At 72.9% G+C, this 53825-nt stretch carries 57 protein-coding genes (2 of these 57 running past the window's edge); 24 read left to right on the top strand and 33 right to left on the bottom strand.

The genetic code is table 11. The features are described from left to right. The 3 genes in view from leuS to holA are tightly spaced (each overlapping or abutting the next) and all read left to right on the top strand, a layout consistent with a single transcriptional unit that may run on beyond the window. A protein-coding gene (leuS, locus tag AC5JJ1_RS08385) for a leucine--tRNA ligase (protein WP_495784656.1) crosses the window boundary here: on the top strand, positions 1 to 1962 show its 3' portion. Its footprint begins 645 nt before the window's first position; only the last 1962 of its 2607 coding nucleotides appear in the window; its start codon lies beyond the left edge, outside the window; it ends in the stop codon at positions 1960 to 1962. Continuing rightward, the gene (gene lptE / locus AC5JJ1_RS08380) at positions 1940 to 2491 is read left to right on the top strand and encodes an LPS assembly lipoprotein LptE (RefSeq protein WP_495784655.1); all 552 of its coding nucleotides are present in this window, start codon (positions 1940 to 1942) and stop codon (positions 2489 to 2491) included. Before leuS ends, lptE begins: the two co-directional genes overlap by 23 nt. Continuing rightward, the gene (holA, locus tag AC5JJ1_RS08375; protein ID WP_495784654.1) at positions 2491 to 3510 is read left to right on the top strand and encodes a DNA polymerase III subunit delta; all 1020 of its coding nucleotides are present in this window, start codon (positions 2491 to 2493) and stop codon (positions 3508 to 3510) included. The genes lptE and holA overlap by 1 nt, the downstream gene beginning before the upstream one ends. On the opposite strand, the gene AC5JJ1_RS08370 is transcribed toward holA, so the two are convergent. The 7 genes from AC5JJ1_RS08370 to AC5JJ1_RS08340 are packed head-to-tail and all read right to left on the bottom strand — an operon-like array spanning position 3511 to position 9923. Further along, a complete protein-coding gene (locus AC5JJ1_RS08370; protein ID WP_495784653.1) occupies positions 3511 to 4356 on the bottom strand; it encodes a ParB/RepB/Spo0J family partition protein in 846 nt (281 codons plus the stop codon). After that, positions 4353 to 5171 (bottom strand): ParA family protein, encoded by an 819-nt coding sequence (locus AC5JJ1_RS08365; protein ID WP_495784652.1) that lies wholly within the window; start codon positions 5169 to 5171, stop codon positions 4353 to 4355. Before AC5JJ1_RS08365 ends, AC5JJ1_RS08370 begins: the two co-directional genes overlap by 4 nt. Beyond that, on the bottom strand, positions 5140 to 5757 hold the full coding sequence (gene rsmG / locus AC5JJ1_RS08360; RefSeq protein ID WP_495784651.1) for a 16S rRNA (guanine(527)-N(7))-methyltransferase RsmG: 618 nt from the start codon (positions 5755 to 5757) through the stop codon (positions 5140 to 5142). The genes AC5JJ1_RS08365 and rsmG overlap by 32 nt, the downstream gene beginning before the upstream one ends. Then, positions 5754 to 7625, bottom strand: a complete 1872-nt coding sequence (gene mnmG, locus AC5JJ1_RS08355) for a tRNA uridine-5-carboxymethylaminomethyl(34) synthesis enzyme MnmG (RefSeq protein WP_495784650.1) — start codon at positions 7623 to 7625, stop codon at positions 5754 to 5756. Before mnmG ends, rsmG begins: the two co-directional genes overlap by 4 nt. Before the next feature lie 20 nt (positions 7626 to 7645). Continuing rightward, positions 7646 to 8260 (bottom strand): DUF7986 domain-containing protein, encoded by a 615-nt coding sequence (locus tag AC5JJ1_RS08350; protein WP_495784649.1) that lies wholly within the window; start codon positions 8258 to 8260, stop codon positions 7646 to 7648. A gap of 1 nt (position 8261) precedes the next feature. After that, positions 8262 to 9563, bottom strand: coding sequence for a tRNA uridine-5-carboxymethylaminomethyl(34) synthesis GTPase MnmE (mnmE, locus tag AC5JJ1_RS08345; protein ID WP_495784648.1), 1302 nt, complete (start codon positions 9561 to 9563; stop codon positions 8262 to 8264). Between the two features lie 3 nt (positions 9564 to 9566). Next, positions 9567 to 9923, bottom strand: coding sequence for a (2Fe-2S) ferredoxin domain-containing protein (locus AC5JJ1_RS08340; protein WP_495784647.1), 357 nt, complete (start codon positions 9921 to 9923; stop codon positions 9567 to 9569). Positions 9924 to 10027: 104 nt separating this feature from the next. Between AC5JJ1_RS08340 and AC5JJ1_RS08335 the strand changes: the two genes are divergently transcribed. The 3 genes from AC5JJ1_RS08335 to AC5JJ1_RS08325 are packed head-to-tail and all read left to right on the top strand — an operon-like array spanning position 10028 to position 12499. Next, the gene (locus AC5JJ1_RS08335; RefSeq protein WP_495784646.1) at positions 10028 to 10567 is read left to right on the top strand and encodes a methylated-DNA--[protein]-cysteine S-methyltransferase; all 540 of its coding nucleotides are present in this window, start codon (positions 10028 to 10030) and stop codon (positions 10565 to 10567) included. Next, entirely contained in the window at positions 10564 to 11532 is a 969-nt protein-coding gene (locus AC5JJ1_RS08330) for a quinone oxidoreductase family protein (RefSeq protein ID WP_495784645.1), read from the top strand. Before AC5JJ1_RS08335 ends, AC5JJ1_RS08330 begins: the two co-directional genes overlap by 4 nt. 58 nt (positions 11533 to 11590) lie before the next feature. Next, positions 11591 to 12499, top strand: a complete 909-nt coding sequence (locus tag AC5JJ1_RS08325; RefSeq protein ID WP_495784644.1) for a LysR family transcriptional regulator — start codon at positions 11591 to 11593, stop codon at positions 12497 to 12499. On the opposite strand, the gene AC5JJ1_RS08320 is transcribed toward AC5JJ1_RS08325, so the two are convergent. The 4 genes from AC5JJ1_RS08320 to rho all read right to left on the bottom strand — a co-directional run bounded on the left by AC5JJ1_RS08320 (position 12486) and on the right by rho (position 16336). Then, positions 12486 to 13232, bottom strand: coding sequence for a GNAT family N-acetyltransferase (locus tag AC5JJ1_RS08320; protein WP_495784643.1), 747 nt, complete (start codon positions 13230 to 13232; stop codon positions 12486 to 12488). The genes AC5JJ1_RS08325 and AC5JJ1_RS08320 overlap by 14 nt on opposite strands. Next, positions 13232 to 14206: a tripartite tricarboxylate transporter substrate binding protein gene (locus tag AC5JJ1_RS08315; protein ID WP_495784642.1), complete on the bottom strand. Its 975-nt coding sequence runs from the start codon at positions 14204 to 14206 to the stop codon at positions 13232 to 13234. Before AC5JJ1_RS08315 ends, AC5JJ1_RS08320 begins: the two co-directional genes overlap by 1 nt. A gap of 225 nt (positions 14207 to 14431) precedes the next feature. Next, a complete protein-coding gene (locus tag AC5JJ1_RS08310) occupies positions 14432 to 15010 on the bottom strand; it encodes an HD domain-containing protein (RefSeq protein WP_495784641.1) in 579 nt (192 codons plus the stop codon). A gap of 51 nt (positions 15011 to 15061) precedes the next feature. Beyond that, a complete protein-coding gene (gene rho, locus AC5JJ1_RS08305; protein ID WP_495784640.1) occupies positions 15062 to 16336 on the bottom strand; it encodes a transcription termination factor Rho in 1275 nt (424 codons plus the stop codon). Positions 16337 to 16652: 316 nt separating this feature from the next. On the opposite strand from rho, the gene def reads away from it, so the two are divergent. After that, complete coding sequence (gene def / locus AC5JJ1_RS08300; RefSeq protein ID WP_495784639.1) at positions 16653 to 17231, top strand: peptide deformylase; 579 nt, start codon at positions 16653 to 16655, stop codon at positions 17229 to 17231. Here def and AC5JJ1_RS08295 read toward each other — a convergent pair. From AC5JJ1_RS08295 to hemE, 6 genes are all read right to left on the bottom strand, one after another. Continuing rightward, positions 17228 to 18694: a DUF2231 domain-containing protein gene (locus AC5JJ1_RS08295; RefSeq protein WP_495784638.1), complete on the bottom strand. Its 1467-nt coding sequence runs from the start codon at positions 18692 to 18694 to the stop codon at positions 17228 to 17230. The genes def and AC5JJ1_RS08295 overlap by 4 nt on opposite strands. A 125-nt stretch (positions 18695 to 18819) precedes the next feature. After that, positions 18820 to 19272: a protoporphyrinogen oxidase HemJ gene (gene hemJ, locus AC5JJ1_RS08290; RefSeq protein ID WP_495784637.1), complete on the bottom strand. Its 453-nt coding sequence runs from the start codon at positions 19270 to 19272 to the stop codon at positions 18820 to 18822. 4 nt (positions 19273 to 19276) lie between these two features. Continuing rightward, positions 19277 to 19858, bottom strand: a complete 582-nt coding sequence (locus AC5JJ1_RS08285; RefSeq protein WP_495784636.1) for a hypothetical protein — start codon at positions 19856 to 19858, stop codon at positions 19277 to 19279. 3 nt (positions 19859 to 19861) lie between these two features. Further along, positions 19862 to 20530: an HAD family hydrolase gene (locus AC5JJ1_RS08280; protein WP_495784635.1), complete on the bottom strand. Its 669-nt coding sequence runs from the start codon at positions 20528 to 20530 to the stop codon at positions 19862 to 19864. Then, complete coding sequence (gene hemH / locus AC5JJ1_RS08275; protein ID WP_495784634.1) at positions 20527 to 21603, bottom strand: ferrochelatase; 1077 nt, start codon at positions 21601 to 21603, stop codon at positions 20527 to 20529. Before hemH ends, AC5JJ1_RS08280 begins: the two co-directional genes overlap by 4 nt. A gap of 185 nt (positions 21604 to 21788) precedes the next feature. Continuing rightward, positions 21789 to 22847 (bottom strand): uroporphyrinogen decarboxylase, encoded by a 1059-nt coding sequence (gene hemE, locus AC5JJ1_RS08270; RefSeq protein ID WP_495784633.1) that lies wholly within the window; start codon positions 22845 to 22847, stop codon positions 21789 to 21791. Positions 22848 to 23159: 312 nt separating this feature from the next. On the opposite strand from hemE, the gene AC5JJ1_RS08265 reads away from it, so the two are divergent. The 3 genes from AC5JJ1_RS08265 to AC5JJ1_RS08255 all read left to right on the top strand — a co-directional run bounded on the left by AC5JJ1_RS08265 (position 23160) and on the right by AC5JJ1_RS08255 (position 25295). Then, positions 23160 to 24053, top strand: a complete 894-nt coding sequence (locus AC5JJ1_RS08265) for a pyruvate, water dikinase regulatory protein (RefSeq protein ID WP_495784632.1) — start codon at positions 23160 to 23162, stop codon at positions 24051 to 24053. Beyond that, positions 24050 to 24661, top strand: coding sequence for a Maf family protein (locus AC5JJ1_RS08260; RefSeq protein WP_495784631.1), 612 nt, complete (start codon positions 24050 to 24052; stop codon positions 24659 to 24661). Before AC5JJ1_RS08265 ends, AC5JJ1_RS08260 begins: the two co-directional genes overlap by 4 nt. Before the next feature lie 100 nt (positions 24662 to 24761). Continuing rightward, a complete protein-coding gene (locus AC5JJ1_RS08255) occupies positions 24762 to 25295 on the top strand; it encodes a hypothetical protein (protein ID WP_495784630.1) in 534 nt (177 codons plus the stop codon). A 3-nt stretch (positions 25296 to 25298) separates the two neighbouring features. On the opposite strand, the gene AC5JJ1_RS08250 is transcribed toward AC5JJ1_RS08255, so the two are convergent. The 5 genes from AC5JJ1_RS08250 to AC5JJ1_RS08230 all read right to left on the bottom strand — a co-directional run bounded on the left by AC5JJ1_RS08250 (position 25299) and on the right by AC5JJ1_RS08230 (position 30301). Beyond that, entirely contained in the window at positions 25299 to 25706 is a 408-nt protein-coding gene (locus tag AC5JJ1_RS08250) for a helix-turn-helix domain-containing protein (RefSeq protein WP_495784629.1), read from the bottom strand. Further along, positions 25703 to 26251 carry a Smr/MutS family protein gene (locus AC5JJ1_RS08245; protein WP_495784628.1) on the bottom strand — a complete coding sequence of 183 codons (549 nt, stop codon included), beginning with the start codon at positions 26249 to 26251 and terminating at the stop codon, positions 25703 to 25705. The genes AC5JJ1_RS08250 and AC5JJ1_RS08245 overlap by 4 nt, the downstream gene beginning before the upstream one ends. Continuing rightward, a complete protein-coding gene (locus tag AC5JJ1_RS08240; RefSeq protein ID WP_495784627.1) occupies positions 26248 to 27012 on the bottom strand; it encodes a LutC/YkgG family protein in 765 nt (254 codons plus the stop codon). Before AC5JJ1_RS08240 ends, AC5JJ1_RS08245 begins: the two co-directional genes overlap by 4 nt. Beyond that, a complete protein-coding gene (locus AC5JJ1_RS08235) occupies positions 27009 to 28433 on the bottom strand; it encodes a LutB/LldF family L-lactate oxidation iron-sulfur protein (protein WP_495784626.1) in 1425 nt (474 codons plus the stop codon). Before AC5JJ1_RS08235 ends, AC5JJ1_RS08240 begins: the two co-directional genes overlap by 4 nt. Positions 28434 to 28585: 152 nt before the next feature. Further along, entirely contained in the window at positions 28586 to 30301 is a 1716-nt protein-coding gene (locus tag AC5JJ1_RS08230) for a putative bifunctional diguanylate cyclase/phosphodiesterase (protein ID WP_495784625.1), read from the bottom strand. 386 nt (positions 30302 to 30687) lie between these two features. Here AC5JJ1_RS08230 and hisF point away from each other — a divergent pair, with 386 nt between their 5' ends. The 7 genes from hisF to AC5JJ1_RS08195 all read left to right on the top strand — a co-directional run bounded on the left by hisF (position 30688) and on the right by AC5JJ1_RS08195 (position 35850). After that, positions 30688 to 31464 (top strand): imidazole glycerol phosphate synthase subunit HisF, encoded by a 777-nt coding sequence (hisF, locus tag AC5JJ1_RS08225; protein WP_495784624.1) that lies wholly within the window; start codon positions 30688 to 30690, stop codon positions 31462 to 31464. A gap of 3 nt (positions 31465 to 31467) precedes the next feature. After that, on the top strand, positions 31468 to 31983 hold the full coding sequence (locus tag AC5JJ1_RS08220; protein WP_495784623.1) for a phosphoribosyl-ATP diphosphatase: 516 nt from the start codon (positions 31468 to 31470) through the stop codon (positions 31981 to 31983). Between the two features lie 18 nt (positions 31984 to 32001). Further along, positions 32002 to 32388 (top strand): histidine triad nucleotide-binding protein, encoded by a 387-nt coding sequence (locus AC5JJ1_RS08215; RefSeq protein ID WP_495784622.1) that lies wholly within the window; start codon positions 32002 to 32004, stop codon positions 32386 to 32388. 3 nt (positions 32389 to 32391) lie between these two features. Next, positions 32392 to 33243 (top strand): SirB1 family protein, encoded by an 852-nt coding sequence (locus AC5JJ1_RS08210; RefSeq protein ID WP_495784621.1) that lies wholly within the window; start codon positions 32392 to 32394, stop codon positions 33241 to 33243. A gap of 60 nt (positions 33244 to 33303) precedes the next feature. Next, positions 33304 to 34248 carry a glutathione synthase gene (gene gshB / locus AC5JJ1_RS08205; RefSeq protein WP_495784620.1) on the top strand — a complete coding sequence of 315 codons (945 nt, stop codon included), beginning with the start codon at positions 33304 to 33306 and terminating at the stop codon, positions 34246 to 34248. 60 nt (positions 34249 to 34308) lie between these two features. Then, complete coding sequence (locus AC5JJ1_RS08200; RefSeq protein ID WP_495784619.1) at positions 34309 to 35352, top strand: sensor histidine kinase; 1044 nt, start codon at positions 34309 to 34311, stop codon at positions 35350 to 35352. Positions 35353 to 35460: 108 nt separating this feature from the next. Continuing rightward, complete coding sequence (locus tag AC5JJ1_RS08195) at positions 35461 to 35850, top strand: response regulator (protein ID WP_495784618.1); 390 nt, start codon at positions 35461 to 35463, stop codon at positions 35848 to 35850. Here the strand turns inward: AC5JJ1_RS08195 and AC5JJ1_RS08190 are convergent. From AC5JJ1_RS08190 to AC5JJ1_RS08145, 10 genes are all read right to left on the bottom strand, one after another. After that, on the bottom strand, positions 35777 to 36460 hold the full coding sequence (locus AC5JJ1_RS08190) for an ABC-type transport auxiliary lipoprotein family protein (protein WP_495784617.1): 684 nt from the start codon (positions 36458 to 36460) through the stop codon (positions 35777 to 35779). The genes AC5JJ1_RS08195 and AC5JJ1_RS08190 overlap by 74 nt on opposite strands. Beyond that, positions 36457 to 37476, bottom strand: coding sequence for an MlaD family protein (locus tag AC5JJ1_RS08185; protein WP_495784616.1), 1020 nt, complete (start codon positions 37474 to 37476; stop codon positions 36457 to 36459). The genes AC5JJ1_RS08190 and AC5JJ1_RS08185 overlap by 4 nt, the downstream gene beginning before the upstream one ends. Then, positions 37476 to 38231 (bottom strand): ABC transporter ATP-binding protein, encoded by a 756-nt coding sequence (locus tag AC5JJ1_RS08180; RefSeq protein WP_495784615.1) that lies wholly within the window; start codon positions 38229 to 38231, stop codon positions 37476 to 37478. The genes AC5JJ1_RS08185 and AC5JJ1_RS08180 overlap by 1 nt, the downstream gene beginning before the upstream one ends. Further along, positions 38231 to 39331 (bottom strand): ABC transporter permease, encoded by a 1101-nt coding sequence (locus AC5JJ1_RS08175; protein ID WP_495784614.1) that lies wholly within the window; start codon positions 39329 to 39331, stop codon positions 38231 to 38233. The genes AC5JJ1_RS08180 and AC5JJ1_RS08175 overlap by 1 nt, the downstream gene beginning before the upstream one ends. A 2-nt stretch (positions 39332 to 39333) precedes the next feature. Then, positions 39334 to 40131: a TrmH family RNA methyltransferase gene (locus AC5JJ1_RS08170; protein ID WP_495784613.1), complete on the bottom strand. Its 798-nt coding sequence runs from the start codon at positions 40129 to 40131 to the stop codon at positions 39334 to 39336. A gap of 5 nt (positions 40132 to 40136) precedes the next feature. Continuing rightward, entirely contained in the window at positions 40137 to 41069 is a 933-nt protein-coding gene (locus AC5JJ1_RS08165; protein WP_495784612.1) for a hydroxyacid dehydrogenase, read from the bottom strand. Between the two features lie 46 nt (positions 41070 to 41115). Beyond that, the gene (locus AC5JJ1_RS08160; protein ID WP_495784611.1) at positions 41116 to 41397 is read right to left on the bottom strand and encodes a hypothetical protein; all 282 of its coding nucleotides are present in this window, start codon (positions 41395 to 41397) and stop codon (positions 41116 to 41118) included. Continuing rightward, positions 41394 to 41564, bottom strand: coding sequence for a hypothetical protein (locus tag AC5JJ1_RS08155; RefSeq protein WP_495784610.1), 171 nt, complete (start codon positions 41562 to 41564; stop codon positions 41394 to 41396). The genes AC5JJ1_RS08160 and AC5JJ1_RS08155 overlap by 4 nt, the downstream gene beginning before the upstream one ends. Positions 41565 to 41567: 3 nt before the next feature. Then, positions 41568 to 41759: a hypothetical protein gene (locus AC5JJ1_RS08150; protein WP_495784609.1), complete on the bottom strand. Its 192-nt coding sequence runs from the start codon at positions 41757 to 41759 to the stop codon at positions 41568 to 41570. Between the two features lie 103 nt (positions 41760 to 41862). Further along, positions 41863 to 43533 (bottom strand): stimulus-sensing domain-containing protein, encoded by a 1671-nt coding sequence (locus tag AC5JJ1_RS08145; protein WP_495784608.1) that lies wholly within the window; start codon positions 43531 to 43533, stop codon positions 41863 to 41865. Positions 43534 to 43570: 37 nt separating this feature from the next. On the opposite strand from AC5JJ1_RS08145, the gene AC5JJ1_RS08140 reads away from it, so the two are divergent. Both AC5JJ1_RS08140 and AC5JJ1_RS08135 read left to right on the top strand, forming a co-directional pair. After that, positions 43571 to 43996, top strand: a complete 426-nt coding sequence (locus AC5JJ1_RS08140; protein WP_495784607.1) for a secondary thiamine-phosphate synthase enzyme YjbQ — start codon at positions 43571 to 43573, stop codon at positions 43994 to 43996. A 104-nt stretch (positions 43997 to 44100) separates the two neighbouring features. Beyond that, entirely contained in the window at positions 44101 to 44625 is a 525-nt protein-coding gene (locus AC5JJ1_RS08135) for a hypothetical protein (RefSeq protein ID WP_495784606.1), read from the top strand. 3 nt (positions 44626 to 44628) lie between these two features. Here the strand turns inward: AC5JJ1_RS08135 and selD are convergent, their stop codons facing one another. Beyond that, entirely contained in the window at positions 44629 to 46743 is a 2115-nt protein-coding gene (gene selD, locus AC5JJ1_RS08130; RefSeq protein WP_495784605.1) for a selenide, water dikinase SelD, read from the bottom strand. 193 nt (positions 46744 to 46936) lie between these two features. Here selD and AC5JJ1_RS08125 point away from each other — a divergent pair, with 193 nt between their 5' ends. The 5 genes in view from AC5JJ1_RS08125 to AC5JJ1_RS08105 are tightly spaced (at most 19 nt apart) and all read left to right on the top strand, a layout consistent with a single transcriptional unit that may run on beyond the window. Next, a complete protein-coding gene (locus tag AC5JJ1_RS08125) occupies positions 46937 to 48289 on the top strand; it encodes an OmpP1/FadL family transporter (protein ID WP_495784604.1) in 1353 nt (450 codons plus the stop codon). A gap of 19 nt (positions 48290 to 48308) precedes the next feature. Further along, positions 48309 to 49994, top strand: coding sequence for a long-chain-fatty-acid--CoA ligase (locus tag AC5JJ1_RS08120; protein ID WP_495784664.1), 1686 nt, complete (start codon positions 48309 to 48311; stop codon positions 49992 to 49994). Continuing rightward, on the top strand, positions 49995 to 50417 hold the full coding sequence (locus AC5JJ1_RS08115) for a MerR family transcriptional regulator (protein WP_495784603.1): 423 nt from the start codon (positions 49995 to 49997) through the stop codon (positions 50415 to 50417). Next, a complete protein-coding gene (locus AC5JJ1_RS08110; protein ID WP_495784602.1) occupies positions 50414 to 51550 on the top strand; it encodes a thiolase family protein in 1137 nt (378 codons plus the stop codon). Before AC5JJ1_RS08115 ends, AC5JJ1_RS08110 begins: the two co-directional genes overlap by 4 nt. Continuing rightward, positions 51550 to 53825, top strand: partial view of a 3-hydroxyacyl-CoA dehydrogenase/enoyl-CoA hydratase family protein gene (locus AC5JJ1_RS08105; protein WP_495784601.1) — the 5' portion only. It continues 112 nt past the right edge of the window; only the first 2276 of its 2388 coding nucleotides appear in the window; it begins with the start codon at positions 51550 to 51552; its stop codon lies off the right edge, out of view. The genes AC5JJ1_RS08110 and AC5JJ1_RS08105 overlap by 1 nt, the downstream gene beginning before the upstream one ends.

Here is a 53825-nt window from a genome sequence, read left to right as displayed (position 1 = left end):
GGGCTGGAGCGCTGGCCGGACCGGGTGAAGACCATGCAGGCCAACTGGATCGGCCGCAGCGAGGGGGCGCGGGTGCGCTTCCGCCTGGCGGAGCCGCAGGCGGGCCTTGAGGAGGTGGAGGTCTTCACCACGCGGCCGGACACGCTGTTCGGCATGAGCTTCCTGGCCGTGGCCGCTGAGCATCCGCTGGCCGCGGCCGCCGCCGCGAAGGACCCGGCGGCGGCGGAGTTCGTCGCCGAATGCCGGCGCATGGGGACGAGCGAGGTGGCGATCGAGCAGGCGGAGAAGCGCGGCTTCGACACCGGCTTCCGGGTGGCGCATCCCTTCCTCGACGGCGTCAGCTTTCCCGTCTGGATCGCCAATTTCGTGCTGATGGAATACGGCACGGGCGCGATCTTCGGCTGCCCGGGGCATGACGAGCGGGACTTCGAATTCGCCAGGAAGTACGGGCTGGAGATCAAGCCGGTGGTGCTGCCGCCGGGGGCGGATGCCGCGAGCTTCGCGCTCGGGGATGCGGCCTATACGGGCGACGGGGCGATCTTCAACTCGGGCTTCCTCGACGGGCTCGACGTGCCGGCGGCGAAGCGGCGGGCGATCGAGGCGCTGGAGGAGCGCGGGCAGGGCACGGGCGTCGTCAACTGGCGCCTCAGGGACTGGGGCGTGTCGCGGCAGCGCTACTGGGGCTGCCCGATCCCGGTGATCCATTGCGAGGCCTGCGGCGTGGTGCCGGTGCGGAAATCCGACCTGCCGGTGCGGCTGCCGGACGACGTGGACTTCTCGCGGCCGGGCAATCCGCTGGACCATCACCCAAGCTGGACGCATGTCGACTGCCCGCGCTGCGGCAAGGCTGCACGGCGGGAGACGGATACCTTCGACACCTTCGTCGACAGCAGCTGGTACTTCGCGCGCTTCTGCTCGCCGCAGGCCGCCGAGCCGGTGGTGCGCGAGGCGGTCGATGCCTGGCTGCCGGTCGACCAGTATATCGGCGGGATCGAGCATGCGATCCTGCACCTGCTCTACAGCCGGTTCTTCACGCGGGGCATGCGGGAGACCGGGCATCTCGAGGTGCGGGAGCCCTTCGCCGGGCTCTTCACCCAGGGGATGGTGACGCATGAGAGCTACAAGTCGGCCGACGGGCGCTGGCTCTACCCGGAGGAGGTGGAGTTCAGCCTGGCCGCCGACGGCACGCGCTCCGCACGGCTGAAGGACGGCAACACGCCGGTCGTCATCGGGCGCGTCGAGGCGATGTCGAAGTCGAAGCGCAACACCGTCGACCCGGGGGCCATCATCGGCCGCTACGGGGCGGATACGGCGCGCTGGTTCATCCTCAGCGACAACCCGCCGGAGCGGGACATGGAGTGGACGGAGAGCGGCGTGGCGGGGGCGTACCGCTTCACGCAGCGGCTCTACCGGCTGGTGGCGGGCGCGCTCGGCGAGCTGCCGCCGCCTGGGACCTCGCCGGAGGCGGCAGAGGGCGCGGGGCGGAAGCTGCGGCAGGCGACGCACCGGACCATCGCCTCGGTGACCGAGGCGCTGGAGGGCTTTGCCTTCAACGTCGCCGTGGCGCGGATCCATGAATTCGCCAATGCGGTGAGCGATGCCGGGGCAGTGCCGGGTGTGGTGCGGCGCGAGGCGCTGGAGGCGCTGGTGCGGCTCTCCGGGCCGATGATGCCGCATCTGGCGGAGGAGCTCTGGGCGATGCTGCGGCCGGGCGAGCAGGCGCTGGTCGCCGACCTTCCCTGGCTGGAGGCCGACCCCGCGCTGCTGAAGGCGGAGACGCTGACGCTGGCCGTGCAGGTCCTCGGCAAGCTGCGCGCAACGATCGAGGTGCCCGCCGAGGCCGATGAGGCTATGATCTTCGCCCTGGCCGAGGCCGAGGAGAACGTGCAGCGTTCCATCGCCGGCCGCCCCATCCGGAAGCGCATCCATGTCGCGGGACGTGTCGTCAATTTCGTGGTCTAGGCGCGGGCTGCTCGGGGGGCTGCTGGGCCTCTCGGCCTGTGGCTTTCGTCCGCTCTACGGGCCGATCACGGCCGAGGACGGCAGCGAGGCGGGGCTCGAGGCGGAGCTTGCCGCGGTGCGCATCGGGCCGCTCTACGAGCGGACGGGCCAGCTGCTGCGGCGGAGCCTGCAGCGGCGGATGGAGGAGAGCGTGCCGGGAACGCCGGCGCGCTACCTGCTGAATGTCAGTGTCGACCTTGGGGCGGAGGTGCTGGGCTACCGGCAGGACGGCACGCCGACGCGCATCCGCTTCACCCTCAGCGGCAGCTGGAACCTGAACACCCTGGCCGCCTCGCCGCAGCGGATCGCCGCCTCGGGCATCCCGTACCGGAACATCGACTCTTTCAACATCCCGGACCTGCAATTCTTCTCGGCCGACACCTCGCGCGATGCGGCGCTGGTGCGGCTGATGGACGACCTATCCGAGGAGGTGACGCGGCAGGTGGCGATGGCGCTGCGCCGGCAGAGGGAGCAGCGGGCAACGGGCTGATGGCGAAGCTCGATGCAAGGCGGGTCCCGGCTTTCCTGGCCGATCCCGGTGCCTGCCGGGTGGTGCTGCTGCATGGCGACGACCCGGGGCTGATCCGCGAGAGGGCGGAGGCGCTGGTGCGGCAGGTCACCGAGGGCGATGCGCTGCGGCTGGTAGAGCTCGGGCGGGAGGCGCTGCGGAGCCCGGGGCAGCTGGCCATGGAGGCTGCAAGCTCGCCCCTGACAGGCGGGCGATGCCTCGTCCGCGTCCGGGAGATCGGCGATGGGGCGGCGCCGGTGGCGGCGGCCAAGGCGGCGCTGGCGGGGCCCGGCCCGGGGCTCGTCGTGCTGGAGGCGCCGGAGCTCAGGACCGGCAGCGCGCTCTACAAGGCGGTGGAGGGGGCCGCGCAGGGCGCGGTGATCGCCTGCTACCGGGAGCGGGGGGCGGAGCTTACCGCCTCGATCGGGCAGATCCTGCGGGACCTCGGCGTCTCGGCCGAGCCGGCGGCCGTTGAATGGATGGCGCAGCGGCTGGGCGAGGACCGGATGCTGCTGCGGCGCGAGCTGGAGAAGCTGGCGCTCTTCGTCGGCGCGGGCGGGCGGGTGACGCCGGAGGACGTGCTGGCCTGCATCGCCGAGGGGTCCGCGCTCGACCTCGAGGAGGCGCTGATGGCGGCCATGGCGGGGGAGGTGGCGGTGGCCGACCGGGCGCTCGGCACGGCCTTCGCCGAGGGGGCGAATGCGGTGCAGGTGGTCCGCGCCGCGCTCCGGCACGTACAGCGGCTGCATCTGGCCGCGCTGGCCGTGGCCGGCGGGGCGGCGGCCTCGGCGGCGGTGGAGGGGCTGAGGCCGCCGGTCTTCTTCCGCCACAAGCCGGCCTTCGAGCGGGCGCTGCGGCTGTGGCGGCCGGAAGCGCTGGACGCGGCAGGGACGGCGCTGCTCGAGGCCGAGCGGCGAACGAAGACCACCGGCATCCCGGGCGAGGTGGTCGCGCGGAATGCCATCACCGGCCTGGCGCGGCAGGCGGCAGCAAGGCGCTGATCAGCCGCCCTGCAGAAGGCGGATGACGCCGTCGAGCTGGTCGAGGTCGCGGTAGGCGATCGTCACCTGGCCGCCGCGACCGCTGCTGCGGATGCTGATGCGGAGGCCAAGGCGCTCCGACAGCTCGCGCTCCAGGGCGGCGACTTCGGGTTCCGCACGGGCGGGGCGTTCCGCCGGGTCCCGCGGCTTGGCGGCGGCCAGGGCTTCGGCCTGGCGGACATTGAGGCCACGATCGACAATTTGCAGGGCGAGGCCGATGGGGTCGGGGGCGGTCAGCAGGGCGCGGGCATGGCCGGCGGTGAGGGCGCCGTCGCGCAGCAGCTCCCGCACCCGGTCGGGCAGGGCGAGCAGGCGCAGCGTGTTGGCGACATGGCTGCGGCTCTTGCCGACGGCCTGGCCGAGCTTGTCCTGGGTGAGGCCGAACTCCTCCAGCAGGCGGCGATAACCGTCGGCCTCCTCCAGGGCGTTGAGATCCTGGCGTTGCAGGTTCTCGACCAGGCCGGCGGCCATGGCCTCGCGGTCGCTGAGGTCACGGATGACGACGGGAACCTCATGCAGGGGCACGAGCTGGGCTGCGCGCCAGCGGCGCTCGCCGCCGATGATCTGGTACTGGCCGGCCTGGCCCGGCTTCTCGCGGACGAGGATGGGCTGGAGGACGCCGTGCTCGCGCATGCTCTCCGCCAGCTCCTGCAGGGCGGCGGGCTCGATGGGGCCGCGAGGCTGGAAGGGGCCCGGCTCCAGAAGCTCGATGGGCAGGGTGCGGAGGGCGTCGCTGATGGCGGGTGCGGCGGCGGGCGCATCGCCGAGCAACGCGGAGAGGCCGCGGCCGAGGCGGGGGGACTTCATGGCAGCGTCCCGTCGCGGCGGCGGAATTCGACGGCGAGGGCGGCATAGGCCTGGGCGCCGGGCGAGCGCGGATCGTAGAGGCTGACCGGCAGGCCGTGCGAGGGCGCCTCGGTGATGCGGATGTTCCGTGGGATCACGGTCTCGAACACCTTGTCCTTGAAGAAGCCGCGGACGTCCTGCGCGACCAGCTCCGAGAGGTTGTTGCGGCGGTCATACATGGTCAGCACGATGCCCTCGAGGGCGAGGGAAGGGTTCAGCGCGCGACGGACCCGGTCGATGGTCTTGGTGATCTGGCTGACGCCTTCCAGGGCGAAGAACTCGGTCTGCAGGGGCACGAGGACGCCATGGGCGGCGACCAGGGCATTCAGCGTCAGCAGGCCGAGCGAGGGCGGGCAATCGAAGAAGATGTAGTCGAAGGCGCCGGTGAGCTCGGGGGCGGTGGTGAGGATGTGACGGAGGCGGCGCTCCCGGTCATCGAAGCCCACAAGCTCCACCTCCGCGCCGGCGAGGTCGCCATCGGCGGGAATGAGGGTCAGGTTGGGGACGGCGGTGGGGCGCAGCACCTCCGCGAGGGGCTTGTCCTCGATCATCAGCGCATAGGTGCCGGCGCCGCGGGCGCTGCGGTCGATGCCGAGGCCGGTGGAGGCGTTGCCCTGCGGGTCGAGATCGACCAGCAGCACGCGGCTTCCGGCGGCCAGGGCGGTGGCGAGGTTGATAGCGGTGGTGGTCTTGCCGACGCCACCCTTCTGGTTGGCAAAGGCGATGACGCGCGGGGCGGCGCGGTCAGGCTTGGGCGCTGACAGGGCGGATCTCACTGAGCCGGAGGATGGCGGAATCGGGGTCGGTGCGGCTTGGGAACCGCTCGACGCGCATAGTCCAGGCGGAGGCGGCGGCCGTCAATTCCTCCGTGGCCGTGCGGCCCTTCGGGAACAGGGCGATGCCCCGGGAGGCGAGAAGGCGGTGGGCGTAGCTCAGCAGAGCGGGGAGTGGGGCGAGGGCGCGAGCGGTGATGACGGCGGCCGGGGGCAGGCGGGCAGCTTCGATGCGGGTCGGGTGGATGGTGACGCTCGAAAGGCCAAGGGTACGGGTGGCTTCCTGCAGGAAGGCAGACTTGCGGCGGTCGGACTCGACGAGGTGGGTTTCGCGGCCGCCCAGCAGGGCGAGGACAAGGCCCGGAAAGCCGGCGCCGGAGCCGAGATCGACGAGGGGGCCAGGCGCGTCGGGAAGCAGGGGGGCAAGCTGGGCGGAGTCGAGAATGTGCCGTGTCCAAAGCGTGTCATCATCGGCCCTGGCGACGAGGTTGATGCGGGCATTCCAGCGGAGCAGAAGCGCAAGATAGTCCCGCAGGCGGGCCTCTGTTTCACGTGGAACATCCGCCAGCGGGTTGTCGGACTGTTTCACGTGAAACGCGCCTCCGCTCGACGGAGATGGACGGCCAGGGCTGCCAGGGCGGCGGGGGTGACACCAGGGACACGGCCGGCGCCGCCGAGGGTCGCCGGCCGGGAGGCCGCGAGGCGCTGGCGCATCTCGCTGGAAAGACCAGGGACCTGGGTGAAATCGAGAGCGGCAGGAATGGAGAGCGTCTCCTCCCGTTCCAGGATCCGGAGCTGGGCCGATTGACGCTCCAGATAGGGGGCGTAGAGCGCCTGGGCTTCCAGCTCGGCCCTGACCTTCGGCCGCAGCTCCAGCAGCCAAGGAAACACCCGCTCAGTCTCGCTCGACGAGAGCGCGGGCAGGGCCAGTGTCTCCAGCGCCGAGCGCCAGCGGCCATCCTGATTCACCGCGACGCCGGCAGCGGCATATTGCGCCGGCGTCCGCCCATCCAACCGGGCGCGGGCCAGGGCATTGGCAACCTCCGCCTTGAAGAGGGCGTGCTGCGCGGCGCGCTCGGGGCCGACACAGCCCCAGGCGAGGCCGCGATCGGTCAGGCGCAAGCCGGCATTGTCGGCCCGGAGTGCAAGGCGGTACTCGGAACGGGCCGTGAGCATGCGGTAGGGCTCCGTCACACCCTGCAGCACGAGGTCGTCGATCAGCACGCCCGTATAGGCTTCGCCGCGGGTGAGGACGCGGTTCGGCTGGGTGCCCGCGGCACGGCAGGCCGCATTGAGCCCTGCCATCAGGCCCTGGGCTGCCGCTTCCTCATAGCCGGTGGTGCCGTTGATCTGGCCGGCGAGAAACAAGCCGGGCGTCACCCGCAATTCCAGTGTCGGCAGGAGGGAGCGAGGGTCGACAAAATCATACTCGATGGCATAGCCAGGGCGGAGGATGCGCGCGCGCCCGAGGCCGGGGATCGAGGCGATCAGCGCGGCCTGGATATCCTCCGGCAGGCTCGTCGAGATCCCGTTGGGATAGACCGTGTCGTCCTCCAGCCCCTCGGGCTCCAGGAAGATCTGGTGGCGCTGGCGTTCGGCGAAGCGAACCACCTTGTCCTCGATCGAGGGGCAGTAGCGTGGGCCGGTCCCGGCGATGCGGCCGCCATAGACGGCGCTGCGATGCAGGTTGGCGCGGATCAGCGCATGGGTCTCGGGCGTGGTCGCGGTGATCGCACAATCGACCTGGCGGTTGGCGATGCGCTCGGTGAGCCAGGAGAGCGGCTCGGGCGGGTCGTCGCCAGGTTGGGCTTCGAGGCCGGCCCAGTCGATGCTGCGTCCGTCGAGGCGCGGGGGCGTGCCGGTCTTCAGCCGGGCCAGGGGCAGGCCGAGGCGGCGAAGGGTCTCCGCAAGGCCGAGCGACGGCGCCTCGCCGGCGCGGCCGGCGGGGATGCGGCGCTCGCCGATATGGATCTCGCCGCGCAGGAAGGTGCCGGTGGTGATGACGACGGCGGCGGCACCGATGCAGCGGCCGTTGGCCGTCACCACGCCGGTGATGCGGCCGGCAGCGTCGAGGAGAAGGTCATCGGCAGCCTCGGCCAGCAGGTCGAGGCCGGGTGTCGCGCGCAGGAGCGCCTGCATCGCCTCACGGTACAGGCGGCGGTCGGCCTGGGCGCGGGGGCCGCGGACGGCGGGGCCCTTGCTGCGGTTGAGCAGCTTGAAATGGATGCCGGCGGCGTCGGCGGCGCGGGCCATCAGCCCGTCGAGGGCATCGATCTCGCGGACGAGGTGACCTTTCCCGATGCCGCCGATGGCCGGGTTGCATGACATCTCACCGATGGTCTCGAGCCTGTGGGTCAGCAGCAGGGTCTGGGCGCCGCAGCGGGCGGCGGCGGCCGCGGCCTCGCAGCCGGCATGGCCGCCGCCGATCACCACCACATCGCATGTCATGTCGAACATGCGGGGGCGTATAGCACCTCTCAGCCGGGGCCGAAGCCCAAGGCGCGGCGCCACAGGCCCTCGGTGAACCGGGCATCCTCCAGAAGCTCGGCAGGGGCAAGGCCGCTACGGTGCAGCGCCTCCCGGATGCTGGCGAGGGCCGGCTCGTCGAGCACCAGATGGACGCCGGTGGTGATGGCATAGCCGCGGACGCGGCCAAGGCGGGTGGCGACGAGGCTGCCGGGCTCCGCCGCTTCGGCCAGGCCCTCGTCGAGCGTCCAGACCTGGCCGCCGAGCAGCGTGTCCTCCAGCAGCAGGCCGGCTTCGGGGTGGTTGTCCTCGACGCGAAAGACCGACAGCCAGGCATGGCTCAGGGCATTGAGGACAAGCGCGGCCTCGCTCGTCAGCCGGGCATGCTGCCGGGCGATGCGGTCGATGGCGCGGCTGCGCCCAGGCGGGGCCGCGTAGATGGCAAGGTCGATGGCATAGGCCAACTCCTCGTCGCCGACCTGGGCCAGCTCCCGATCCAGCTGCAGGCCGAGGCGGCGGGCCTGCTCGGCCAGCTTGGCGGGCGGGAGGGCGCGGGCTGCCATCTCCAGGAAGCGCTGGCGGGCGGCGGCGTGGCGGGTCCAGGCGGCGCGAAGGTCGTCGTCCATCTTATTTCCCGATGCAGAATTCGCCGAAGACAACGTCCAGCACCGCCTCCACGCCCACCCGGCCGGTGATGCGGCCGATGGCGCGCAGGGCGGCGCGCAGGGCCTCGGCACGGAGTTCGGGGAGAGGAGCGGACGCCAGGGCATCGAGCCAGGCCAGGGCGTCCTGCAGGGCGGCACGATGGCGGGGGCGGGTCAACAAGGTCTCGCCCACGGCGCCTGCGCGGGCCAAGGCCTCCGCTTCCAAGCGGGTGCGGAGGGAAGCGAGGCCCTCGCCGGTGCGGGCGGAGACGGGCAGGCCATCGAGGTCGTGCCAGGAGGGCCCCAGATCGGATTTGCTGAGGACGACCAGCGCATCCGGGCGGCGCCAGGCCAGCGTCTCCGCATCCGGCTCCTCGTCGGCGGCGAAAAGGAGGAGGAGGAAGTCGGCCTCCTCGGCGCGGCGGCGGGCGCGGCGGATGCCCTCCGCCTCGATCTCGTCCGTGGCGTCGCGGAGGCCTGCCGTGTCCGCCAGGGTGACGGGCACGCCGCCAAGGTCGAGCCGCGCCTCCACCACGTCGCGCGTCGTGCCGGCGCGGGCGGAGACGATGGCAGCCTCGCGCCCGGCCAGGGCATTCAGCAGGGAGGACTTGCCGGCATTGGGGGCACCGAGGATGGCGACGTGCAACCCCTCGCGCAGCCGCTCGCCGCGGCCGCCATCGGCAAGATGGGCGGCGATCTCGGCCCGCAGCGCGGCAGCGGCCATGGCGACGGTGTCGCTGAGATCGGCGGGAAGGTCCTCCTCCTCGAATTCGATGAAGGCTTCCTGCCGGGCGAGCAGGGCCGTCAGGCGCTCCGTCCAGCCGCCATAGAGGCTGGCCAGCGCTCCGCCGGCCTGGCGCAGGGCTTGGCGGCGCTGGCCGGCGGTCTCGGCGACGATGAGGTCGGCGATGCCCTCCGCCGCCGTCAGGTCCAGCTTGCCGTGGAGGAAGGCGCGGCGGGTGAACTCGCCGGGCTCCGCGGGGCGGGCGCCTAGGGCGACCAGCGCCTCCGCCACGCCGGCGAGGATGGCGGGGCCACCATGCAGATGGAGCTCGGCGCTGTCCTCGCCCGTATAGCTCGCGGGGCCGGGGAACCAGAGAACCAGCGCCTCGTCCAGCAGCTCGCCCTGGTGGCGGAGGCGGCGGAGGGAGGCGTGGCGCGGCGGCGGCAGGCGGCCGGCCAGGGCTTCCACCACCGCGCCAGTGCCGCGGCCGGAGAGGCGCAGCACCGCCACCGCGGCCCGGCCGGCGCCGGAGGCCAGGGCGAAGATCACATCCTCATGCATCGGTCACGCCTTGGGCGGCGGGATGTCCCTTTCCGTCAGCATCAGGCGGGGGACGCGGCCGCCCTCCTGCAGATGGGCGGCGAGGATCTCGTCGATATCCTCCCGCGTCTCGGGGCGGTACCAGATGCCTTCGGGGTAGATCACCAGCGTCGGGCCGAACTCGCAGCGGTCGAGGCAGCCGGCCTGGTTGATACGGATGCCCGCGAGGCCAAGCTCCTTGGCGCGGGCCTTCATGTAGTCGCGCAGCGCCTCGCTGCCGCGGGCGGCGCAGGAGCCGCGGCGGTGGCCATCGGGGCGGCGGTTGCAGCAGACGAAGACATGCGCCCGGAAGAAGGGCGGCGGGTCGGCGAGTTCGGCCATGGCGGGGGGCTTCCTGGAGGTCGCCCTTCATGTAGCGGTGCCACCCCCTGCCGGCCAGGGCCGTGCTTGACGACGTCCTGTGCCGGGTGTGCCATGATCCCGCCATGCCGCACCTGACCCTGCATACGCCCCTCGGCGAGATCACCGTCTTCGAGGAGGACGGCGCCATCCTGGCCCTCGACTGGGGCCGGGCCCATGGCATCGACAACCCGGCCCCGACGCCGGTGCTGCGCGAGGCCGTGGCGCAGCTGCACGACTATTTCGACGGCAAGCGGGTGCGGTTCGACTTGCCGCTGGCGCCGCAGGGCAGCGCCTTCCGCCGAAGCGTCTGGGCCGCGCTCTGCCGCATCCCGCCGGGGCAGACGCGCAGCTACATCGACATCGCGCGGGAGATCGGCTGCGGCTCGCCGCGGGCGATCGGCCAGGCGAACGGCGCCAACCCCATCCCGATCATCATCCCCTGCCATCGCGTCATCGCCGCCGGCGGAGGGATCGGCGGGTATTCGGGGGATGGGGGGATCGCGGCCAAGCGTTTCCTCCTGGCCCTTGAAGCCCGTGGGGTTTCGCGCGAGGAAGCGGCAGCGCTCCCCCTGTTCCGCCCCTCTCCCGCTGCACCGACGGCGCCGCAAGGAATCCTGCTATGAACCATGCCATCCGCGTCCATGAACATGGCGGCCCCGAGAAGCTGGTCTGGGAGGAGGTGCCGCTGCCCGGCCCGAAGCCGGGCGAGGTACTGGTGCGCCACCATGCGGTGGGGCTGAACTACATCGACGTCTATTTCCGCACCGGCCTCTACAAGGCGCCGAGCATGCCGGTGACGGTCGGCATGGAGGGCGCTGGCGTCGTCGAGGCGGTGGGCGACGGCGTGACCGAGCTCAAGGTCGGCGACCGCGTGGCCTATGCCGGCGCGCTCGGCGCCTATGCGGAGGCGCGCTGCGCCCCGGCGGACCGTCTGGTGAAGATCCCCGAGGGCATCGACTTCACCCAGGCGGCGGCGATGATGCTGCAGGGGATGACGGCGCAGTTCCTCGTCAAGCGCACCTATGCGGTGAAGCCGGGCGACACCATCCTGGTGCATGCGGCGGCCGGCGGCGTCGGCAGCATCCTGGTGCAATGGGCGAAGCATCTGGGCGCCACCGTCATCGGCGTGGTCTCGACGCCGGAGAAGGCGGAGCTCGTCACCTCGCTCGGCGCCGACCATGCTTTGCTGACGAGCGAGAACATCCCCGCGCGCGTCAGGGAGATCACCGGCGGGGCGATGCTGCCGGTCGTCTATGACAGCGTCGGCAAGGACACCTTCACCACCTCGCTCGACTGCCTCCGCCCCTTCGGGCTGATGGTCACCTACGGCAATGCCTCCGGCCCGGTCACGACCGATCTCGGTGTGCTGGCGGCCAAGGGATCGCTCTACGTCACCCGGCCGACGCTCAACACCTACACCGCCAAGCGCGAGGACCTGGTGGCGACGGCACGCGACCTGTTCGAGGTGGTGAAGTCGGGCGGCGTCAGGATCGCCGTCAACCAGACCTACGCGCTGAAGGATGCCGCCGAGGCGCATCGGGCCCTGGAGGGGCGGAAAACGACCGGCAGCACGGTCTTTACGGTCTAGTCTTTCTCAACAGAACTGGCATTGTCCGGAACAATTCCGGCAGGAAATTTTCCGGTCGATGGACAGGCTGCAGCAGCTCTCGGTCTTCCGGCGCGTGGTGGAGACCGGGAACATCACCCGCGCCGCCCGCGACTTGGCGATGAGCCAGCCGAGCGTCTCCCGCATCATCGGCGAGCTGGAGGGGCGGCTCGGCGTGCCGCTGCTGCTGCGCTCGCCGCGCGGCCTCACCACCACCGAGGCGGGGCAGGCCTTCCATGCCGAGGCGGTCAGCATCCTCGACCGGCTGGACGAGGCGGAGGCCAGCCTGCGCAGCGCGCAGGCCTCGCTGGCCGGGCCGGTGCGCGTCGCCTGCGTCGCCGCCTTCTTCAACGCGGTGGTGCTGCCCTGGCTCACGGATTTCCTGCAGGCGAACCCGAAGGTCACGCTCGACGTGCGGCTCGACCCGAAGCAGGTGGACATGGTTGGCGAGGGCATCGACCTCGCCATCCGCTTCGGGCCGATCCGCGAGCAGTCGCTGATCGTGAGGAAGCTCGGACGGATCGACTTCGCGCTCTTCGCTTCGCCGGGATACCTGCGGCGGGCCGGGGTGCCGCAGGCGCCGGAGGAGCTGGCGCAGCATGATTTCTGTCGGCTGACGATCGGGCGGAGCAGCAGCCTGCTGACGCTGGAGGGGCCCGAGGGCCGCAGCGTGACCGTCGAGACGCATGGGCATTTCTGCGCCGACAGCGTCGACACCACGCATCTGGCGGCGCAGGCCGGGCTCGGCATCGCCCTGCTGGCGCCCTGGGGCGTGGCGGAGGAAATCGAGGCGGGGCTGCTGGTGCCGGTGCTGCCGGGCTGGCGGGCGGAGCCGCGCGACGTGCACGCCGCCTGGCCGGGCAGCCACAGCCTGCCGCGCCGGGTGCGCGCGGTGCTCGACATCCTGGTGGAGAAGGCGGCGGCGGAGCCGCGGCTCAGGGCGCGCTGAGCGGCCGGATGCGGTAGCGGTAGCGATAGACCTCCACGAGGCCGACGCGGCGCTGCAGGGCGAGGGATGCCGTGTTGGTTGACGCCACCTGGGCCCAGAGGCGGGCGGCGCCGAGGCTCGCGGCCCAGTGGGCGGCGGCGCGGATCAGCCGCCCGCCGAGGCCGCGGCGGCGGAATTCCGGGCGGGTCGCCAGGTCGAAGATGCCGCAATACGGGCCGTCCACCACGGCGAAGAGGCAGGCGGCATCCACGCCGTCCTCCCGCAGCAGGAACCAGCCGCCGGGCGTGGCCAGGATCTCCGGCATGCGGAGCTTTTCGGCGCGGCGGGCCTCGGTCTGGTACTCGGCGGTCGCCACCATCGCCATCCAGTCGGGCCCGGGGCCGTCGAGACGGCGGGCGGCGGGATCGGGCCTCGCCGGCAGGGGGCCGGCATTGACCAGGGTCTCCTCGCCCTTGGCATAGCCGCGTTCGACGAGCAGCGGCTCGAGCCCGGGCGGGTCGAGCGGTGTCAGGCGGAAGCGGCAGGGCAGGCCGTGGCGGGCGTAGAGCGCCTCGATCCGCGCGACACGCTCGGCTAGCGCCGGGTCGGGCGCGGGGTCGAGGGAGCTCACGGCATTGCCGCGGCCGGTGCCGCCGAGGAAGAGCTTCGCCACGAAGGGCCCGTCGAAGGCTTGGCGCGGCGCCGGCAGCGCGGTGAGGCAGGCGCGCTCCAGCGCCGCGACCTCGGCCTGCATCAGCCGGCGGTGAGGTTGAGGCGGCGGATCAGCGCCTCCTCCCGCGCCACGGTCTCGCGCAGGTCGGCGGCATAGGCCGCGCTGTCGCGGTACTCGTCCGGCATGTCGTAGCGGGCGAGGAGGGCGCGGAACTCCTCCGATTTCTGCGCCGTGGCGAAGGCGTCGTGCAGGGTGCGCGTCACCGCCGGGTCGAGGCCGGCGGGAGCGACGATGCCGAAGGGCGTCGTCACCACCATGCCGTAGCCGAGCTCCTTCAGCGTCGGCGCATCGGGCCAGCGCACCAGGCGCTCCGCCGTCCAGACATTGAGGATGGCCGCCTGGTTGCCGTCGGCCAGCGCGCCGAGGCCGGAGCCGCCGGCCATGACGTCGATATGCCCGCCGAGCAGCGCCTGAGAGCCGTCGGCATCGCCGCGGAAGGGGGCATGGATCAGCTCGATCCCTTCCTTCGACGCCAGCTCCGCCATGGTGACGTGCGGGGTGCCGTTGGCGCCGGTGGAGCCGAAGGCGAGCTGGCCCGGGCGGCGCCGCGCCTCGGCGACGAAGTCGGCCCAGCCATTGGGGAAGCGGCCCGCCTTGGCGATGACCATGAAGGTATAGCCGGTGACGCTGAGGACGGGGGTGAAGTCGCGCAGCGTGTCATAGGTCAGCTTCTGCAGGAGCTGCACGCGGATGGCGGAGGCGGGAAGCTGGGTCAGCAGGTAGCCATCCGGCCGGGCGCGGGCGACGGCGGCGGCGCCCAGGGTATTCGCCGCCCCCGGCTTGTTGTCGACGATCACCTGCTGCGGCAGCTGGCGGGAGGCGCCCTCGGCCAGGGCGCGCAGGACGACATCGGTGGTGCCGCCGGGCGGGAAGGGGACGATCAGCGAGACCGGGCGGGCAGGGAAGGCCGGCTGGGCCTTGGCCAGCATGGGGGCGGCGAGAAAGCCGCCGAGCAGGGCGCGGCGGGGCAGCGCCGAGGGCGCCTGGTCGGACATGTCGCATCTCCCGGGACGAGGGGCGTCGCACCATGCCGCCTCACGCTTTGATGCGCCAGGGGCAGATCAGCTATCGGTACTGTCATTGGCTTGGGACTCACAATCGGGGACCGAACATGCCATGTTTGGTCGACGGGACGCCGGTTGCGCAGTTCCGGGCCGCTCCCCCCCCCCTCCATGCGGCCCGGGATCAGACCCCCCAAGCCGGCCGGCGTCCCGGATACCTCACCCCCCTCGTGCTTCCTCCGCCAGGCGGGCGACCGCGTGGCGATAGGTCTCGTCGAAGAGCGCGTCGAGCCCCGCATTCACGCCCTTGGCGCCGGCGGCGACGCGGCCGGCCCAGCCGACATATTCGAGGCGGCGGGCGTGGTCCCAGCCGGCGGGCGGGCTGCTTCCCAGCGTGCGGAGGTTGGCGATCTTGTCGGCGAGCTTCACCTGCTTCGCCGCATCCGAGGCGCGGGCGGCGTGGCGGACCTGCAGGCCCTTGCGCACCTCCTTCGGCAGCGACTTGTCGTCCGAGACCTCGGCGACGATGCCGGCGACCTCCGGGCCGAAGGCGGCTTCCAGATCGGCGAGGGTGGTCGGGACCGGGTCGGCATCGCTGTCCTCGACGGTGTCGTGCAGCAGGCCGGCGATGATGGCGGCAGGCGGGGCGCCCTGGGCGGCGAGGATCTCGGCCACCTCCAGCACATGGTTCACATAGGGCTCGGCGGCGGCGCCCTTGCGGCGATGCGTGGCGTGGACGCGGGCGGCGAAGCTGGCGGCGCGGAGGATGGCGGCGAGCGGTTCGGCCTCGCGTGTCATTCGGTCTCCGGGGACCTGGACATGGAGAAGGGGGCTTTCGCCCCCTTCGTGTCAGGTGTTCATCGCGTCGAAGAAGTCCTGGTTGGTCTTGCTGTACTTCAGCTTGTCCAGCAGGAACTCCATCGAGTCCTGGGTGCCCATCGGGTTCAGGATGCGGCGCAGGACCCACATCTTGGCGAGCGTCGCGCGATCCACCAGCAGCTCCTCCTTGCGGGTGCCGGACTTGGTGATGTCGATCGCCGGGAAGGTGCGCTTGTCGGAGAGCTTGCGGTCGAGGACGAGCTCGGAGTTGCCCGTGCCCTTGAACTCCTCGAAGATCACCTCGTCCATGCGCGAGCCGGTGTCGATCAGCGCCGTGGCGATGATGGTCAGCGAGCCGCCTTCCTCGATGTTGCGCGCGGCGCCGAAGAAGCGCTTCGGCCGCTGCAGGGCGTTGGCGTCGACGCCGCCTGTCAGCACCTTGCCCGAGGAGGGGACGACGCTGTTGTAGGCGCGGCCGAGGCGGGTGATGGAATCCAGCAGGATCACCACGTCGCGCTTGTGCTCGACCAGGCGCTTCGCCTTCTCGAGCACCATCTCCGTCACCTGGACGTGGCGCGTCGCCGGCTCGTCGAAGGTCGACGCCACGACCTCGCCCCGCACGGTGCGGGCCATGTCGGTCACCTCCTCCGGCCGCTCGTCGATGAGCAGCACCATGAGGAAGACCTCGGGGTGGTTGGCGGTGATCGACTTGGCGATGTTCTGCAGCATCACCGTCTTGCCGGTGCGCGGCGGCGCGACGACCAGGGCACGCTGGCCCATGCCGATCGGCGCGATCAGGTCGATGACGCGGTGGGTGTAGTCCTTGCTCGGCCCCTTGGCGACCGCTTCCGCCTCCGGATTCTCCATCTTGAGGCGGCGGTTGGGGTAGAGCGGTGTCAGGTTGTCGAAGTTGATCCGCTGGCGCAGCGCCTCCGGCGGCTCGAAATTGATGGCGTTGACCTTGAGGAGGGCGAAGTAGCGCTCGCCATCCTTCGGCGCGCGGATCTGGCCCTCGACCGTGTCGCCCGTCCGCAAGCCGAAGCGGCGCACCTGGGCGGGGGAGATGTAGATGTCGTCGGGCCCGGGGAGGAAGTTCGCCTGCGGGCTGCGGAGGAAGCCGAAGCCGTCCGGCAGGATCTCGAGCGTGCCCTCCCCGAAGATCGCCTGGTCGTTCTCGGCAAGCTGCTTGAGGATGGCGAACATCATGTCCTGCTTGCGCAGGCTGGATGCGTTCTCGACCTGCAGCTCCTCGGCGAAGGAGAGAAGCTCGGCGGGACTCTTGGCCTTGAGTTCGGAAAGATGCATGGCGCGGTGCGTCCGGATGCGAGGGGACGGGACGGTCCCAATGGAGGCCGGGGTCGCGGCGCGTGGCGCGCCATGGGTCCGGCCCTTCCGCCTGTGCCATGAACACGGACCCTGAAGCGGGGCCGGGGCCGATGGCCGGCGATGTCCCAAGGAAGGAAGGAGGGAGTAAGGCACCGGGCGCGTCGCGCACCCTATGCCCCAGGGAAGCAGGCCGGACCCTAGAGGAGTGGATCGCTGGCCGTCAACGGTTGAGATGGGGTATTTTCCGCCCGAGGTCAAGTCTCGCCGCCGACGGGCAGGCTGCTAGGCTCCGCCCATGGCCGTTCTGAAGATCGCCCGCATGGGCCACCCCGTCCTGCTCGAGCGCTGCCGCCCCGTCGCCGACCCCGGCGCGCCCGAGATCCGCCGCCTGGTGCGGGACATGTTCGACACCATGGAGGATGCGCCGGGGGCGGGGCTCGCCGCGCCGCAGGTGCATGTGCCGCTGCGCCTCTTCGTCTTCCGGGTGCAGCCGCACCGCTCGACCGGGGCGGCGGGCGATGCGGTCATCGGCAATACCGTCGTGATCAACCCGGTGATCGAGCCGGTCGGCGAGGAGCGGCAGCTGCGCTGGGAGGGGTGCCTTTCGATCCCCGGCCTGCGCGCCGCGGTGCCGCGCTTCGCGCGCCTCCGCTACAGGGGCGTCGATTGCGACGGCAGGGCGGTCGCGGCGGAGGTGACGGGCTTCCATGCCGGCGTCGTCCAGCACGAGTACGACCATCTCGACGGCATCCTCTACCCGATGCGCATGGCCGATTTCCGGCCCATGGGCTTCACCGAGGAGATCGGCCGGGCGGAGGAGCTGGCGGCGCGGATGGCGGAGATCCGGGCGGAGTGGGCGGGCTTCGCCGGCTAGACGCCTTCCAGCAGCCGGATCTTGAGGTCGCGGAAGGCCCGCTGGAAGCGGCTGGTCCGCTGCTGCTCGATCATCGCCTCCAGCGCCTGGCCCAGCGCGCGCAGGCGGGCCTCGCCGAGGCGCTGGGCCTCGCGGAACATGGACCGCTCCTCCGAGCCCGCATGATGGTCCACCGCGGCATGGAGCGCCCGCAGGTGCTCCTCGAATTCCGGGCTGGCGGTGTCGAGCTTCAGGGTCATGGCGAGCAGGTCGGCCAGCTGGCGGTGCTCGGAATGGGCGACGGCCACGTCCTCGCTGACCGGCCGAACGGCCGGGTAGAAGATGTGGTCCTCGACATGCTCGTGGATCTCGAGCTCGGAGGCGAGGGTCCGCATCAGGTCGCGGCGGTCCGGCTGGTGGCGCGGCATCGCCTCGATGGTCTCGAACAGCCGGCGGATCAGCTGGTGATGCTCGGTGAGCACCTCGTCGGCCTTCCGGCCCTGACCCGGCGCGGCATCGCGCGGCACGGGCGGCAGGTCGGCGGCGGTGACGATCTCGTCGCCCGGCTCCTGCTCCCGCCGGATCTCGACGATGCCGTCCCGCAGGCGGGTCTCGTAGCGCGGCTGCGGGCAGGTGGATGGGCCGCTCTCCGGCCAGCCCGTCTCCAGGTCGTATCTCGAGCCATGCCAGGGACAGACGAGCGCGTTGCCGAGCACCCAGCCCTGGTCCAGCGGGCCGCCCAGGTGGGAGCAGCGCGCGCCCAGCGCATGCACGTGCCCGCCGCGGCGGACGAGGACGATGCCGATGTCCTGCCGGGCGTTCTCGTCGCGGAGCTCGACCCGGCGGGGCCGGTTCTCCTCCAGCTCGGCGAGCGGCAGCACGGGCGTGAAGTCGCGGGGCTCCGGGCTGCGGTCGGCATGGTCGACGCCGATCCGGCGGCGATAGACCATGTGCCCGCCGAGATAGCCGCCGACGACCATGCAGGCCCAGCCGGCGGCGCTGGCCAGGCGCCCCTCCCGCCGCCGCCCGCGCCCGCGGAGCCCGATTGAGGCGAGGGTGAAGGCGAGCGCGGTGCCGTTGGTGAGGGCGTGGACCAACCCGATCCGGCGGTCGCGGCCATTGGTGTGCTGCCAGTCCGCGAGGCCCGTCGCCGCCGCGGCCACGGCGCCGGCGGCACCGGCCTTCAGCGCGATGTCCGCGGCCCGCGCCGTGCCGACCGACCGGGCCCCCAGCGCCGCTAGGAGGTCGAGGCCGAAGGCGAGGGTCCAGGTCCCGATCGGGATCGTGACCAGCATCGGGTGGATGGGGTGGCCGTAGCCGGTGCCATGCAGGGCATCCCCGATCTTCCCCGCGGGACGCCCGGCGATCTGCGCCGGGCGGGCCATCGCGGTCTCGATCGCGTGGCTCGGCGCATCGAGCGAGGCGGCGGCCTCGAGCCGGCCGATTGCCGCATTGGCGGTCCTGGCGAAGCGGGAAGGTGTCATGCGCTGCCCTCGTCGTCGCGCCCCTCAGGCGGCCGCGCGATCCGCCGCGGCCAAGGCTCAATGCGCCCGGCCTCCGGCGGTTCGCCGCGACGCAACAGGAGATGCGAATACGGCCGCCGGGAGTTCTAGAAGGGCTTCACGATCACCATGACGACGATGATCACCATCAGCACCGTCGGCACCTCGTTCATCATCCGCCAGTAGCGCTCGGTATGCGGCCTTTGCCCGGCGGCGAAGGCGCGGCGGGCGCCGGCAAGGTGCATGTGGAAGGCCGTCATCAGCAGCACCGAGAGCAGCTTCAGGTGCCACCAGCCGCCGCGCCAGTCCACCGCGCCCGGCGTCAGGATCAGGGTGAGGCCCAGGAGCCAGGCGGCGATCATCGCCGGGTTCATGATGGCACGCAGCAGGCGCCGCTCCATGGTCTCGAACAGCGTGGCCTGCGCCCCGGCCCCCGCCACCTGGCTGTGATAGACGAAGAGCCGCGGCAGGTAGAACAGCCCCGCCATCCAGGCGATGACCGCGATCAGGTGCAGCGACTTGGTCCAGAGGTAGAGGGGCGCGAGGGCATCGATCGTCACAGGGTCAGGTATCCTGGCCGGCGCAGCTCTCGACCGGGCGGGTGAAGGCGACCCAGCCATCGCCTTGCGGCAGGCAGCCATTCACCCAGTCGCCCTGGAAGACGCGACCCTGCACGCTGAGCCGCCCCGGCCCCTGCGGATGGCCGGCGCGGAGCTTGCCCTCGAATTCGATGCCGAGGCGCGGCAGGGCGAGGCGGCCCTCCACCAGCCGGTCGTCGCGGAAGACGCCCTCCTCCTCGCTCATCACCCGGTCGCCCTCGGTGATGGTGAGCTTGCCGCGGCCCTCGTTCTTGCCGCGGACGATGTCGCCCCGGTAGTCCATGCGGCGGGTCTCGCCGCGGCTCTGCCAGGTGACGACGGCGCGGCCGGGGCCCTCGGCGGGGCCCTCGGGGCAGGCGCCGTTCCAGTCGCCGACGATGTCGCTCGCGCCGGGCTCGATGCCGCCGGCCCAGAGCCAGCAGCCGCTCTTCGGGTCCGTCACCCAGCCGGCGCGGCCGCCGGGGACCATCCGCTCCGCCTCGGGCGGCTCGCCGGCCGCCATCAGCAGCAGGGCCGCCGCGGCGGCCAACCATCCGCGTCCGATCATGGGCTACTCCTCGATGCCCAAGGGGGCGATGCCAAGCAGGGCCGGCAGCTCCGCCATGCTGGCGAAGGGCCGGGCGCCGACCGCGGCCAGGACGGCCGCCTCCGTCTCCCGCGTGAAGCCCAACACGCGGCAGCCGGCGGCGATCCCGGCGCGGGCGCCGAGCAGGCTGTCCTCGACCACCACGCAATCGGCCGGGGCGGCGCCGCAGGCGGCGGCGGCGGCCAGGTACATGTCGGGGGCGGGCTTGGGGCGGGGCACGTCCTCGAAGGTGAAGACGCGCTCGCCGAAATAGCGGGCGAGGCCGAGCCGGGCGAGCTTCGCCCGCAGCTCGCCGCGGGTGGAATTGGAGGCGACGGCGAGCGGCAGCCCCGCGGCCGAGGCGGCGGCGACGGCGGCCGGGGCGCCGGGGATGGCCTCTACCTCCTCGGTCAGGGCGACGAGGATGCGCCGCGTCAGCGCCTCGCCCCAGTCGCCGGGGAGGCGGCCGCAGCGGGCCTCGATCATCGGCAGCATCTCCGGCAGGGCCATGCCGAGGAAGGTCTCCCGCGCCTGCTCGGCGGACATGTACCAGCCCTGGGCGCCGATCGCCTCCGCGACCAGGCGGTTCACCAGCCCCTCGCTGTCGGCCAGCACGCCGTCGCAGTCGAAGAGGACGGCGGCGGGGCGCGTCATGCCATCTCGCGGGCCCGGGCGCGGGCCCGGGCATGGGGGCAGTCGCCGAAGGGCTTCGGGCACTGCCGCCCGCCGGCGAAGCTGCAGAGCGGGCGCTCATCGGCCTCGGCGCGGCGGACTAGGTCGCGCAGCGCGGCGATGAAGGCCGGGTCGCTGTTCTGGGCGGGGACGCGGTAGTAGCCGGGGACGCCGAGGCGCTCCGCCTCCTCCCGGTACTCGACGTCGAGCTCGACCAGCGTCTCGGAATGCTCGGAGACGAAGGCGATCGGGCAGATCAGCACCGCCGTCTTGTCGTGGCCGGCGCGCTCCAGCTCCGCCTCGGTGCTGGGGCCGATCCATTTCTGCGGGGTGACGCGGGACTGGTAGCAGACGACCTGGTCCAGCCCCTCGATCTCCAGCCGCTCCACCACGGCGGCGACGGACTGCTCCACCTGCCACTGGTAGGGGTCGCCGCGCTTGACGATGCTCTCCGGCAGGCCGTGGGCGGAGAAGAGGATGCGCAGCTTCACCTCCGGCGCCAGGGCGGCGCGGGCGGCATCGTAGGCGGCCTGGACGGCGGCGGCGGTCGCCGCGGCGAAGGCCGGGTCGGAGTGGTAGCAGCAGAGCGTCGTGGTCGGCACCGCGAGGCCGGCGCGTGCCGCGGCCTCCTCCCAGGCGGTGACGCTGCTGCCGGTCGTCGTCGTCGAGTACTGCGGGTAGAGCGGCAGCAGCAGCACCCGGTCCGGGCCCCAATCGCGCACGGCGCGGGCGGCGGCGTCGCTCATCGGGTGCCAGTAGCGCATGGCGATGAAGCAGCGGTACTCGGCGCCACCGGCCGCGTTCAGCGCCGCCTCGAGGTCGCAGGCCTGGGCCTCGGTCAGCTCGAGCAGGGGCGAGCGGCCGCCGAGGATGGCGTAGTTCTCGGAGGCCGCCGGGGTGCGCCGCTTGGCGATGAACCGGCCGAGCCAGGGGCGGATGAAGCCGGGCACCCGCAGGATGGCCGGGTCGGTGAACAGGTTCTCGAGGAACGGGCGCACGCTGTCCGGCGCGTCCGGCCCCCCGAGATTGAACAACACCACCGCAACCCGCTGCATCGGAACTCCCAGAGCCCAAAAATCCAGGCCCGCAGATTTGGCCGGTTCGCCAGCGGGTCAAGCTGCGGGGTTAGAGCAAAGCGGGGGCGGGGGGAATTACCCGACGGCTGAAATCGGGGGATCGAGGGGGCGCTGCCCCCTCAAACTCCCCCGCCAAGGGCCATAGGGCCCTTGGAACCCTTGAGTCAGCCGGTCCTGACCAAACGGACCAAGGTCGAGACATGATCGGGAGAGGTCACTTTCTCGATGCCGTGGCCGAGGTTGAAGATGAAGGGGCGGCCGCGCATCGCGCCCAGGATGGAGCGCGCCTCCGTCTCGAGCGCCATGCCGCCGGTGACGAGGGAAAGGGGGTCGAGGTTGCCCTGGAGGCACATCGAGGGTGGCACCGCGGAGGCGGCCCAGCGCAGGTCCATGGAGGTGTCGATGCCAAGGCATTGCACCCCGGTGCGCTGGCTGTACTCGATCAGCATCGGCCCGGCGAGGCGCGGGAAGCCGATCAGCGGGATCGTCGGGTGGCGCTTGCGGATGGCCCGCACCAGCGTCGCCGTCGGCTCGATCACCCAGCGGCGGAACTGGCTCGGCGAGAGCAGCCCGGCCCAGCTGTCGAACAGCATCAGCGCCTCCGCCCCGGCATCGGCCTGGGCGCAGAGATAGTCGGTGCTGGCCTCGACCAGGGTGCGGATGAGGCGGCCGAACAGCGCCGGGTCGCCATAGGCCATGCCCCGGGCGGCGGCGAAGTCGCGGCTGCCATGGCCTTCCACCATGTAGCAGGCGACGGTGAAGGGGCTGCCGGCAAAGCCGATCAGCGTCGTCCGCGGCGCCTCCCGCTCCAGCCCGGCGCGGACCAGGCGGACCGTCTCGATGATCGGCGCGGCATTGGCGGCGCAGACCGAAGGATCCAGCCGGTCGATCGCGGCCGCGTCGCGCAGCGGCTCCAGCACCGGCCCCTCGCCCTCGGCGAAGCGGAGCGGCTGGCCCATCGCCCAGGGCACCATGAGGATGTCGGAGAAGAGGATCGCCCCGTCCATGCCGTAGCGGCGGATCGGCTGCAGGGTGACCTCGGCCGCGAGCTCGGGCGCGGTGCAGAGGGCGATGAAGTCGCCGGCCTGGGCGCGGATCTCCCGGTACTCGGGCAGGTAGCGGCCGGCCTGGCGCATCAGCCACATCGGCGGCGGCCAGACCGCCTCGCCGGCCAGGGCGCGGAGCAGGGGTTTCGGGGCGGGACTCTCGCTCGGGCCAGGCATGCGCTTCTCCTTGGGGCCTAACCCTTCGCAAGAAAACAAGAGTCTTGAAAGGATGGAGTAGTGATAGGGCCTGTGGATGCTGTGGAGCCAATTACTCCGGATTCCATCCACAGGCCTGTCCACGACTGACTGAGTCGGCGACTCGCTGACTCCGTTGGATGAATCCCTTCCCGTCCCGGAGTCGGCCGACTCAGTCGGGAATCCTCTCCCGCCCGGGTGGGATGTGCGGATCAGCCCACCCGACTCACCACGGCGGGGCCGGGGCGCCGAGTTTTCCACTGCGTCCACAACGGGCTGCGCTATTCTCCCGGGATGCCCCACAGAACCGTCAACCTGCACCTGGTCTCCGACAGCACGGGCGAGACGCTCAATTCGATCGCCCGGGCGACCCTGGCGCGGTTCGAGGACCATCATGTGGTGCATCATCGCTGGAGCCTCATCCGCTCCCGCCTGCAGCTCGACCGGGTGCTGGAGGGGCTCAACCACGAGCCGGGGCCGGTCCTCTTCACCCTGGTCGACAAGAGCCTCCGGCTGGCGCTGGAGGAGAGCTGCATGCGGCTCGGCGTGCCCTGCCTCTCGGTGCTCGACCAGGTGGTGGAGCTGCTGCAGGGGCAGCTCGGCGCGCGGGCGCGGGAGAAGCGGGCGGCACAGCATGTGATGGATGCGGATTATTTCCGCCGGATCGACGCCATGCACTACGTGCTGGCCCATGACGACGGGCAGGGGACGGCGGGCATCCACGAGGCGGATGTCTGCCTCGTCGGCGTGTCGCGGAGCAGCAAGACGCCGACCTGCTTCTACCTGGCGAACCGGGGCATCAAGGCGGCGAACGTCCCGATCGTCCCCAGTTCGGAGCTGCCGCCGGAGCTCGCCGATGCGCCCTGCCCGGTGGTGGGGCTGACCATCGAGACCAATGCCCTCATCGAGATCCGCCGCCACCGGCTGCGGCTGATCGGTGCCGACGGCGTCCGGCAGGACACCAACGACTATGTCGACCATGACAGCGTGAAGGCGGAGATCCTTTCGGCCCGGCGGCTCTGCAACCAGCATGGCTGGCCGGTGATCGACGTGACCCGGCGGAGCATCGAGGAGACGGCGGCGACCGTCCTCCAGCTCATGGAGGCCTGGCACATGCGGCGAGGGGCCGCGTCCGCGCATGCGCCGGCGGATCCGGCGGCGGGTGTGCTCGGCGGAGGGGCGGCATGATCCAGCGGGAGGCGCCCGCCCTCATCCTCGCCACTGCCTCCGCGGCGCGGCGGGCGGTGCTGGCGGCGGCGGGGCTGCGCTTCGGCGCCGAGGCGGCGGCGGTGGACGAGGCGGCGATCAAGGAGAGCGCCCGCGCCGAGGGCGTGCCGCCGGGCGAGGCGGCGGTGATGCTGGCCGAGGCGAAGGCGCAGCGGCTCGGGCGCCGGCATCCCGAGGCGCTGGTGATCGGCGCCGACCAGCTGCTGGTCTGCGAGGGCCGCTGGTTCGACAAGCCGCCGGACATGGCCGCGGCGCGGGCGCAGCTGCTGGCGCTGCGGGGCCGGCCGCACGAGCTGATGACGGCGATGGTCTGCTGGCGGGGCGGGCAGCGCGTCTGGCAGCACCTGGCACGGCCGCGGCTGACGATGCGGGAATTCTCCGAGGAATTCCTCGACGCCTACCTGGCGGCGGAGGGCGAGGCGGTGCTCGGGTCGGTCGGGGCCTACCGGCTGGAGGGGATCGGGGTGCAGTTGTTCAGCGCGGTCGAGGGGGAGCACAGCGCGATCCTTGGCCTGCCGCTGCTGCCGCTGCTGGGGTTCCTGCGGCAGCATGGCGTGCTGGCCGGGTAAGGGTTCCGCCGAAATCGTATATTGACGACAAGGTGAGGACACACGATCTTGTGAGCAGCCTGGGCGCTATCCCGTGCCCGGCGGCTTGCGGGGTCGCGCGATGCCGGATCGTCAGGATGGGCGGCTTACGGAGGCCGAGCTGGGGGCCGGGCAGGCCCTGGCGGAGCGTCCGGCCGGGCTGCGCAGCCATGAGGATCTGCTGGCGGAGAATGGCGGGCTGGTGCCCTGGTGCGGCCCGGCGACGCTCGCCCTGGCGAGCGGGCTGCCCTACCGGGCGGCGAGCACGATGCTGCGGGGGATCGCGCCCGACTGGTATCCCGGCGACGGGCCGGTGGTGACGGCCTATTGGCGGGACATCCTCGGGGCGCTGGAGCAGATGGGCGTGGCGCATGCGCCGGTGGAGCTGCCCGAGCGGCGGCCGAGCCTACTCGGCTTGGTGCGGGAGGGGCTGGCGCCGGGGTGGTACCTGCTGCGGGTGACCGACCACTTCCTGTTGTTGAACAACCAGGGTTTCGGCCTGGCCGCAGTGCATGACAACCGGCTGACGGCGGCGGTGCTGACGGCGAAGACGCATGGCCGCCGCCGGGTGACGCATGCGGCGCGCCTGGCCGGCGGCCCCCGCCTGCGCTTCTGAGCCCTACTTATGGCGGGGTCCGGGGCCAAGCTTTGGCCCCGGCGGGGGCATGGGGGCGGCGCCCCCATCCAACGTCTGAAGCAAAGCCCGGATGGTTTCCGGCGCGAGCTTGCGGATTTCCCGCGCCAGCCGATTGGCCAGCGCCGTCGCCTCCGGGCTCAGCCCAGCCGTATCCAGCACCACCCGCGGATGGGAGAGGCGGGCCAGCCGCGCCATCTCCTCCGCATCGTCCCAGATCAGGCCGAAGAACTCGTTCACCTGGTGGATGAGCCCCGGTGAGGGGCGCCCGCGATGGCCGTGCTCCAGCGCCGAGAGATAGGCCGGCGAGACGTGCAGCGCCTGGGCGAGGGCGGCCTGGCTGACGCCATGGGCTTCCCGGAGGGCGCGGAGCCTCTGGCCGAAGGGCGTCATCGCCGCCGGCGGAGCAGCAGGTGGACGGCGCCGGGGTTGCTGGCATGGGGATGGGCGGCGCCGAGCAGGAGGGGGCGCATCTCGGCCGCGTTCAGCCAGAAGGGCAGCTCGCGGCGAAGCACGCCGCCTTCGATGCTGGAGCCCTTGCCGGTGACGATGGCGACGCAGCGGAGACCGTCGGCCTGCGCCTCGTACAGAAAGCGGCGGACGGCGGCATGGGCGTCCTGGGCGCGGCGGCCGTGCAGGTCGAGGGTGCGCTCGGGGCGGGTGCGGCCGCGGCGGAGCTCGCGCCAGCGCTTGCCATCGAGGCCGGGGGGCGGAGCGCCGACCTGCAGCTCGGGGGCGGGGCGGAGGTGGGTAGGCTTCGGCGGCGGCGCGGGCGGGGCCGCGGCGGTGCCGGGCGCCGGGGGTGGCGCCGGATCGGGCGGCGGGGGCGGCAGGGCCTTGCCCGGCATGGGCGCGACCTGGGCGCGGGCGGTCCAGGCCTGCCAGAGGCGGCGGTCGAGCTCGGTCAGGGCCCGGCGCGGCCGGGCGGGGGCGCTCAATCCCCGGGGGCGGCGGGGCCGCCCGGCACGGCGACCGGCGGCGGGGCCGCGGCCTCGCCCATCGGCAGGGCGGCGGGGTCGTCGTCGATCAGGATGATGTGCAGCCGCCGCGGCCCATGGGCGCCGAGCTCCAGCGTCTGCTCGATATCGGCGCTGCGCGAGGGGCCGGTGACGAACATGATGTTGCGCGGCATGAAGCCGCCGCTGCGCTCGTCGCGGCTCTCGGCGCGCAGGCGGTCCCAGGCCTCCTCATAGGCGCCGACGATCCGGCTGGCGCGAAGGACCACGATCTCGGTCTCGGCGAGGAGGTTGAGGGTGGTCGGGCGCTCCGGCGCGGAGGGGAGCATCAGCGTCCCCGTCTCGGCGATGCCGGCATAGCCGTGCTGCAGGCTGACCTGGTCGGAGGCCTCGGCGCGGCGCTGCTCGATCTCCAGCAGCGGGCGGCTGGACCAGGGGATCGCCTGCAGCTCCGGGTGCGGGGCCATGGGGAAGCGGGCGGGCAGGTTCTGCGCCGCCAGGTAGTCGGCGATGGCGGCGGGCACGGCCTCCGGGCCCGGCACGCGCTCGACGGTGCCGAACTCCTTCTCCACGTTGTGGACGAAGAGGGCGACCTGGTCCGGCCGCGGCAGGCGCGAGCGGGCGGGAATGAGGTGGCGGGGATGCGTCGCCAGCCGTCCGCCCAGCATGGCCTGCTGGTCGGCCGGCAACGGGCCGCGCTTCAGGCCGCGGCGGATGGCGCCGAGGATGGCCTCCTTGGTCATCGCCGGCGCTGCTCCTTCGCGTAGCGGGCCATGAAGGTGCCGCCCTCCGGCACCGGCAGGTTGCGCCCCGCGGTCCAGCCGCCGGCGAGCGGCAGGGAGCGGAAGCTGCCCTTGCCGCGGCCGAGCAGGCCGAGCGCGGCGTTGGCGGCACGGGTCGCAGCCCGGTAGAGCCCGGGGCGGCGGGCGAACCACGCCCAGAGGGCGAGGTTGCCGCGCTGGGTGGCCGGCGTCAGGTGCCGCTCGAATTCCCGCTCGCGCCAGTGGCGCATCATCTTCGGCAGGGGGATCTTCACCGGGCAGACGCTCTCGCAGCGGCCGCAGAAAGTCGACGCATTGGGCAGCAAGCCCGTCTTCTCGATGCCCACCAGCGAGGGGGTGAGGACCGAGCCCATCGGGCCCGGATAGACCCAGCCATAGGCATGGCCGCCGACCGCGCCGTAGACCGGGCAGTGGTTCATGCAGGCGGCGCAGCGGATGCAGCGCAGCATCTCCTGGAACTCGGTGCCGAGCATGTTGGAACGGCCGCCATCGACCAGGACGACGTGGTACTCCTCCGGCCCGTCGAGGTCGGCAGGGCGGCGGGCGCCGGTCGAGAAGGTGGTGTAGACGGAGAAGTCCTGGCCGGTGGCGCTGCGGGCGAGGAGGCGAAGGAGGCTGGTCGCATCCTCCAGCGTCGGGACGACCTTCTCGATGCTGGCGAGCGCGATATGCACCCGCGGCAGGGTCTGGGTCAGGTCGCCGTTGCCCTCATTGGTGACGATGACGCTGCTGCCGGTCTCGGCGATGAGGAAATTCGCCCCCGTGATGCCGACATCGGCCTCGAGGAACTTCTCCCGCAGCTTGCCGCGCGCCTCGGCCAGGATGTCGCGGCGCTCGGCGAAGACGCGGTCGGCCGGCAGGTCGGTGTGGAGGCGGCGGAAATCCGCCTCCCAATCCTCCCGGTTCAGGTGGAAGGCGGGGGCGATAATGTGGCTCGGGTGCTCCTGGCGGAGCTGGAGGATGTACTCGCCGAGATCGGTCTCGACCGGGCGGATGCCATGGGCCTCGAGATGGGCGTTGATCCCGAGCTCCTCCGAGATCATCGACTTGCCCTTGGTGACGGTGCGGGCATTGGCGCGGCGGCAGATCTCGAGCACGGCGGCGCGGGCATCGTCGGCCGTCGAGCACCAGTGCACATGGCCGCCGGCGGCCTTCACCTTCTCCTCATAGGCCTCGAGGTAGAAATCGAGATTGGCCAGGGTATGGTTCTTGATGTTCCGGCCGATGTCCCGGAGCTGCTCGAACTCGGGCAGGTTGGCCACGGCCTGGGCGCGGCGCTGGAGGAAGGCGCCCTTCGCCGTGCCGAGCGCCTTCTGCAGGCCGGGATCCGCCAGCGCGGTCCGGGCATTCTCCTTGAAGGCGGGCGAGGTGATGGCGACCACGGGCGAGCTCCTGCTAGGGGGCTGATATAGCGTCCCGCGGCCGGGAGGTCAGGGGGGCTCGGCATCCGGTACGTCCGCGAGCCAGCCGGCCAGCAGCGCGGGCTGCCATGCCCTGCGGTCAGGCCTGGCCGGGCAGCACGGTCAGCCGCCGGTCACTCCGCCGCCACCGGCAGGACCGCATGCTTCTCCAGCAGCCAGATCAGATCCTCCCTGGCGAGCGGCAGGCTGAACAGGTAGCCCTGCGCCACCGGGCAGCCGAGCGCCACCAGATGCGCGCGCTCGGCCTCCGTCTCCACGCCCTCGCAGGTGGCGGAGATGCCGAGGGCGCGGGCGACGCCGAGCGTGCCGGTGACGATGGCCGCCTGCACCGGGTCCTGATGCAGGTTGCGGACGAAGCTGCGGTCCAGCTTCACCTCGGTGAAGGGCAGGCTGCGGAGCTGGTCGAGTGAGGCGAAGCCGGTGCCGAAATCGTCCATGGCGAGGCCGATGCCCATCTCGCGCAGCGCCCTGAAGCAGGCGAGGGTGCGTGGGGTGCCATCGGCCAGCACCGTCTCGGTCAGCTCGATCGAGATCCAGCCGGGCTCCGCCCCGGCCTCGGCCAGGATGCGGCGGAGCAGGACGGCCATATCGTCGCGGTGGAACTGCACCGGCGAGACGTTGACCGCGACCTGGACGGCGTGGCCGCGGCGGTTCAGCTCGGCGGCGGTGCGGGCAGCCTCGGCCAGGGCCCAGGCGCCGATCTCGACGATCAGCCCGCTCTGCTCCGCGACGGGCAGGAAGCGGTCGGGCGATTGCAGGCCGAAGATCGGGTTCTGCCAGCGCAGCAGGGCTTCGAGGCCGATGATGCGGCCGGTGGCGAGCTCCACCTTCGGCTGGTAGTGGAGCACGAATTCCCGGTTGGTCAGGGCATTGCGCAGCTCGGCGGTCAGGCGCAGGCGGCGGCGGGATTCGCGCTCCACCGCCGGGTCGAAGGCGCGGCGCTCGCCATGGCCGGCGGCCTTGGCGGCGTAGAGCGCGGCCTCGGCCTCGATCAGCAGCTTCTCGCCCTGGCCGACGGACCAGGCGGCCTCCGCCCAGCCGAGGGTGACGGTGAGGGAGGCGGTGGCGCCAGGCAGGGTGAAGGGCTGGCGGAGCGCCGCATGCAGGGCGGCGATGGCATCCTCCCCCCGCTCCGGGCCCCGCAGGGCGGCGGCGAACTGGCCGGCGCCGAGCCGGCTGGCGGCGGCGAGGCCTGGCGCCGCCGCCAGCCGCCGGGCCAGCTCGCGCAGCAGGATGTCGCCGGCGGGGCGGCCATAGGTGGCGTTGACGTCGCGCAGCTGGTCGATGTCGCAGCAGAGCACCAGCAAGCGGTCCTGCGTCTCCAGCAGCGCCAGCCGGTCGAGGAAGCCGCGGCGGGTGAGGAGGCCGGTCATCTCGTCGAAGGTGGCGGCGCGGGCCAGCCGCTCGTTCAGCTCGCGGAAGTCGGTCACGTCACGCATGATGCCGAGGTAATGGGTGACGCGGCCCGCGGCGTCGCGCAGCGGGCGGAGGCGCAGCTCGTTCCAGAAGGGCGTGCCGTCGCGGCGGTAGTTGCGCAGGACGACGGTGGTGTCGCACCCCTCGGCGATGGCGCGGGCCATGGCCTCGACCCCCGGCTGGGTCCGCTCGGCACCCTGGAGGAAGCGGCAGTTGCGGCCGAGCAGCTCCTCCCGCCGGTAGCCGCTGATGCGCTCGAAGGTGCTGTTGACATAGACCAGCGGGTGGTCGTGCAGGGAGAGGTCGGCGATGGCGATGCCGTCCGAGAAGCCTTCCAGCGTCTGCTCGTTCAGCACGAGGCCGAGGCTGGAAGCCCCGGCGACGCGGAGGGATTTCTCGGAAAGCCGGCTCATGCTGCGGACATCCTGCCGGCCTGTTGCGACATGTCAGGGCGCCCGGCCAGGGGAAGCCGATGAGGGTCGGTGGCCCTCGCCCTCGGAGTCATGAGCGGCTGCCGGCACGGGGAGACGGTGCATGGTCTGATCCCACTCGTTTCTTGCAAGCCACTGCGGTTAGCTCGCGGACAAAGTGCCAAGGAATAGGATATGGCAACTTAATGGTTCCGACGTCAACATAATGGGCCACATGCAATCTGTTTGGAATAAGCAATGATTTGTGAGCGTGCCCGCGCGGCCGGCGCTTCGCCGCTTGACCCCCGGCCGCTTCTTCGCCATGCCGGGCGCCTGCGGCCCGACGCCGGCACCGGGCCGGCCGCCCCCTCGAATTGGACAGGTGAACCGTGCTCGCGCTCCGCGTCATCCCCTGCCTCGACGTGAAGGACGGCCGCGTCGTCAAGGGCGTCAACTTCCTCGCCCTGCGCGATGCCGGCGACCCGGTCGAGCAGGCGCGCACCTATGACCGCGAGGGGGCGGACGAGGTCACCTTCCTCGACATCGCGGCGAGCCACGAGAACCGCGACACCATCCTCGACGTCGTCTCGCGCACCGCGGCGCAGGTCTTCATCCCGCTCACCGTGGGCGGCGGGGTGCGCTCGGTCGAGGACGTCAGGCGGCTGCTGCTGGCCGGCGCCGACAAGGCGAGCATCAACAGCGCCGCCGTCGCCGACCCGGCCCTCGTCTCCCGTGCGGCGGAGGCCTTCGGCAGCCAGGCCATCGTCGTCGCCGTCGATGCGCGGCGCGTCGCCGAGGGGCGGTGGGAGGTCTTCACCCATGGCGGGCGGAAGCCCACGGGCATCGACGCCGTCGGCTGGGCGCGGCGCATGGCCGAGGCCGGCGCCGGCGAGATCCTGCTGACCAGCATGGACCGGGACGGCACCAAGTCCGGCTTCGACCTCGAGCTGCTGCGGGCGGTGCGCGCCGCGGTGCCGGTGCCGATCGTCGCCTCGGGCGGCGTCGGCACGATGGAGCATTTCGTCGAGGGCGCGCGGGTCGGGGCGACGGGTCTGCTTGCCGCCAGCGTCTTCCATTACGGCGAGTTCCGCATCGCCGATGCCAAGGCGGCGCTGGCCCGGGCCGGCCTGCCGGTCCGCCCCCTGCCTGAATCGGAGGCCGCCTGACGCATGGCGAAGGACACCAAGAAGAAGCCGGTGGCGAAGGCCAGGAAGAAGCGGGCGTTGCCGGTGCCGGAGGGGCTGCCCGCCGCCGCGGTGAGGCCGAAGAAGGCCGTGCGCCGGGCCGAGGGCCGCCACCTCGCCCCGCTCGAGGTGCCGCAGGATGGCGATGCGACGGTGCTCGACCGGCTCTGGGACACGGTGGAGAGCCGGCGGCTGGCGGGCGATGCCGCGACCTCGCATTCCGCCCGGCTGATGGCGCGCGGCACCGCGAAGGTGGCGCAGAAGCTCGGCGAGGAGGCGGTGGAATGCGTCATCGAGGCGACGCTCGGCCACCATGCCGAGACGGTGCTGGAATCCGCCGACCTGCTCTACCACCTCGTCGTCGTCTGGGTGGATGCCGGCATCCGCCCGGAGGAGGTCTGGGCGGAGCTGCGGCGGCGCGAGGGCATCAGCGGCATCGCCGAGAAGGCGGCGCGGCCGAAGGGCATCGTCCGGGCCGCGCGCACGACCAAGCTCGCCTGACAGGTTGGAGGATACGCCATGTCCGTCTCCGGCAAGCCGCCCTATGACCCTGGCAACATCTTCGCCCGCATCCTGCGCGGCGAGATCCCCTGCAAGAAGGTCAGCGAGGACGAGCATGCGCTCGCCTTCCACGACATCGCGCCCCAGGCGCCGGTGCATGTGCTGGTGATCCCGAAGGGCGCTTACGTCAGCGCCGCCGACTTCCATGCCGGGGCGCCGGCGGAGGCGATCGCCGGCTTCTGGCGCGCGGTCGCGCGGGTGGCGCGGGAACTCGGGCTGGAGGAGCATGGTTATCGCCTGCTCTCCAACATGGGCGAGTATGCCGGGCAGGAAGTCGGGCATTTCCACGTCCATCTCTTCGGCGGCCGCCGCCTCGGCCGGATGGTGCCGCAGCCGCGGGAGTAGCGCATGGCCCTGAGCCCAGAGGAGGAGGCACGCGCCGCCCTCGCCGCCGCCGGGCAGTTGCCGGATGCGGAGATCGAGCTGGCCGCGGTCGCCGTGCAGCTGGCGCGCATCGACGCGCCGGAGGCGGACTGGCGCGCGGCCTCGGCCGTGCTCTCGGAGCTGGCGCAGGCGGCCGTCGCCGCCGCCGCGGCCGATCCCCAGGCCGATGGCGGCGATCCGGAGCGGCGCCGCGCCGTGCTGGCCGAGGTGATCCATGGCCGCTTCGGCTTCCGCGGCGACACCGAGGATTACGAGAACCCGGCCAATGCCAACCTCATCCGCGTCGCCGAGCGGCGGCGGGGGTTGCCGGTCGCGCTCGGCATCCTCTGGCTGCATGCGGCGGAGGCGGCGGGCTGGGCGGCGCATGGCGTCGACTTCCCCGGCCACTTCCTGCTCGCCGTCGAGGGCGGGCGGGGGCAGGCGCTGGTCGATGTCTTCGCCGGCGGCACCGGGCTGCAGGCGCCGGATCTGCGCGCGCTCATCAAGCGGATCGAGGGCGAGCGGGCGGAGCTGCGGCCGGGCCTCGTCCGGCTGATGGACAAGCGGGCGGTGCTGCTCCGGCTGCAGAACAACATCAAGCTGCGGCGGCTCCGGGCGCAAGACCTGGCCGGGGCGCTCGCCTGCGCCGAGGACATGCTGCGCCTCGCCCCGGACCAGGCCTTGCTCTGGCGCGAGGCGGGGCTGATGAACCAGCGGCTGGACCGCATCGGCGCCGCGCTCGGCTGCCTCGAGCGCTCGCTGGAGCTGGAGCCGGAGGGGCCGGCCGCCAGCCGCACGCGGATGGTGATCGAGGAGTTGCGACACCGGCTGAATTGAGGCTCTGGCGTTTTCGCCCGGTTCGGGGCACGGAATTGCCCTGAACCAGTGGAGACGACCATGGCGCGCGCCCTCCGGGTCGCGGTCCAGATGGACCCGATCGCCGGCATCAACATCGATGCCGACAGCACCTTCGCCCTGATGCTGGAGGCGCAGGCCCGTGGCCACCGGCTCTGGCACTACCATGTGCGCGACCTGGCCTTCCTCGGCGGCCGGCTGCTGGCGCAGGGCGAGCCGGTCACCGTCGAACGCAAGCAGGGCGCGCACTACGCCTTCGGCCCGCGGGAGGAGATCGACCTCTCGACGATGGATGTCGTGCTGATGCGGCAGGACCCGCCCTTCGACATGGCCTACATCACCGCGACGCACCTGCTGGAGCACATCCACCCGAAGACGCTGGTGGTGAACGACCCGGCGAGCGTCAGGAACGCGCCGGAAAAGCTCTTCGTCCTGCAATTCCCCGACCTGATGCCGGAGACGCTGGTGACGTCGAGCCGGGCGCAGATCCAGGCCTTCCGCGAGAAGCACAAGGACATCATCGTCAAGCCGCTTTTCGGCAATGGCGGCGCCGGCGTCTTCCACATCAAGCCGGGCGATTCCAACCTCAACAGCCTGATCGAGATGTTCACCGAGCGCTCGCGCGAGCCGCTGATGGTGCAGCGCTACGTCCCCGAGGTGCGGCAGGGCGACAAGCGCATCATCCTGGTCGATGGCGTGCCGATGGGCGCCATCAACCGCGTCCCCGCCGAGGGCGAGGCGCGCAGCAACATGCATGTCGGCGGCCGGCCGGAGCGGACGACGCTGACGGCGCGCGAGCAGGAGATCTGCGCCCGTATCGGCCCCTCGCTCAGGGAGCGGGGGATGATCTTCGTCGGCATCGACGTGATCGGCGACTACCTCACCGAGATCAACGTCACCTCGCCGACCGGGCTGCAGGAGATCGCGCGCTTCGACGGCGTGCACCTGGAGCGGGCGATCTGGGACGCGATCGAGGCGAAACGCTGACCTTCCAGGGGCGTTGGGGCTGGCGGCGGCGCTTCCGGCCGCCGCTTGCCCGGATGCGCGATGGAACGGCTCTTCCTGCTCTCGGCCCGCTCCCGCGGCCTGCCCGTCTGGGCCCGGTACGGGGCGACGACCCTGCTGGTGCTCGCCTCCATGATGCTGCGGTTCTGGCTCTTCGGCACCGGGCCGGGGCTGCCCTTCCTGCTCTTCTTCCCGGCGGTGATCGTGGCCGGCCTGGTCTTCGACCGCGGCACCGGAATCTATGCCGCGCTGCTGAGCGGGGCCTGCGCCGTCTGGTTCATGTTCGAGCCGACGCGGAGCTTCGCCATCACCCAGGCGGTCGACCTGCTGTCGCTCATGATCTTCTTCGCCATCGCGCTCTTCACCGCCTCGCTGATGGAGGCGCTGCATGTCGCGCTGCACCGGCTGGCGCAGGAGCGGCAGGGCCTCGCCGCCGCCAATGCCGAGCTGGCGCGGACGGCCGAGGCGCGCGGCACGCTGCTGAGCGAGGCGGTGCACCGGGCAAGGAACGACCTGCAGCGCCTGGCGGCGACGCTGCACCTCCAGGCCGGGGCCGTGGACCAGGCGGAGGCGCGCGAGGCCCTGCAGGACGCCTCCGGCCGGATCATGGCGCTGGCGCGGATCAACGCCCGGCTCGACCGGCACCGGGATGACGGGCAGGCGGTGGTGCACAGCCGCGGCTTCCTCGAGGGGCTGGTGCAGGACCTCCGGGATACGGTGGTCGACCTGCGGCCGATCGCCCTGCTAGTGCAGGCCGAGGATCATGCAGTGCCGATGGCGCGCGCCGTGCCGATCGGGCTGACGGTGAACGAGCTGGTCGGCAATGCGCTCAAATACGCCTTCCCCGGCGAGATGGAGGGGCGGGTGAGGGTGATGTTCCGGCGGGAGGAGGCGGAGTTCCTGCTCGTCGTCGAGGATAACGGCATCGGGCTCGACCCGGCCGCGCCGCCGCAGGGGAGCGGCCTCGGCACCAGGATCAGCCGGGCCCTGGCCGGGCAGCTCGGCGGCAGCCTGGACGCGGCGCCGGCGAGCCCGGGCGGCAACCGGCCGGGGCTGCGCTGGACCATGCGGTTCCCGGTCACATGATCCGGGCCGGGGCCGGAATCGCCGGATTTCCTTGGACAGGCCGCACCGGCTCTGGCTTGGTCGCGGCCAGCAACGAGGCAGTCCCATGCCGCAGCGGAGCCCGATAGGATGAGCCGTACCGGGCAGCGCCCGCTCCATATCCTCGTCGCGGAGGACGAGGCCCTGATCGGCCTGGCGGTGGAGGCCGAGCTGCAGGAGCGCGGCCATGCCGTGACCGTGGTCGGCGATGGCGAGGCGGCGCTGGAGGCGGAGGCGCAGCTCGGCCCCTTCGACGCGCTGGTGACCGACATGCAGATGCCGCGGCTGCGCGGCGACGAGCTGGTGCAGCGGCTGCGGAGCCGCCGGCCGAAGCTGCCGGTCGTCGTCATGTCGGCCAATCACGTGCCGGAGGTGGCGGCGGGGCTGCGGGCGCTCGGCGGGCCGATCACGATCCTGACGAAGCCGGCCCCCTTCGGCCGGGTGGCCGACGAGGTGGAGCGGCTGCAGCGCGGGGAATAGCGGCGGAGACGCTCTCCTCCACCCGGGCGAAGGCGGCGCCGAGCGCGGCGGAGAGGGCGGCGGCGGCCTCCGGCCCGGGCGCGCGCGGGTCGAGGCCCTGGGGCAAGAGCGCGCTGCCCTCGGCGCTGAACTGGGCGAGGATGCGGGCCTCGCCCGGCCCGTCCTGCGGCTCGGCCAGCAGCAGGATGGCAAGCGCCGCCGTCGCCCGGCCGGCGGCCGGCTCCGCCTGCAGGCGGGTCAGCTCGCCCTCCAGCACCAGGCCGTGGCGCAGACGGGAGCCGGGCAGGGTGACGGCGGCGAAGCGGCCGCTCGCCAGCAGCCAGTGGCGCAGCGCCTCCTCCGCCGCATCGCCGGGGGGCGCGATCCATTCCTGCCAGTAGGCCGCCGTCACCTGGCCGTCGGCGCCGAGGCTGCGCAGCGCCCGTCCCTCGAGCCCCGGCGCGGCGCGGAGGCTGCGGATCAGCAGCACCGGCGCGTTGCGCGGCGGGGCGACGCGGCCGGGGCGCTCCGGCGCCAGGCTGAAGCGCTGCGTGTCCTGGTAGGGCCGGTTGGGCAGGACGCTGCACCCGGCCAGCAGCGGCAGCAGCATCAGGGTGCGGCGGGCGGTCATCTGCGGCGCTCCGGCACCGGCGGCGGCGCGCCGAGGATGGCCTGGGAGGGGTAGCGGCGCAGCTGCTCGGTCGTGTCGCGGAGATTGGCGACGGCAGCGCGCAGGTCGCGTAGGATCGGGCCGAGCTCCGCCTGCAGGTCGGTGGTGGCGCCGCGGACATTGCGCAAGCTGCCGTCGAGCGTGGCGACGGTGTTGGGCAGGCGGGCGACGACGCCGCGCAGCTCCGCCATGGCGGCGGCGGCATTCGCGACGGCCTGCTGCGTCTCCCGGCTGGTGAGGAGGGCGCGGGCATCGGCGGCGGTGCCGCGCAGCTCGGAGGCCAGCGCCGGCAGGTCGGCACCCTCGGCCTGGGCGCGGAGGCTGCGGACCAGGCTGGCGGCCTCGCGCAGCGCGATGGCCGCGTCGCCCTCGCGGAGCTGGCCGCGCAGCTCGGCAATGAGGCCGATGGTGTTGTCGAGCAGGCCGGCGAGGTCGACGCTCTGCAGCTTCTGCAGCAGGTTCTCCGCGGCGTTCTGCACCTGGGCGACGGTGGAGGGCACCGCCGGCACATAGGGGTAGCGCGGCTCCCAGGGCACCTCGCGCGGCGGGAAGCGGCCGGGGTCGAGGAAGTCGAGCTCCAGGTAGTTCACCCCGGTGATGCCCTGCGCCGCGATGCGGACGCGCAGCCCGAGGCTGACGGCCTCGTCGATCGAGGGCACCTCGCCCGCCTTGGCGATGTCCACGGCGAAGCGGACGAAGACGAGCTGGAAGACGGCGCCGAAGGTCGTGCGGTCCGGCACGCGGTACTCGGCGGTGACGAGGCCGATCTCGGTGACGCGGCCGATGGCGACGCCGCGGTAGCGCACCGCCGAGCCGACATCGAGGCCCTGGACGGATTCCCGCAGATAGGTCTCGTAGATCGTGGCGCTGCGGCCGAAGCGGTTGGCGGTGAAGAACAGGACGAAGCCGACGGTGAGCGCGAGGCCCGCCAGCACCAGCCCGCCGACGCGGAGATAGAGGCCACGGCTCTGCGGCATCAGGCAAGGACCTCGCGGCGGAAGAAGGCGCGCACCACCTTGTTGTCGCTCTCCTCGCGGAGGCGGCGCGGGTCGCCCTCGGCGATCACCCCGCGCGCCTCCTTGTCGAGCATGATGCAGCGGTCGCCGATGGCGAGGATCGACTGCAGCTCGTGCGTGACCACGACGAAGGTGGTGCCGAGGTCGCGGGCGAGCTGCTTGATGAGCGCATCGAGCCCGGCGGAGGTGATCGGGTCGAGCCCGGCCGAGGGCTCGTCGAGGAAGAGGATGGGCGGGTCGAGCGCCATGGCGCGGGCGATCCCCGCCCGCTTCGCCATGCCGCCGGAGATCTCGGCCGGCAGGCGCGCGGCGGCGTCGGCCAGGCCGACCAGGCCGAGCTTCGCCCGGGCGACCAGGGCGCGGGCCTCCGGCGGCAGGCCGGTATGCTCCTCGAGCGGCACCTCGACATTCTCGGTGAGCGTGAGGGAGCCGAAGAGGGCGCCCGACTGCCACATCACGCCGATGCGGCGCAGCAGCGCGTTGCGCGCGGCGCCGGCCAGGCCGTCATCCATCGCCTGGCCCAGGATCTCCACGCGGCCCTCGGCCGGCGGGTAGAGGCCGATGATGTGCTTCAGCAAGGTCGACTTGCCGGAGCCGGAGCCGCCGAGGATGACGAAGACCTCGCCGCGGCGGACCTCGAAGGAGACGTGCTCGAAGATGGTCCGCCCGTCGAAGCGCGCGGCTAGGTCTTCGACGCGGAGGACGGCCTCGCCCATCACCAGCCGAGCCGGAAGAAGAGGATGGAGAAGATGCCGTCCAGCACGACGATGGAGACGATGCCGCCGACCACGGCGAGCGTCGCCGCATCGCCCACCGCCCGCGGCCCGCGCCCGGCGGAGAGGCCGGCGCGGCAGCCGACCAGGCCGATGGAGAGGCCGAAGATCGCGGCCTTGAACAGCCCGCCCAGCAGGTCGTGCAGGCCGACCGAGCGTTGCAGCTGGCCGATGACGCCGACGGGCGGGAAGCCGAGCGAGGCCATCACCACCCCCATGCCGATCAGCCCGGCGAGGTCCATCACCAGGGCGAGGACCGGCATGACCAGGATCGCCGCCAGCACCCGCGGCAGCACCAGCCAGGCCAGCGGGTCGATGCCCATGATCCGCAGCGCGTCGATCTCCTCGTTCACCACCATGGTGCCGAGCTCGGCGGCGAAGGCGGAGCCGGTGCGGCCGGCGAGGATGACGGCGGCCATCAGCGGCCCGAGCTCCCGCAGCAGGGAGATGCCGACGAGGTTGGGGATGAAGACCTCCGCCCCGAAGCGGCGCATCGGGATGGAGGACTGGAAGGCGAGGATCACCCCGATCAGCACGCCGAGCAGCGCGGTGAGGCCGAAGGCGCGCAGCCCCGCCTCGTCCAGGTGGCGCAGCACCTCGGCCAGCCGCAGCCGCCAGGGGCGGCGCAGCGTGCCGAGGCCCGCCACCGCCGCCTCGCCGAGGAAGGCGATCTGGCCAAGCAGGTCGCCGCCGCGGCGGAGGGTCGCCTGGCCAAGCATGGCGAGGAAAGGCAGGGCCGGCGCCTCGTCCGGCGGCGGGGCGGCGAGGGCCTGGCGGGTGCGGTCGAGCACGGCCTGGAGCGGGCCGGGGGGGAGGCCGCGCCACTCCGTCTCGCGCGCCAGGCGCTCGAGGCGCAGCAGCAGCACGGCGCCGGCGGTATCCAGCGCGGTGAGGCCGCCGAGGTCGAGGGTGAGGGCATGCACGCCGCGCATCCGCCGCATCGCCTCCGGCCAGAGCCGGGCGGTGGCGCCGGCATCGAGGCTGCCGGCGAAGGCGAGGCGGGCGGCCGGGCCGTCCGCCGTGGCGGCAAGCGTCGCCGGCATGCTCAGCGGCGGGGTCCGGGGCGCTGCGCGGCCGGGCCGCCGAGGCTGTGGAACAGCACGGCGGCGGCGGCGGAGACGTTGAGGCTCTCGACCGGCCCGGCGGCGGCGAGCGTCACCCGGGCCGGGCAGGCCTCCAGCACGGGCTGCGACGGGCCCTGCTCCTCATTGCCGAGGACGAGGGCGACGGGCCGGTCGCGCGGCAGCGCCTCCGGCGCGAGGCCGCCCGAGGCGGTGGCGGCGACGACGAGGAAGTCCCGCTGCATGGCCCGCAGCAGCGCCGGCAGGTCGCGGGCGCGCAGCACCCGCAGCAGCTCGAGCCCGCCCTCGGCGGTGCGGAAGGCGGCATCCGACAGGTCGGCCTGCCGCCCATCCTCCGACAGCAGCAGGGCGCGGCAGCCGAAGAAGGCGGCGGAGCGGGCGATGGCGCCCAGGTTGTGCGGGTTGCCGATGCCGTCCAGCACCGGCAGCAGCGGCGCGCGGGGCAGGTCGGCGGGGAGCACGGGGCCCTGCAGGCGCTCGGCATAGCGCACCTGGGCGATGGCACAGATGCCGCCATGGTGCGGCGTGCCGGCGATGCGCGCCAGCTCCTCCGGCAGGACCTCGCGGTAGGGGCGCCGGGTGCGGGCGAGATGGGCGCAGAGCGGCCCGGCCAGGCGCCGCATCGCCTCGGTGTAGAAGAGGCGCAGCACGGCCTCGGGGCGGCGGATGAAGAGGGCGCGCACCGGCGCGGCGCCGCAGATGCGGTGCGGCTCCGGCGGGCGGGGGACGGGCCCGGGGGGCGAGGAAGCTTCGGGCAGCACGCGCCTCAGTCCATCGCCAGGGCGACCAGCACCCGGGCGGCGATGAGGGAGGAGACGCGGAGGTTGCTCTCCTGCGTCGCCCCCGCGATGTGGGGCGTGAGGATGAGGCTCGGCGCGCTGGCAAGGGGATTGCCGGGGGCCAGCGGCTCCTGCTCGAAGACGTCGAGCACGGCGCCGCCGAGATGGCCGGCGCGCAGCGCCGCGGCCAGCGCCGCCTCGTCCACCACCCCGCCGCGCGAGGCGTTGACCAGCACGGCGCCCGGCTTCATCGCCGCCAGGAATTCGGCGGAGACCAGGCCGCGCGTCGCCGGCTCCAGCGGGACATGGAGCGTCACCGCATCCGCCTCGGCGACGAGGGTGGCGAGGGGGACGGCCTCGGTGCCCGTCTCCGCCCAGCCGGAATGGTCGATCGGCAGCACCGGGTCATGCGCGATCACCCGCATGCCGAAGGCCCGCGCCAGGCGCGCGACGCGGCGGCCGATATCGCCGAAGCCGAGGATGCCGAGGGTCTTACCCGCCATCTCCCGCCCGGTGCTGAGGCGCTCGCGCGGCCATTCCCCGGCGGCGATGGCGGCGGTGGACTGGAAGGCGCCGCGGATCAGCATGCCCACCGAGAGGATGGCGTATTCGGCGACGGAATCCGCATTCGCCCCCGCGGCCGGGATCACCTCCAGCCCGCGGCGGCGGCAGGCCTCGAGGTCGATGTTGTAGAGGCCGACGCCGAGGCGGCCGAGGACGCGGAGCCGGGGTGCGGCGTCCAGCAACGCGGCATCGACCCGGGTCCGGTTGCGGACGATCAGCGCCCGCGCCTCGGCGAGCAGGCCGCGGAGCCGGTCCGGGGCGGTGCCGAGATCGGGGTCGTAGAGCGTCGGGTGCGCCGCGCTCAGCTGCGCGACCGCCGTCTCGGCCATGTATTCGGTGATGATGACATGCCCCATGGCGCACAGGATAGGCCGGGCGGGCCGTGGCGGGACAGGGGAAGCTTCAGGAATGCGGCGGCAGCGGGCAGCCGAGCCAGTGGACGCCGCGGGCGCAGAGGAAGATCGAGAGGTTGTTCAGCCCGGTGGCGACGGTCGCCAGGGAGGCGAGCGCGGCGAGCACGGCCAGCAGCCGCTGCGGCCAGGTGAGCACCAGGGTGCGCCGCACCTCGACCCGCTTGCCGTCCCAGTAGAGCCGGTTGTCGCCGTCGATGCCGAGGCGGCGGAGGTCGCCGACGCCGATCTCCTTGACCCCGGCGGGCCAGGGGCCGTGGGGCTCGCCGCTCATGGGCGGGGCTCGGGCTCAGGCGATTCGAGGCGGCGGAGCCGTTCCTCGATGGCGTCCAGGCGGTCGGCGATGCGGGTGATCAGCTGTTCATGCTTGCCGAGCGTGTCCTTCAGGATCTGCACGGTCTCGATCGCTTCCAGCAGCTCGTCGATCGTCTTGTCGGGCACCGGTCAGGGGGTGAGGCGGCTGAGCAGGCGGTCGGCATTGGCGGAGAGGGCCTCGGCACTGCGGCGGAGCTCCCGCAGCATCTCGCTCGCGCGTTCGTGCTTGGCCCGGGACAGCCGCTCCGCCGCCGCCTCGGCGGCCGGCTTGCGCGGGGCCGCGGGGCGGGACCTGGTGGTCTTGGCGGCTGCGGCTGGCATGCCTGTCGCTCCTGTCGTGGCGTGGATCATGGCGCGGAGGCTAACGCATCCGCGGGCCGGGTGGAAAGCATCGGCTGGCAGATGGGGCGGCGCCCGGGCCGGCTCAAGCCACGGGAAGCTGGATGATGAAGCGGGCGCCGGTGACGCGGCCCTCGGCGTCGCGGCGGTTCTCGGCGGCGATGCGGCCGCGCAGACCTTCGACGATCTGACGGCTGATCGAGAGGCCGAGGCCGGAATGCTTGCCGAAATGCTCGCCGCTCGGGCGCTCGGAGTAGAAGCGCTCGAAGATGCCCTCGAGCTTGGCCTCGGGGATGCCGGGCCCCTCGTCCTCGACCACCACCTCGACCATGGCGCCGGTCGGGCGGGCGCGGACCCAGACGCGGCCCTCCGTCGGGCTGAAAGAGAGGGCGTTGCCGAGCAGGTTACGCATCACCTGCACCAGCCTTCCCTCGACGCCGCGCACCACCAGCGGGCCGGCGGGGGCCTCCAGCACCACCTCCGGGTCGTCCTCGTCGCGCGTGGCGTTGTGCAGCTCGGCCAGGGTCGAGAGGATGGGGGCGATGTCGACCGGGACGGCGACGGTGCGCGACAGCTCCGCATCGACGCGGGAGCTGTCGGAGATGTCGGCGATCAGCCGGTCCATCCGCACCGCATCCTCGGCGATGATGGCGAGCAGGCGGCGCTGCTGGTCCGGGTTCTCGATGCGCCGCAGCGTCTCGATGGCGGAGCGCACGCTGGTCAGCGGGTTGCGCAGCTCGTGCGCCACGTCGGCGGCGAAGCGCTCGTTGGTGTCGATGCGGGCCCAGAGGGCGCGGGCGGCGGATTGCAGGTCGCGCGCCAGGATGCCGATCTCGTCCTCGCGGGCCAGCACGGCGGGGGGCACGCTGCCGCCGCGGCCCTCGCCCTGGCGCATGGCGGCCGCGGCGCCGGCGAGCTGCATGATCGGGCTGGCCAGGGTCTGCGCCAGGTAGAGCGAGAGCAGCACCGTCAGGATCAGCGCGATGACGAAGATGCCGAGCACGCTCGCCCTGATCTCGAACAGGCGCTGGTCGACCTCGCGCGCCTCCCGCGTCAGCAGGACGATGCCGACGGACTGGTTGCCGCGCCGCGCCGGCTCCGCCACCGAGACCAGCAGGCGGCCATCGGCGGTGCGGCGGATATAGGGGGTGACGCCGCCCTCGAGGGCGAGGCGCAGCTCCTCCCGCCGGTCGGGGCCGAGATTGGGCTGCCAGTCGAAGGAGGGGGCATCGGGCGCGATGTCGACCGCGACGTCGGACTGGCCGTCGCGCGGCACCAGGCGCAGCAGCTTGTCGTAGAGGCCGGCGATGGTGGTGGAGAAGGCGCCGCGCGGCTCGGGCGGCGGCAGCGGCTCCGTCACCACCGCGCCGCCGGAGCCCTCGCGCACCAGGCTGTCGGCGACGACGAGGCCGGTATTGTCGAAGAGCCGCGCCTGGGTGTTGGGCGATGGCTCCACCAGGCGGCGGAGCAGCGGGCGGACGGCGTCCGGCACCAGCACCGCGCGGTCGTCCTGCACGCGGGTGCCGGCCTCGGCGATGGCGCCGGCATAGATGCGGGCCTGGGTGCGCAGCGCCTCCACCTCGGCGGCGAGCAGGCCGTTCTGGTACTGGTCGAGATAGAGCAGGGCGGCGGCCAGCAGCGCCGGCGGCAGCACGTTCAGCAGCAGGATCCGCCGCAGCAGGGGCGAGACCCAGCGCTTCCGCCGGGGCGGGCCTGGGGCAAGCTGCTGGTCCTGGAGGACGCCGACATCGGGCATGGGGCCATCCTACAGCGATTTGGGGCGGGAGAGGGGCATGGAACAGCGCATCCACACCATGGAGGTTGCGACGCGGGGGCGGGGCCTCGCCGAGGTCACCGGGCCGGTGCGGCGCTGGGTGGCGGGGCAGGGCCTCGGCACCGGGCTGCTGACGGTCTGGTGCCGGCACACCTCGGCCTCGCTGATCGTCCAGGAGAACGCGTCGCCGGAAGTACGGGAGGATCTGGAGGCCTTCCTCGCCCGGCTGGTGCCGGATGGCGGCGACGGGCGCTACCGGCACGAGGAGGAAGGGCCGGACGACATGCCGGCGCATATCCGCGCGGCGCTGACGCAGACCCAGCTCTCCATCCCCGTTGCCGCGGGGGCGCCGGTGCTCGGCACCTGGCAGGGCATCTTCCTCTACGAGCACCGCACGCGGCCGCACCGGCGGGAGCTGGTGCTGCACCTCCTGGGAGAGGCCTGACGGACCGGCGAGGCGCGGCCCCGATGGAACCGGACATGCTGCTCCGGCGCTGCCCTCCGGTCACATGCGGTACCGTGAACCGGCGCCGCCAGAGGGAACGAGCGATGCACAGAATGCCTCACCACGGGCCGAAGCCGGCCGCGGCCCTGCGCCTGGCGGGGGCCGCGATCCTGGGCCTCGGCCTGATGGCCACCGCCCAGGCCCAATCCCAGGGCGGCCAGGGCCAGACCACCCAGACGCCGCCGAGCCTGGCGCCGAGCCAGCAGCCCGGCAGCACGGAAGCGCCGGTGGTCGGGCGGCTGCGGACGGTGGAGCAGGCGCTGCATCAGTCCCAGGGCGAGGTGTCGGGCGGCGCGCAGCCGAACTTCCTGCAGGCGCGCAGCACGGTGGATGCCGGGCTGAAGACGGTGCGCGAGGTGCCGCAGCAGGTCCAGGGGCAGCAGGCCTGGCGCGACGCGCAGCAGAAGCTCGAGCAGGTGCAGCAGGCCCTGCAGGGCGAGCGCCCCGACCAGCAGCAGGTGGCGACCCGCCTCGGCGAGGCCGCCACGGCGGTCGGCGCGCTGGCCACCCGCATGGGCTCCGGCGCCGAGGCGGGCGGCGACCAGGCCCGCACCGGCTCCGGCCGGTAAGGCTCAGCCCAGGCGGATGGACGGCGGGCCGGGCGCCACCTCGCCGATGAGCGCGGCGGCGGCGCCCAGCCTGCGAAGCTCCGCCAGGCAGGGCGCGACGGCGGCCTCGGGCAGGCCGGCGAGGAAGCCGCCGGCGGTCTGAGGATCGAGCAGGGCGGCCGGCGGGCTCTCGACGAGGCCCGCGACGGCCGCCTCGTTGCCCGCATGCAGCGTGCTGCGGATGCCCCTCTCCAGCGCCTCCCGCACGCCGGGGAGGAGGGGGATCGCCGCCGCGTCCAGCCGGGCGGCGCAGCGGCTGGCGCGCAGCATTTCCGCCAAGTGGCCGAGCAGGCCGAAGCCCGTCACATCCGTGCAGGCCGTGGCGCCATGGGCGGCGAGCGCCGCGGCGACCGGCCCGCCGGGCTGCTGCATGGCGGCGACCGCGCCCTCCAGCCACGCCGCCCGCGCCTCGCCCCGCATGGCGGCGGCGAGGATCACCCCCGTGCCGAGCGGCTTGGTCAGCACCAGCCGGTCGCCGGGGCGGAGGCCGCCCTTGCGCAGCAGCCGCGCTGCCTCGGCCGCGCCGGTGACGGCGAAGCCGAGCGCCACCTCCGCCCCCTCGCCGCTATGGCCGCCGAGGAGGCGGGCGCCCGCCTCCTCCAGCACCTCCTGCGCGCCGCGGAGCATGGCGTGGAGGTCCTCTTCCAGCCAGGCGGCGGGGGCATGGGGCAGGGTGACCAGGGCCAGCGCCGAGAGCGGCCGTGCGCCCATCGCATGGATGTCGCCCAGCGCATGGTTGGCGGCGATGCGGCCGAAGAGATGCAGGTCGGTGAGGAAGGCGCGGAACTGGTCGACGCTCTGCACCAGCAGCGCGCCGGGCGGCGGGTGGAGCAGGGCGGCATCGTCCAGCGGCTCCGGCCCCGCCGTGAGGCCGAGGCGGCCGAGGGCGGCGGCGAGCACCGGCGCGGCCAGCTTGCCGCCGCAGCCGGCGCAGCGCATCGGCGCGGGCTGCGGCGCGGGCGGCATGGCGGGGAGGGCGGCGAAGCGGGCGACCCAGTCGCGGTCGATGCGCTGCTTCCAGCGCCAGGCCCAGCGCCCCGCAAGGGCGAGGCGGCCGCGCAGCGCGATCGCCTCGCCATCCGCCGTGCCGATCAGGGCGAGGGCGTGGCGCTGCGGGCGGTATGGGCGCGGCGCCTGGCCCGCCATCAGCCGGCGCATGGCATCGGCCAGGGCGGGGCCCTGGCGGACGGCATAGACCCCGGCCTTCTGCCGCGGATCGGCTTGCAGCGCGGCGATGTCGCCGGCGGCGAAGACCTCGCGGTGGGAGAGGGAGCGGAGCGTCTCGTCCACGGCGATGAAGCCCTGCGGGTCGAGCGCCAGGCCGGTCTCGCGCAGCCAGGCCGGGGCGGCGGCCCCCGTGGTCCAGAGGGCGAGGTCGCAAGGGATGCGGCGGCCATCGGCGAGCAGCAGCGCATCCGGCGCCGCCCCCGCCACCGGGGCGCCGGGGAGGAGGGCAATGCGGCGCTTCGCCAGGGCGCGGCGGACGACCCAGCGGGCCAGCGGCCCCGATTGGGGCAGGAGCTGCTGGCCGGGGAGGAGGGTGACCTCCGCCTCCGGGCCGAGCCGGCGGCGGAGCGAGAAGGCGAGCTCCACCCCCGCCGCGCCGCCGCCGACCACGGCGGCGCGGGCGGCCGGCAGGGCCGCCGCGACGCGCGCCTCGAGGCTGGCGATGGGGCGGACGGGCAGCAGCGGCCCCTCGCCCGGCGGCAGCGGCCGGGCGACGGAGCCGATGTCGACCGAGAGCCAGTCGTAGCGGAGCGGCGGGTGCCGGTCGCAGAGCAGGCGGCGGGCGGCGGGCCGCAGGCCGGTGGCGCGGTCCAGGATCAGCCGGGCACCGGCGGCGAGCGCGAGGCGCGGCAACTCGACGACGCATTCCTCCGGCGCGTAGAGCCCGGCGACCAGGCCCGGCACCATGCCCGAATAGACCGGCGCCGGCTCGTCGGCGACCAGGGTGACGCGGAGCCCGGGGATGGGCCGCATGGCGAGCGAGCGCAGCAGGCCGAGATGGGCATGGCCGCCGCCGACCAGCAGCAGTTCGCGGCCCTCGGCGGCGGGCGTCTCGGCGAGGTCTCGCGGCATCGGCAGACGCTAGAGCAAACCCCCGCGCAGTGGAATCACCCGAGCGACCCGCCTGCCCGCGGCATGGGCGACCGCGGCCGCCCGATAATTCCGGACTGGTGACGTTAAGAGAAGCTGGTTGACGCTTACGTCAAGCGCGCGGCATGATTGGGGCGACCGGAAAAATCCGGCAATTCTGGAGGAAACGGGAACGGTGACTACGACCCGATACCGGATGGGGATGGCGGGCGGTGCGGCACTGGCCGCGCTGCTCGGGGCGCAGGCGGCGCAGGCCGCCGGCTACGAGGTGCGTGAGCAGAGCGCCGTGGCGCAGGGCAACTCGCTGGCCGGCGCCGCGGCGCGCGGCGACGACCCCTCGATGATGCATTTCAACCCGGCCGCGCTCGGCTGGCTCGACGGCACGCAGGTCGTCGCCGTCGGCAGCGGCATCTTCCCGAGCGCCGAGGCGCGCTCCGGCACGGCCAGCCGGGCCGCGGTGCTGGGCGGCAGCGTGATCGGCGGCTCGCTCGGCGGGGATGCGGGGGTGGATGCCTTCGTGCCCGCCTTCTACGCCAGCACGGCGCTCAGCGACCAGTGGCGGCTCGGCGTCGCCGTCACCTCGCCCTGGGGCCTCGTGACCAAGTATCCGGAGGACTATATCGGCCGCTACCACGCGCTGACCTCCTCGCTGCGCACGATCAACATCGCCCCGACGCTGGCCTGGCGGCCGCTGCCCAACCTCAGCATCGGCGTCGGCCTGCAGATCCAGTATGCGACGGCGCGGCTGTCCAACGCGGTCGACTTCGGCGCGGTCGGCGCGCTCAACCCAGCGCTCTTCGCCGCCGGCTTCCGCCCGGGCGGCTTCGACGGCCGGGCCAGCATCTCGGGCGACTCGACGGATGTCGGCTGGCAGATCGGCGCGCAGTGGGAGCCGGTGGCCGGCACGCGGCTCGGCCTGTCCTTCCGCTCGGCCGTCTTCCAGCGGCTCGAGGGGGATGCCAGCTTCCAGGGCGTGCCGGGCCCGCTGGCGCGCTCGCCGAACTTCCAGAACACCCGCGCCAGCGCCAAGCTGACGACGCCGGAGGTGCTGAACCTCGGCGTGACGCAGCGCATCGATTCCCGCTGGACGGTGATGGCCGGCGCGGAGTGGACGAACTGGTCGCGCTTCCGCGACCTCACCATCGGGTTCGCCAATGGCCGCGCGCCGTCGGTCACCGAGGAGCGGTGGCGCGACAGCGTCTTCCTCTCCGCCGGCGCCGAATACCGGGCGACGGAGACGGTGACGCTGCGCACCGGCGTCGCCTGGGACCAGTCGCCGGTGCCGAACAGCACGCGCACGCCGCGCATCCCCGATACCGACCGCTACTGGCTCTCGGCCGGCGCGACCTGGCAGGCGCTGCCGAACCTCGCGCTGACCGCCGCCTACACGCATATCTTCGTCGGCGACACGACGGTGGACCTGCGCGACCGCGGCCCGGCCGACACCAACTTCCTGCGCGGCAACCTGCGGGCGACCTATGGCGCCTCGGTCGACATCGTCGCCGTGCAGGCCCGGTTCACCTTCTGACGGAGCGCGAGGCGTGAGCATGGCCACCCATCCCTGGACGGCGGCCTACCCCGCGGGCATCGCCTGGGACCGGGAGATCCCGCCGGAGACCCTGCCGGCGGTCCTGGAGCATGCCGTGCGCCGCTTCGGCAACCGCCCGGCGCTCGAGTTCCTCGGCCGGCGCTGGAGCTATGCCGAGCTCGGCGCCATGGTCGACCGGGCGGCGGAGGGGCTCAGGCGCCTCGGCGCCGGGCCGGGGCGGCGGGTCGGGCTGCACCTGCCCAACTCGCCCTTCTTCGTCGTCGCCTATTTCGCGGCGCTGAAGGCGGGCGCCACCGTCACCAGCTTCAGCCCGCTGCATGTCGAGGAGGAGATGGCGGCGCAGGCCGTCGACGCCGATTGCCGCCTGCTCGTCACCCTCGACCTCGACCCGCTGCTGCCGCGCGCCATGGCGCTGCTGGAGCGGCCGGACGTGCCGGTGGAGCGCCTGGTCGTCGCCCGCTTCGCCGATGCGCTGCCCTGGGCCAAGGGCGTCGCCTTCCGCCTGCTGAAGGCGCGGCGCGGCGCCGCCGCCCCGGCCGACGACGTGCGCATCACGCCCTATGAGGACCTGCTGGCCTCGCCGCCGATCGCGCGCGCGCCGGAGCTGCGGCCCGAGGACCTCGCCGTGCTGCAGTACACCGGCGGGACGACGGGCCTGCCGAAGGGCGCCATGCTCACCCACCGCAACCTCACCGCCAACCTGCGGCAGGTGAATGCCTGGTTCACCACCTGCCGCGAGGGCGAGGAGCGGACGCTCGCCGTCATCCCTTTCTTCCATGTCTTCGCCATGACGGTGGCGATGAACGCCGCCATCGCCGGCGGCTTCGAGATCGTGATGCTGCCGCGCTTCGAGTGGACGCTGCTGCGCCGGACGCTGCGCCGCACGCGCCCCACCGTCTTCCCCGGCGTGCCGACGCTGTTCAAGGCGGTGCTCGACCAGGGCGGGACGGCGGAGGAGCTGGGCTCGGTGAAGGCCTGCATCTCCGGCGGCGCGCCGCTGCCGGCGCAGGTCAAGGCGGAGTTCGAGCGGCTGGCCGGCTGCACCCTGGTCGAGGGCTATGGGCTGACCGAGGCGGCGCCGGTCTGCTTCTGCAACCCGCTCGTGGGCGAGAACCGCGCGGGCACCATCGGCCTGCCCCTGCCGGGCGTGGAGGCGGAGATCCGCGCCCTCGACGAGCCCGGCCGCGCGCTGCCGCCCGGCGAGCGCGGCGAGCTCTGCCTGCGCGGGCCGAACGTCATGGCCGGCTACTGGCGGCGGCCGGAGGATACGGCGGCGGTGCTCGGGGCGGACGGCTTCCTCCGCACCGGCGATGTCGGGATCATGGACGGGGAGGGCTACGTCACCCTCGTCGACCGGATCAAGGACCTGATCCTCGTCTCCGGCTTCAACGTCTATCCCCGCGCCATCGAGGAGGCGATCTACCACCACCCGGATGTCGCCGCCGCCACGGTGGTCGGCATGCCGGATGCCTATCGCGGCGAGAGCCCGGCCGCCTTCGTCCAGCCCCGGCCGGGCAGCGGGCTGACCGCGGAGGCGCTGCGCGACTTCCTGAAGGACCGCCTCTCGCCGGTCGAGATGCCGCGGCATATCGAGCTGCGCGAGGAGTTGCCGCGGACCGTGGTAGGGAAGCTCTCGCGGAAGGAGCTGCGCGCGGAGCTGCTCCAGAAGACCGGTGAGGGCTGAATGGACGACGAGGCGCTGCTGACGGTGAACGAGCTGGCCGAGGCGTTGGAGGTCACGCCGCGGACCATCCGCTTCTACGAGCAGAAGGGGCTGATCCAGCCGCGCCGCGCCGGCACCGTGCGCGTCTTCACCCGGCGCGACCGCGCGCGGCTGCTGCTGATCCTGCGCGGCAAGCGCCTCGGCTTCTCGCTGCGCGACATCCGCGAGTACCTCGACCTCTACGACGCCGACCCGATGCAGCGCGAGCAGGTGCGGCTGCTGCTCGGCAAGGTACGGGCGCGCCTCGCAGCCCTCGAGCGGCAGCGCCGCGACCTCGAGCAGGCGACGGCGGAGCTGCGCGACATCGAAAGCCAGGCCGAGGCGGCGCTGGTGCAACACCGGGCCGCCACCGGCCGGAACCTCAGGGACGGAACCACGGGATGACCGATATCGTGATCGCGGCCTATCGCCGCTCGCCCTTCCACTTCGCCCACAAGGGCGCGCTGCAGAAGCTGCGCCCGGACGAGATGGCGGCGCAGGTGGTCCGCGCCCTCGTCGAGCAGACAGGTGTGGACCCGGAGACGATCGAGGATCTCGTCCTCGGCTGCGCCTTCCCCGAGGGCGAGCAGGGGCTGAACGTCGCGCGGTTGGTTGGCTTCCTCGCCGGCCTGCCAGAGGGCGTCGCCGGCGCGACGGTGAACCGCTTCTGCGGCTCCTCCATGCAGTCGGTGCACCAAGCCGCCGGCGCCATCAAGCTCGGCGCGGGCGAGGCCTTCCTCTGCGCCGGCGTCGAGAGCATGAGCCGCGTGCCGATGATGGGCTTCAACCCCATGCCGCATCCGGGCCTCGCCGAGCGCTACCCGCAGGCCTACATGTCGATGGGTGAGACGGCGGAGAATGTCGCGCGCCGCCACCAGGTGACGCGGGCCGACCAGGAGGCCTTCGCCGTCGAGAGCCACAGGCGCGCGGCCGCCGCCCAGGCCGAGGGCAGGCTGTGCGAGGAGATCGCGCCGGTCACGGTCGGCAGCACGACGGTTGCCGAGGATGGCTGCATCCGCGCCGATGCCTCGCCCGAGGGGCTGGCCGCGCTGAAGCCGGCCTTCCGCCAGGACGGCACGGTCACGGCCGGTACCTCCTCCCCGCTCACGGATGGCGCCGCGGCGCTGCTGGTCTGCACGGCGGAGTATGCGAAGCGCCACGGGCTGGAGCCGCTGGCGAAGATCCGCGCCGTGGCCGTCGCCGGCTGCGCGCCGGAGGTGATGGGCATGGGGCCGGTCGGCGCTTCGCAGAAGGCGCTGGCGCGAGCCGGCATCGCCGCGCGCGAGCTCGACGTGGTCGAGCTGAACGAGGCCTTCGCCAGCCAGGCGCTCGCCTGCATGCGCGAGCTCGGCCTCGACGAGGCGAAGGTCAATCTCGACGGCGGGGCGATCGCGCTTGGCCATCCGCTCGGCGCGACGGGTGCGCGCATCGTCGGCAAGGCGGCGCAGCTGCTGCGGCGCGAGGGCGGGCGCTATGCGCTGGCGAGCCAGTGCATCGGCGGCGGCCAGGGCATCGCCACGGTGCTGGAGGCGGTGTGATGGGGACGACGACGGGCGCGCCGATGATCGAGACGGAGGCGCGGGCCATCACGGCGCCGGCCGGCAAGCCAGCGCCGGGCGCCGGGCCGATCCGCAAGGTCGGCGTGATCGGCGCCGGTGTGATGGGCGCCGGCATCGCCGCGCATTGCGCCAATGCCGGCGTGCCGGTGGTGCTGCTCGACATCGTGCCGGGCGGCGCGGCGCGGGCGGTGCAGGCGATGCTGAAGGCGGAGCCGGCGCCCTTCATGCACAAGGGTGCGGCGCGGCTGGTCACGCCGGGCGACCTCGGCAGCCAGGCCACGCTGCTGGCCGATTGCGACTGGATCGTCGAGGCGATCGTCGAGCGGCTGGATGCCAAGCGCGAGCTCTATGCCAGGCTCGATGCGGTGCGGAAGCCGGGCTCGATCCTCTCCTCCAACACCTCCACCATCCCGCTTGCGGCGCTGACCGAGGGGGCGGGCTTCGCGCGTGACTTCCTCATCACCCATTTCTTCAACCCGCCGCGCTACATGCGGCTGCTGGAGGTGGTGCAGGGGCCGGAGACGCGGCCTGACGCCGTGGCCGCCATCACCGCTTTTGCGGACCGCGCGCTGGGCAAGACCGTCATTCCCTGCAAGGACAGGCCGGGCTTCATCGCCAACCGCATCGGCGGTCTGTGGATGCAGAGCGCGATGAACCATGCGGTCGACCTGCGCCTCTCCGTCGAGGAGGCGGATGCGGTGATGGGCCCGCCGCTCGGCATCCCGAAGACGGGCGTCTTCGGTCTGCTCGACCTGGTCGGGCTCGACCTCATGCCGCATGTCGCCGCCAGCATGAAGGCGAGCCTGCCGGCCGAGGATGCCTATGTGCTCGGGCTGCGCGAGCATGCGCTGGTCACCCGGCTGATCGCCGAGGGGCGCACCGGCCGCAAGGGCGGCAAGGGCGGCTTCTACACCCGCGCCAAGGATGCTGAGGGCAACAGCCTGAAGCGCGCCATCGACCTCTGGACCGGCGAGGACCGGGCGAGCGAGAAGCCGGCGCTCGAGAGCCTGGAGGTGGGGCGCAAGGATCTCCGCCGGCTGGTCGAGCACCCCGACCGCGGCGGGCGCTATGCGCGCGCGGTGCTGCTCGACACGCTGGCCTATGCGATCGGCCTGGTGCCGGAGGTGGCGGACACCATCGAGAGCGTCGATGCCGCGATGCGCCTCGGCTACAACTGGCGCTGGGGCCCGTTCGAGCTGGCCGACCGGCTCGGCCCGTCCTGGCTCGCCGCGGTGCTGCGCGAGGCGGGGCGGCCGGTGCCGCCGCTGCTGGAGCGGCTCGGCGAGGGCAGCTTCTACCGCACCGAGGCGGGGCGGCTGCAGGCCTTCGGGCTCGACGGCGCCTACCACGATATCGAGCGGCCGGAGGGCGTGCTGCTGCTGGCCGATGTGAAGCGGCGCTCCCAGCCGCTCGCGCGCAATGGCGGCGCCTCGCTCTGGGATCTCGGGGACGGCGTCGCCTGCCTCGAATTCCACACCAAGATGAACGCGCTCGACCCCGACGTGCTGGGGATGATCGGCAAGGCCGTCGCCATGGGGACGAAGGGCGCCTTCCGCGCCCTGGTGATCCACAACGAGGGCGAGAATTTCTCGGTCGGCGCCAATATCGGCCTTGCCCTCTTCGCCGCGAACATCGCCGCCTGGGGCGAGATCGAGGGCATGGTCGAGCAGGGCCAGAAGGCCATGCGGGCGCTGCGCCAGGCGCCCTTCCCCGTGGTCGGCGCGCCCTCCGGCATGGCGCTCGGCGGCGGCTGCGAGGTGCTGCTGCATTGCGACGCCATCGAGGCCCATGCCGAGACCTATATGGGCCTGGTCGAGGCCGGCGTCGGGCTGGTGCCGGCCTGGGGCGGCTGCACCGCCATGCTGCGCCGCTGGAGCGAGGCGCCGAAGCTGCCGCGCGGCCCGATGCCGCCCGTCGCCAAGGCCTTCGAGATGATCTCGACCGCGCAGGTGGCGAAGTCGGCTTTTGAGGCGCGGGAGATGATGCTGCTCCGCCCCTCGGACGGCATCACCATGAACCGCGACCGGTTGCTGGCCGAGGCGAAGGCGCGGGCGCTCGCCCTGGTCGAGGGCTACAAGCCGCCCGAGCCCAAGCCGCTGCGCCTGCCCGGCGCCTCCGGCCGCGCCGCGCTTGCCATGGCGGTCGAGCAGCAGGCGGCGCTCGGCCGCGCCACGCCGCATGACATCGTTGTCTGCGGCGAGCTCGCCAAGGCGCTCACCGGCGGCCGACGCGACCCGACCGAGGAGACGGCGGA

Source organism: Belnapia sp. (assembly GCF_059504005.1).
Note: the sequence above shows the minus strand (reverse complement) of the source record. Positions and strands in the feature narration are given on the sequence as shown.

Coding starts and splice junctions, on each gene's coding strand:
- AC5JJ1_RS08230 (WP_495784625.1), bottom strand. CDS start 30,301: ATGAGCCGGCTTTCCGAGAAATCCCTCCGCGTCGCCGGGGCTTCCAGC.
- AC5JJ1_RS08135 (WP_495784606.1), top strand. CDS start 44,101: ATGCACAGAATGCCTCACCACGGGCCGAAGCCGGCCGCGGCCCTGCGC.
- AC5JJ1_RS08185 (WP_495784616.1), bottom strand. CDS start 37,476: ATGCCGCAGAGCCGTGGCCTCTATCTCCGCGTCGGCGGGCTGGTGCTG.
- AC5JJ1_RS08350 (WP_495784649.1), bottom strand. CDS start 8,260: ATGGACGACGACCTTCGCGCCGCCTGGACCCGCCACGCCGCCGCCCGC.
- hemH (WP_495784634.1), bottom strand. CDS start 21,603: ATGCAGCGGGTTGCGGTGGTGTTGTTCAATCTCGGGGGGCCGGACGCG.
- AC5JJ1_RS08340 (WP_495784647.1), bottom strand. CDS start 9,923: ATGGCCGAACTCGCCGACCCGCCGCCCTTCTTCCGGGCGCATGTCTTC.
- AC5JJ1_RS08330 (WP_495784645.1), top strand. CDS start 10,564: ATGAACCATGCCATCCGCGTCCATGAACATGGCGGCCCCGAGAAGCTG.
- AC5JJ1_RS08215 (WP_495784622.1), top strand. CDS start 32,002: ATGTCCGTCTCCGGCAAGCCGCCCTATGACCCTGGCAACATCTTCGCC.
- def (WP_495784639.1), top strand. CDS start 16,653: ATGGCCGTTCTGAAGATCGCCCGCATGGGCCACCCCGTCCTGCTCGAG.
- AC5JJ1_RS08160 (WP_495784611.1), bottom strand. CDS start 41,397: ATGAGCGGCGAGCCCCACGGCCCCTGGCCCGCCGGGGTCAAGGAGATC.
- mnmG (WP_495784650.1), bottom strand. CDS start 7,625: ATGTTCGACATGACATGCGATGTGGTGGTGATCGGCGGCGGCCATGCC.
- AC5JJ1_RS08150 (WP_495784609.1), bottom strand. CDS start 41,759: ATGCCAGCCGCAGCCGCCAAGACCACCAGGTCCCGCCCCGCGGCCCCG.
- AC5JJ1_RS08250 (WP_495784629.1), bottom strand. CDS start 25,706: ATGACGCCCTTCGGCCAGAGGCTCCGCGCCCTCCGGGAAGCCCATGGC.
- AC5JJ1_RS08175 (WP_495784614.1), bottom strand. CDS start 39,331: ATGCCGGCGACGCTTGCCGCCACGGCGGACGGCCCGGCCGCCCGCCTC.
- AC5JJ1_RS08315 (WP_495784642.1), bottom strand. CDS start 14,206: ATGTCCGACCAGGCGCCCTCGGCGCTGCCCCGCCGCGCCCTGCTCGGC.
- holA (WP_495784654.1), top strand. CDS start 2,491: ATGGCGAAGCTCGATGCAAGGCGGGTCCCGGCTTTCCTGGCCGATCCC.
- AC5JJ1_RS08220 (WP_495784623.1), top strand. CDS start 31,468: ATGGCGAAGGACACCAAGAAGAAGCCGGTGGCGAAGGCCAGGAAGAAG.
- AC5JJ1_RS08320 (WP_495784643.1), bottom strand. CDS start 13,232: ATGCAGGCCGAGGTCGCGGCGCTGGAGCGCGCCTGCCTCACCGCGCTG.
- mnmE (WP_495784648.1), bottom strand. CDS start 9,563: ATGCATGAGGATGTGATCTTCGCCCTGGCCTCCGGCGCCGGCCGGGCC.
- rho (WP_495784640.1), bottom strand. CDS start 16,336: ATGCATCTTTCCGAACTCAAGGCCAAGAGTCCCGCCGAGCTTCTCTCC.
- AC5JJ1_RS08165 (WP_495784612.1), bottom strand. CDS start 41,069: ATGGGGCATGTCATCATCACCGAATACATGGCCGAGACGGCGGTCGCG.
- AC5JJ1_RS08265 (WP_495784632.1), top strand. CDS start 23,160: ATGCCCCACAGAACCGTCAACCTGCACCTGGTCTCCGACAGCACGGGC.
- gshB (WP_495784620.1), top strand. CDS start 33,304: ATGGCGCGCGCCCTCCGGGTCGCGGTCCAGATGGACCCGATCGCCGGC.
- AC5JJ1_RS08285 (WP_495784636.1), bottom strand. CDS start 19,858: ATGATCGGACGCGGATGGTTGGCCGCCGCGGCGGCCCTGCTGCTGATG.
- AC5JJ1_RS08325 (WP_495784644.1), top strand. CDS start 11,591: ATGGACAGGCTGCAGCAGCTCTCGGTCTTCCGGCGCGTGGTGGAGACC.
- AC5JJ1_RS08295 (WP_495784638.1), bottom strand. CDS start 18,694: ATGACACCTTCCCGCTTCGCCAGGACCGCCAATGCGGCAATCGGCCGG.
- AC5JJ1_RS08190 (WP_495784617.1), bottom strand. CDS start 36,460: ATGACCGCCCGCCGCACCCTGATGCTGCTGCCGCTGCTGGCCGGGTGC.
- AC5JJ1_RS08210 (WP_495784621.1), top strand. CDS start 32,392: ATGGCCCTGAGCCCAGAGGAGGAGGCACGCGCCGCCCTCGCCGCCGCC.
- AC5JJ1_RS08335 (WP_495784646.1), top strand. CDS start 10,028: ATGCCGCACCTGACCCTGCATACGCCCCTCGGCGAGATCACCGTCTTC.
- AC5JJ1_RS08110 (WP_495784602.1), top strand. CDS start 50,414: ATGACCGATATCGTGATCGCGGCCTATCGCCGCTCGCCCTTCCACTTC.
- AC5JJ1_RS08240 (WP_495784627.1), bottom strand. CDS start 27,012: ATGACCAAGGAGGCCATCCTCGGCGCCATCCGCCGCGGCCTGAAGCGC.
- AC5JJ1_RS08310 (WP_495784641.1), bottom strand. CDS start 15,010: ATGACACGCGAGGCCGAACCGCTCGCCGCCATCCTCCGCGCCGCCAGC.
- AC5JJ1_RS08140 (WP_495784607.1), top strand. CDS start 43,571: ATGGAACAGCGCATCCACACCATGGAGGTTGCGACGCGGGGGCGGGGC.
- AC5JJ1_RS08180 (WP_495784615.1), bottom strand. CDS start 38,231: ATGGGCGAGGCCGTCCTCCGCGTCGAAGACCTAGCCGCGCGCTTCGAC.
- AC5JJ1_RS08120 (WP_495784664.1), top strand. CDS start 48,309: ATGGCCACCCATCCCTGGACGGCGGCCTACCCCGCGGGCATCGCCTGG.
- AC5JJ1_RS08260 (WP_495784631.1), top strand. CDS start 24,050: ATGATCCAGCGGGAGGCGCCCGCCCTCATCCTCGCCACTGCCTCCGCG.
- hemE (WP_495784633.1), bottom strand. CDS start 22,847: ATGCCTGGCCCGAGCGAGAGTCCCGCCCCGAAACCCCTGCTCCGCGCC.
- AC5JJ1_RS08195 (WP_495784618.1), top strand. CDS start 35,461: ATGAGCCGTACCGGGCAGCGCCCGCTCCATATCCTCGTCGCGGAGGAC.
- AC5JJ1_RS08370 (WP_495784653.1), bottom strand. CDS start 4,356: ATGAAGTCCCCCCGCCTCGGCCGCGGCCTCTCCGCGTTGCTCGGCGAT.
- selD (WP_495784605.1), bottom strand. CDS start 46,743: ATGCCGCGAGACCTCGCCGAGACGCCCGCCGCCGAGGGCCGCGAACTG.
- AC5JJ1_RS08115 (WP_495784603.1), top strand. CDS start 49,995: ATGGACGACGAGGCGCTGCTGACGGTGAACGAGCTGGCCGAGGCGTTG.
- AC5JJ1_RS08280 (WP_495784635.1), bottom strand. CDS start 20,530: ATGACGCGCCCCGCCGCCGTCCTCTTCGACTGCGACGGCGTGCTGGCC.
- AC5JJ1_RS08200 (WP_495784619.1), top strand. CDS start 34,309: ATGGAACGGCTCTTCCTGCTCTCGGCCCGCTCCCGCGGCCTGCCCGTC.
- AC5JJ1_RS08145 (WP_495784608.1), bottom strand. CDS start 43,533: ATGCCCGATGTCGGCGTCCTCCAGGACCAGCAGCTTGCCCCAGGCCCG.
- AC5JJ1_RS08255 (WP_495784630.1), top strand. CDS start 24,762: ATGCCGGATCGTCAGGATGGGCGGCTTACGGAGGCCGAGCTGGGGGCC.